Source organism: Veillonella sp. Ser01 (genome assembly GCF_053850375.1).
Window position 1 is genome coordinate 57,672 of sequence record NZ_JBSPUA010000004.1, and the last position, 50,865, is coordinate 108,536.

Genomic DNA, 50,865 nt, shown 5'->3' on the forward strand with positions numbered 1-50,865 from the left:
TGCTGTATTATTAGCCGTACAAAAAGCATACTTGAACTTGCGTTCTGCAGAGCAAACAATCCAAAGCACTCAAACTGCAGTCGCTCAAGGTCAAGAAAGCTTCCGCATTGCTACACTTCGTTATCGTGCAGGCGTTGGTACTAACCTAGACGTTCTTGATGCAGAAACTAAATTGACAACAGCTCGTAACAACTATGTACAAGCTCTTTATAACTACAATATTAGCATTGCAGCGCTTGAGCAATTAACAGGTGTTCCATTGAATACTCCAGTTGGACAAGGTGCAGAAATTATTGCAAACAGTGGTGCAGCTGAACAGTTAGCACAACTTGGTGGCAATCAATAATATAAAAAAGACGACTTAGGTCGTCTTTTTTTTGTGAAAATTTATCATATAAATTCATTATATATTCTCATTAATTTGTTATGGTAGTGTTCATAATGATTCTATATGTGGTTATTATAGAAACTGATTAGTAAAAAATATATTAGTTTTATAAAAGTTATCTTGAAAATGCTATAGTTATTACTTTGTCTGTGGTAAGATTAGTATATATATTTATATTATTCATAATGTGTATGGGAGATCATTATGACCCGTAAAAAGTGGTGCCTTATAGGTGCAGCGATTTTAGGTTTATCTGGTATTGGTGCCAGTATTAATCCAATAGCTCAGACCTATGTGGCTCCTATGGTTAAAGAACAAGTAAATAATGCCATAAACGGATCTGTGGACTATGATTCTCTTCGTATCAATTGGAATGGCGATGTAGTTCTATCCGATGTAGTGATTAAAGATCGAGATGGACACTTAGTAGGAACTGCACAAGATGTAGCAGTGGGGGTTAAACTATCTGCATTGCCGAGCATAATTGGTGGTAATACATCAGGGGCAACAGCTATATCTAGTGTTACAGTGGAGGCTCCTGATCTCCATATATGGCAATTGGTCGATGGATCTTGGAGTGTAGAAAAGTTAGTAAAACCATCTGATCCAAATAAGTCCGGCAGTTTTGATGGTGACATTACCATAAATAATGGTCGTGTAGCGTTACGTACTAAAGATGGAATAAAACGAAATGTTGAAAAGCTTGATGGTACTGTTGCACTCAATATGAGTGGTATGTCTAAAGGGGCTTTTACGGCTGATATAGATGGTTCCTCTGTTCTTGTAAATGGCAATATAGACATGGATGATGTGTCTAATTTTGATGTGTTTGTACAAGCTGATGAAATTGATATGGCTGGCATTATGAGCTTTGTTCCGTTACGTAAGGATCTAGTTGTATCGAAGGGGAAATTACAAGATTTACATCTCAATATTAAAAGTGAAGATGGCCAATATGTTATGAGTGGCAATGTAGGGTTCAAAGGATTAAGCGGTACTTATAAACGTGGAAATACGACCTATACTATTACTGATGGGGAAGGTCGTATTATGTTAAATCACGACCAAATTGTCATTAGCCATAGCTCTTGGCGTATTAATGATCAAGCAGCAAAACTTAATGGTCTCATTACGTTAGGAAAAGAGGAAGAATATTTAAACCTTAATGTTGTGGCGGATAAAGTAGCACTAGAAGCTATTACTGATGTGGGGATTACAGGTGTTGTTGGCGGTCGTGCACATATTGGCGGCACCACTGTAGCGCCTCGCGTAGATGCGACAATCGGTGGTGATGGTATTTCTTACGAAGGGTATCATGTGGACCGAGTACAAGGAAATGTAGTATACGATAATGGATTGGTTCGTATCGATGATGCCCAATTATCTATTGGCGCTGGTAATGCTAAAGTTAAAGGTCAATATGTTGTAGACACAGGTGACTTTGATGTGGTTGCAAATGTTCATGCCTTATCGCTGGATACTTTCACAGAAAATCTAACCATGCCTATTACAGGGATAGTTGATGGAGAAATTCACGCGTTAGGGAAGAATAATCAACTTACCGATCTGGTTGGTGCTGTTCAAGGTCATCACATTGGTGTGCGTGGTGTCATCCTTGACTCTGTCAAAGCGGATTTAACTCATAGTGATAATCTTACCAACATTACTATGGTTGGGAATATGGGCGCTGGCTCCTTTAGTGGATATGGTTCTATTCAAAATGGTCAAGTGGATGCCACAGTTTCTGGTAATGCCTTACCGTTGACATCACTTAGTCCGATCATAGGTGAAGATGTAGCTGGCACACTTAGCACTTCTATTAATGTAAAAGGAGCCTTAGATAACCCTAATGTGACTGGAACAGTATGGGGACAAGAAATTCTCTATAAGGGTGCTCATTTTAATGATATTCATAGTGATATTACATTAGATAACCATGTCTTGACGATTACAAATGGTCATATTGGTGACGGTAGTGGCGGTTATGATATTACTGGTTGGTATAATATCAATACTGATGCATTAGATTTAAATGCTAAAGCTCGTGCTGTACGTATTGAAAATTTAATTCGTCCTGTAACTGACATTCCTATTACAGGATGGTTTGAAACCGATAACCATATAACAGGGACTGCGGCTAATCCTATTATAGAAGGACGAGCTCACTTATGGGATGGGTCTGCCTATGGCAAGCTTGTGACTAATGCTTTTGCAAAATATAACTATACAAATGAAAGATTAGAGTTATATCGTTTTGACATTGAAGGATACGGAGCGACTATTACAGGTGGTGGCACAGTATCAAAAGATGCTATTAATATTGATTTTGAAGGTAAGAAAATCGATATGGGCAGACTGCTCATCAATACTGACTATAAGGTAGATGGATTATTAGATGGCCGTGGTATTATAACAGGGTCTATGGATAATCCTCAGTTTAATGGATATGTTTTATCTGATGCTTTATCCATCAATGGCCAATTTTTGACAGGTCTGCATGGTCATGTCTATGCAGATAAATCCGTTGTAAATGTACAAGACTTTTCTTTTGCTGAATCAAATGGTGGTCGTTATGTTGCTAAAGGCGGCATGAAGCTCGACGATAGTAAACAGCTATTTGGTGTTTTAGATGTTACTAATGGTAGTGTCAAGAATTTATTAGCACTGTTAGATCGTGAAAATGAGCATCTTGATGGCAAATTAAACGGTTCTGTTGAAATTGGTGGCACAAAGGATAATCCAAGTGTTACTGTTGACGGTAAAATTAATGAAGTTAGTATTGATAACAAGGTTGTTGGTGATGCAACGATTGATGCTAGCTTAGCTAATCGAAAGTTTAAAATTACTACCTTAAAACTACCTGTTGATGAAGGTCTCATTGCCATGGGCGGTACATTGGATCTAGATGGACAAGCTGACTTACAAGTCGCTATAAAAGATGTTGACATAGTACCATTCTTGCCACTTATAGGTAAGGATGTCCAAGCTACGGGTTGGGTGACCGGCGTTGTGAATGTTACTGGAGAAACCAAAAATCCAAAGGTTGAACTATCTGGTGCGGTAGAATCTGGTTCCTTCAATGGAATTGGTATTGATGAGGGCTTTGCATTAGCTACAATGCAAGATCATGTTATTCAAATTCAACGCATCCAAGGTACAAAGAGCGGTTATAAACTCAGTATTTATGGTAAAATTCCATTGGCTGCACTCTATACATCTGGTTATTTAGAAGCTAGTGATGCTAAATCTATGGATGTAACGATTGACTTTAACGAAGCTGATATGGCGGTTATTCCTTTAGTAACAACGCGTGTTAAGGATGCTACGGGCCCGTTGAAAGGTGCTATTAGACTCACTGGGACTATAGATCAACCTGAGGCTTATGGTACAGTTTCAGTTCGAAATGGTACGATGAAGCTAGCTGGTGTGGAAAATGAAATCACAGGCATCGATGGAGATTTAATTTTCTCTGGTCAACAAGGGGACTTCCAATCTCGTATCAATATGGGGAAGGGTTCTGCAGGTTTAGCTGCTAAAGTAAATTGGTCTGGTCATGAGCTTACAAATTATAAGGCTGCTGTTCAACTTGATGGACTCGATGTTCGCAGTGAATATATTAGGGGCCCATTGAATGGGGAGCTTTATATTGCTGAACGCGATGGGTTACCTACATTGATAGGTAATTTGGACTTGGAAAATATCCAATTCAAGATTCCGCTTTCCTTACAATCTAGTGAAAGTAGTACCAATATGGGGGTAGATGTTACCATCCATGCTGGCAAGGGGGTACGCCTATATGATCGTACTTTGTATAATATGTTCATTGGTGGTGATGTTCACTTTGGTGGAACGTTACAAAATCCAACAGCTAGTGGCCAGTTTGATGTTAAATCTGGTACATTTAAATACTTAAGTCATGTATTTAATATTACGAAGGGGAATGCACACTTCGTGGGTGGCTCCTATTTGCCAAACCTACAATTAGAGGCTGAAACAAATGTAAGTAACTATAATATCATGCTTGGTGTAAAGGGCACTGTGGACCATATGGATTTAACTTTGACGTCTAATCCTAGCTTGTCTAGAAAGCAAATTATCTCTATGTTGACCTTTGGACGTGGGGCAGATTCAAATAGCAGTACATTGACAAATAATGATGTAAATGCTGTTGCTACTGCAGGGTTACAAATGTTTGCCTTTGGTTATGTACAAGACGCATTACAAAATACATTAGGGCTTGATAGAATCAATATTACGACTGGTTCTATTGATCCTGATGAACCGACTAATCGAGAAACCGCTGGCAATTACAATATCGAAATTGGCAAGTATATTGTGCCAAAGGTAATGCTTACTTATTCTCAAGGTATTAATAATAAACAAAATAAATATGGTGTGGAGTATTCTGTTAAACGAAACCTCAAGTTCACTGCATGGCATACATCGCAAGGGAACAATTATATAGGCGGCCGTTGGACAAGAAGCTTTTAAGTTTATGGCTAGAGTGTGCAAATCCCATAGATATGCACATTCTAGTCATATTAATTTCATAAAATTTGTTTAATATAGTACTCATTCCCAGTATTTTATGCTATAATAATAAAGATTTATTGGTCTTTATAAAACAAGATGTAAACTTTTTATGGGGATGAGTTCTAGGAGGAATTTATGTTTAAACCAAAAGCCTATAAAAGTATGCTTGCAGCATCTGTGTTGACTGCTGTCATGGGGACAGGCAGTGTATTTGCTGCAGAGGTACAAGCTGGCTATACTCCAGATTTAAATAACACAACAACAACTAGTGCAGCTACAACTAATGATGCTACTACTACACAAGCAGTTTACAATGCTGATGCAGCTACACCTGCAGCAACACAAGATGAAACTGATGCAGCTATCTTAGCGGCTCGTGGTGATACAACTGTATCTAGCGATGGTACTGTAGTTAAAGGTTCTGACGGAACTGTTACAGTTAATAATGCTGCTTTGAAAACAGATGACAAACAAGTAAAAATGGTATCTAAAACTACTGGTGGTACTGATCTTGATAAGGCTGCTGAAAATGGTCAAACTCAAGCTGTTACAACTGTAGAGGCTCAATATGTTACATCTGCTAATGCTGAGTCTATTAATCCATATGTAGGCAAATTGATTACTGGTTTATCTATTTCTGGTGTCACAGCTGAACAACAAGCACAATTGTTGCCTATTTTAACAGAAAAAATCGGCGATGCTGTATCTGTTGATGGTGTATTTAAAGACGTGACTAACCTTGGTAATACTGGATATTTCTCTGAAGTAAATCCTGTATTCACAACTGTACCTGAAGGTGTTAAATTGGACTTTGCTGTTACAGTAAATCCAATTACTACTGGTGTATCCTTCGAAGGTAATACAGTTTATACTTCTGAAGTATTGACTAAATTTATGGATTTACAACCAGGTCAAGTTCTTAACTCCGTATATGTAGGCCAAAAAGTTCAAGGTATTAATGCAGCATATGCTCGTGATGGCTATATGTTGGCCCACGTTGACGGTATTCGTGTAGATGACCAAGGTGTGCTTCATGTTCATATCGTAGAAGGTATTGTAGAAGATATCGTTCCTGCTGGTAATAAGAAAACTCGTGATAAAGTCATTACTCGCGAATTCGTTCAAAAGAAAGGTAAACCTTTCAATAAGTTCTTGGTACGCCGTTCTGTAGAACGCGTATACAACCTAGGCTTCTTTGACGATGTAAATGTTCGTATGTTACCTGGTGATCAAGATCCTAACAATGTAATTATTGAGATTGATGTTTTGGAACATAAAACAGGTACTATTACATTAGGTGCTGGTTACTCCAAATCTGATGGCTTGATGGGGATCATTGAATTTGGCGAAGATAACTTCCGCGGTACAGGTGATAAATTCAAAGTTCACTGGGAAATCGGCGGTAAGAAAAAATATAAAAACTACCAAATCTCTTACTTGAAACCTTGGATTGACAGCAAAGGTACATCCCTTGGTTTCTCCTTCTTCAACCGTGAAGATGAATATACAGATTACAACGAAGATGGCAATGAAGTAGCAGAATATAACAAGAAATCTCGTGGCTTCAATATCTCCTTCGGTCGTCAAACTGGGGAATATACACGTGATTACTTGACATTAGAATCCCGTAAAGATACTTATAAATGGGATAGTGACGATAGCTCTGGTTATCGTTATGACACAGATGCTATCAATAATACAAGTGGCCACGGTAATGATTGGAATAATACTAATCCAAAGACTGGTGGTAGTTGGAATTTTGACTCTAATAATTACGTAAAAAATAACTTTGGACGTATTAACTCCATTACATGGCAAAAGGTATACGATTCCCGTGACAATATTTATGATCCGACACGTGGCCGTCGTATTTCCTATACAGCTCAATGGGCTGGTCATGGTTTAGGCGGTGATTTCGACTTCTATAAATTCACAGCTGAAGCACGTATGTATAAAAAACTAGGTGCTAAGAATGTTTTGGCATTCCGCGCACGTGGTGGTTTTATCCAAGGTGATGCACCTTATAGCCAATTATTTACATTGGGTGGTGCTGATTCCTTACGTGGTTACGAAGATGATCAATTCCGTGGTAAGTATATGTATAATGCGACATTGGAATTCCGTTTCCCAATCGTTAAAAAGGTTAGTGGTGTATTGTTTACTGATATCGGTGATGCATGGGATGCACCAAATGTTACATGGTACAATGGCAAGAAAACCTTTAACTATGGCGTTGGTGCTGGTGTTCGTATTACTACACCAATTGGCCCAGTTAAACTTGATTATGGCGTGGGTAAACACAAAAATAAATTCCACTTCAGCTTCGGCACACAATTCTAATATAGTAAATGTATATGGTGGAGGCCTCTTTTTTAAAGAGGCTTTCACCAATATCTCTATATGGCATCCTTTGATGTAGTAATTTAAAGAAATGAGGGCACTCTATTATGATGCGAATGATGAACAACAAGGCGAATGTGAAGATTTTCTCCATCGTCATTGCTGCTATTTTTATTATCGGTATTGGTGCATTGGCATATACTCAAATGGCTACGCCAACTGGTGGTAGTGGTAGCAGCACAATTGGTGTTATCGATACATCTCGTATGATGTCTCAAGATAATCCAATTTATATCTCTGCAGCTCAAGAATATATGAGCTATCAAAGCCAATTACAACAAGAAACACAAGCAAAAATTGATGCAGCACAAGATGATGCGACTAAACAAAAATTAGCTGAAGAAGCACGTCAAAACTTAGCAAAAAAAGATCAAGAAATTGCTAAATCCGTTCAAGATAAAGCGATGGAAGCAGCAAAAGCTGTGGGTGATGCAAAAGGCCTTAGCGTTGTAATGACTAAAGATACTGTATTATACGGTGGTGTAGATATTACAGATCAAGTTTTGAAAAAATTAGCTAATGATGCGAAAAAATAAACTGTAGTTCTATGTAAGGGAGAACGACAATGAACGGGAAAAAACGATATATCGGATTTGCCATATTTCTCGTTGTTGCATTATGTGCTATGGTTTGGGCCTATGGATTTGTGACGAATCGTCAGCAGAGTCCTGATGGGGTATCAATAGGTGTTGTACGTATTGATGATGTATTAGAGTTTAATCCTTCTTATGAGGATTATAAACAAGCTAAAAATGAATTGGACCTTTTACAACGTCAGTATGAACTTGAGCAACAAGCTCTAAATGCCAAGTCAGAGACACAAGAGGAACAGTTGAAATCTCTTGCATTAGATTCAACCTTGTCAGATGCTCTTACGGTGGAATTGCAAACTCGTATTGCAACAAAAGAAAATGAATTGAATCAGCAATTAAATGCGAAACGAAATGAACTCACTCAAAAATATTTAGCCCAGTTAAAAGTTAGTGCTAATGAATATGATTTAGAAATCGTTAATCTACAGTTAGATCTTTATGCTTATGATGCTCGTGTATACATTGATGATGCACAAAAAGAAGCGGCTATGGCAGAGAAGGCTAAGAAAGAGGAACGATTGAAGGAGTTATTAGCTAAGAGAAAACCATCTAATCTAGATGTGGACTCTATTAAGGCTAAAGTACAAGCAGAACTTGCTCCTATGCAACAAAAAGGGCAAGAAGAGCTTAACCAATATGCAGCATCTTTACAAAAGGAATTGGCTGCAAAACGAGATACTATGGTACAACAACAAGCACAATCTATTATTGCTAATAATAACTTACCTGTTGCTCAGGACTGGAATGATTCTTGGGCTAAAAAGCTTTCAGATAAAGAAGCTGAAGTGAGTGCACTTCATGAGGCAATTTTAGAAGATGTTCGTATGCGTGTAGCAATTATTGCAGAGGAACAACATTTAGATTTAGTCATCATCGATGATGGTGGTAATATTAAGGGGCTTGATATTACTGATGCTGTAAAAGCGTCCTATCGAGTTCAATAAGGAGTTATATTATGAATAAACGTATTAAATCTTTAGTATTAGGTGCATCCTTAGTGGCTTCTATGGCTGTTTTAGGTGGTTGTGGTTCCAATAATATCGGTTATGTTGATAGCGTGAAAGTAGCAAACAGCACTGAAAAAGGTATTGAAATCACTAAAGAAATCAATGCTAAGAAAGCTGAGTTGGATGCTAAAATTGCAGCCGCTGATGAAGCATCTAAACAAAATGTATTTAATCAAGCTAATCAAGAGTTAAACGCCTTTGCCAATGCAAAAGCACAAGAATATCGTCAATATCAAGAACAAAAAGTTGGTGAACTTGTAAAAGAGAAAAAACTTGATGTTGTTATCGAAAAAGGTGCTGTTGTCGGTGGTGGCTCTGATGTGACTGATGATTTGATTGCGAAGATGGGCAAAGCTTCTGATGATCAAATTAAAGAAGCTGAAAATGCAGCTAAAGCACAAGAACAAAAAGATGCACAACAAAATGCTCAACAAGCAGGTCAAACTACAGCAGTTAATACTGAGGAAAGTGCACAATAATTAAGGATTATTACAGGGGGAGGAGTTTACCTTGGAAAAAACTTTACAGGAACTCGCAACATTAGTAGGTGGTCGTGTTATAGGCGATGCATCTATTGTTATTACTGAGACACGTAGCTTTGAACAAGCCGTAAAACAATCCATAACTTTTGCAGTAGGTGAATATGTTGAACATATTGCATTATGCCAAGCGGGTGCTGTGATCGTTGAATCTGAAGTGAAAGATGCACCGATGGCTCAAATTGTAGTTGATAATGCAAAAGCAGCGTTTGCACAAGTGTTAGAACTCTTCCATCCACCTGTTATTGTTCCTAGGGAAGTGCATAGCACTGCTATTATTGGCGAAAATGTAACGATTGGAAAAAATGTTGCTATTGGTGCCTATTGTGTTATTAATGATAATGCAGTCATTGAAGATAATGTAACGATTCGCCCATATGTTTATATTGGACATAATGTGCGTATTGGCGAAGGTTCTGATATTTATGCAGGCGCTATTGTTCATGAAAACTGTATTTTAGGTAAACGCGTTGTATTGCGTGCTAAAGCAGTAATTGGTGGCGAAGGCTTCGGTTTTGCTACAGAGAATGGCGTACATACACATATTCCACAAGTTGGTAATGTTATTCTTGAAGATGATGTTGAGATTGGCTCTTGTACAACAATTGACAATGCTACAATGGGATCTACATTAGTTCGTCGTGGTACAAAAATCGATAACCTTGTACACCTTGGTCACAATGTGGAAATTGGTGAAGATTGCTTCTTAATTGCTCAAGTTGGTATTGCAGGTAGTACTAAATGTGGTAATCATGTAATCTTTGCAGGTCAAACTGGTTGTACTGGACATATCACAATTGGAGATAATGTACAATTTGCTGGAAAGACTGGTATTACAGGTAATGTACCATCTAATTCTATTATGGCAGGCTATCCTATGAGACCTCATAAAGAATGGTTAAAATTGGCCGCTTATGAAAACCGTTTGCCGGATATGGTTAAAACAGTAAAACAACTACAAAAAGAAATTGACGCTTTGAAAGCACAGCTGAAGGAGAGCTAATAATCCATGTATAGGTTTATGAAAATCTTTAGTGCCTTTATTTGCTTATTACCTAAAGGTTTGCAATATGCTATTGGTACATTGCTTGGTGAAATTGCGTGGCTAGCAGTGCCGCCTAAACGCAAGCGCCTAGCGATAGGCCAAATTCTATTCTGTAATATTACCGATGACCCCAAGGAAGCTCGACGAATTGCGAAAGCTAGTACTACACGCTTTGGTCGCATGATTATTGATGTATTACGCTATCCTGAAATTAAGGATGGTGCATACAAAGATATGGTAGAGTTTATTAACAAAGAGTACTTAGATGATGCTTTAGAAAATGGTCGAGGCGCAATCTTGGCGGCTGTTCATAGTGGCAACTGGGAACTCCTTGGGGGGGTTCTTGCTTCGGAAGGGTATCCGTTGATTTCTGTGGCCATGAAACAGAATGGTGATGCCGATAAGTTTATCAATGAATATCGTCAGATTATGCACCAACATGTGACTTATAAAACTGGTGTGCGGGAAATGATCAATGAACTAAAAAAAGGTGCTTTTTTAGGCCTTATTATGGATCAGGATCCTGGTGATGATGGTGTTCTTGTACCATTCTTTGGTTATGAAACATTGACGGCTGCTGGTCCCGCTGTGTTGGCTCGTATGCAAGATGTACCTATCATTTTTGTGACAATACATTATAGTCCATTTTCTGAGAAGCATGAGATTGAAGTACATCCACCAATTTATGTGGAGCGTACAGATGATAAAAAACGTGATATAGCAGTAACAACAACGCTTTTAAATGAGTTTATTGAAGATTATATTAGAAGATATCCTGAAGATTGGTTCTGGCTTCATAACCGTTGGAAGTGGACACGTCGTTTCTATGGTGAGCATATTGAAACTCCGCCAGATGTATATCGCTAATTATTAAATATAAAGAGATTTTACATGTGTATTTGTACAGTGTCGATTTAGATGCCGCATGAATAAAGCATAGTAAAGTCTCTTTTTATTTTATAGTGTATAAAGTACTATTTATAATTAAATTTATATAAAGTTAATTATGTGAAAAATGCTTTCAAAATCATTGAATATATGGTAAATTCCTTGTATCACCTATGCAAATAGGGTATAATACATATTGGTGTATAGTAAACGTGAATTCAGATTATGAAAGGACTTTCTTATGAGTAAGCCACAACAAACAATTAAACAGGCTATTTCATATCAAGGGATTGGCCTTCATAGCGGTGAACCAGTGAATATGGTTTTTAAACCTGCACCTGAAAATACAGGAATTGTGTTTATCCGCACGGACATTGAAGGGCATCCTTCTGTGCGAGCACACATTGATAATGTGACGAACACTATGCGCGCTACTACATTGGAAAATGGTGAAGCGAAGGTTTTCACTGTAGAACATGTTATGGCTGCGTTCAGTGCTATGAATATTGATAACTGTTATATCGAGATGGATTCTCCTGAACCTGCTGTAGGTGATGGTAGTAGTGCTATTTTTGTAGGCCTTATAGAAGAGGCTGGCATTCAAGAACAAACAGCACCACGTCATGTATATAAAATAACTCGCTCCCATGCTATTTATGATGGTGATCGTTTTATAGTTATTTTGCCATACGATGGCTATCGCATTACATTTACATCGGTTAACAGTCATCCGTTACTTGGTACGCAAAATTGCGATTTTGAGGTTTCACCAGAATCCTTTAAAGAGCATATTAGTGCTGCTAGAACTATCGGATTTATGAAAGAATTAGAACAATTACAGGCTATGGGCCTTGCAAAAGGTGGTACCTTAGATAATGCGTTAGTTTATGATGATGAGAAGTGTTTGTCTGTACCTCGCTTTGATGACGAATTAGTTCGTCATAAGGCATTAGATGTAGTAGGCGACTTATTCTTATTAGGACGAATCGAAGGTCATGTAATTGCTATGAAATCGAGTCATGAATTAAACTCAAAATTGGCTCGTAGTATAATGGAAGAAATAAGGGAGACACAGCCATGATTCTTAATCACGAAGACATTTTAGAAATTTTACCTCATCGTTATCCTATGCTTTTGGTAGATCGCATCGTTGAGTTAGAACCTATGAAACGCGCTGTGGGCATTAAAAATGCTACATTCAACGAATTGTTCTTCCAAGGTCACTTCCCAGGTAATCCAGTAATGCCAGGCGTGTTATTGACTGAGGCTATTGCACAAGTTGGTGGTATTGCTTTGCTATACCCTGAAGAAAACCGAGGTCTTACACCTATGTTTACAGGTATTGATAAAGTTCGTTTCCGTCATCCTGTAAAACCTGGTGATCAAGTACGTATGGAAGTTGATATTGTAAAAATCAAAGGTAAAATGGGTAAGGTTGAAGGCCGTGCCTATGTTGGCGACAAATTGTGCGCTAGCGGTGAATACATGTTTGCCCTTGTATAATGATTGAGGAGTGATTGTAGTGATAGTTGTAGGCATGGAAAATGCAGAATCCAACATCCATAGTACAGCCATAGTCCATCCAAATGCTAAATTGGGCAAAGATGTAATCGTAGGTCCTGGCGCTGTAATCGGCGAACATGTCGAAATCGGCGATGGTACACAAATCGGTGCACATGTTGTAATTGGTGGTTGGACAACCATTGGTAAGCGTTGTGAGATTTATCCTAACGCATCTATTGGGTTGGAACCGCAAGATTTAAAATTCAAAGGCGAAAAAAGCTATTGTAATATTGGCGATGAAACGGTTATCCGTGAATTTGTCACTATTAGTCGCGCTACTGGAGAAGGTGAAGAAACACGTGTAGGCAATAACTGCTTGCTTCAAGCATGTACACATGTGGCTCATAACTGTATCGTTGGCAATAATGTAATTATGAGTAACTGTGCAGGCTTAGCTGGTCACGCTATCGTTGAAGATCGCGTAGTTATTGGTGGCCTTGCAGGTATTCATCAATTTGTTAAGATCGGTCGAAATGCTATGGTTGGCGGCATGGCTAAGGTGGTCCAAGATATTCCACCGTACGTTATTGCTGATGGTCAACCAGCGCGTGTTATCGGCCTTAACTCTGTTGGTTTATCTCGTGCAGGTATTTCAGAAGAAGTACGCCGAGATTTGAAACAAGCATTCCGTATTATTTATCGTTCTGGTTTTAGCTTATCTAAGGCTATTGAAGAAATGGAAATGCAGCTTGATTCTTCTGTAGAAATTGAAAATTTATTACGCTTCTTGCGCAATGCCGATCGTGGTATTATGCGTACACGTCGCGACTAATTCAAAAGACCTCGTACAATGTACGAGGTCTTTTTGTGTAATCTATTAATATTAATATTTTTATATGATCTATAAAATTTAGGCTTTTAATTGGATAAGAATTTTATAATAGTAGTTCATTAATATTAAATATTTTGATAAAAATATCTGAATATATTTTACGTTCCTAAGTTGTAAAATTGGGATTAAAATAATTCTGTTAAAATGATGAAGAAATAGGCATAAAACATAGTGTTTTAATGGTAAAAAGTATCCATTTATAGTACAATATATTGTATATGATTATGTCTTTTTTGAGGCATTATTTATTGTAAATTTGTAATTACTAATTGATATATAGGCCGTAGGTCATCTAGGAGGTATAGTCTTGGCAAAGGTAGGATTGATTGCAGGCATTGGAGTTTTACCTGTAGAATTCATGCGAGCCGCTCATGTATTAGGTCACGAGGTAGTTGTTATCGGCGTGGTTCCAGATGTAGACCCGGCTTTGAAGGCTGAGGCCGATGCTTTCTATGATATTAGTGTTGCTAAACTAGGTAAAATCTTCAAAACCTTAAAAAATGAAGGCGTTGTAGAGTTAACCATGTTAGGCAAAGTTACTAAAGAAATTCTTTTTAAGGGTCTTGCTTTCCCAGACTTGAAAACATTAGGCGTGCTTAAACGTTTGAAAAATCGCAAGGATGACACGATTATGCTTGCCATCGTTGATGAAATCGAAAGAGAAGGATTTAAAGTTTTAGATCAAACCGTATATCTAAAACCATTTATGCCAAAGGTGGGGGTGCTTTCCAAAGCACAACCAACTGATGAGCAATGGGCGGATATTTGCTTTGGCTTTGAATTAGCAAAACAAATGGGTGGTCTTGATATTGGACAAACTGTTGTTGTTAAGCACAAAGCGGCAATGGCTATCGAGGCTATTGAAGGTACTGATAAGTGCATTTTGCGCGGCGGTGAGTTAGGTCGTGGTGAGGCTGTTGTAGTTAAAACAGAAAAGCCAAATCAAGACGTGCGTTTTGATGTACCTGCTGTGGGGATTAAAACATTAATGTCTATGATTGACAGTGGCTGTAAAGTGTTAGCTGTTGAAGCAGAAAAGACTATTTTTGTTCAGCAAGAAGACGTACTTGATATGGCTAATCGCCATGGTATTGTCATCTGTGCTGTAGACCAAGAATTTGTGAATTCCAGAAAGGATGCATAATGAAAGTCATGTTTTCCGCCGGAGAAGCATCCGGTGATACTCATGCGGCCAGCGTTGCTAATGCACTAAAAGAAATAGATCCTTCGGTCGATATGTTTGGTATGGGTGGCACCTTGATGGAACGCGCTGGTGTTCGCATCGTATATGATATTAAAAATTTAGGTGTTATCGGGATTGTAGAGATTGTTAAATCCTTACCAAAATTCTTTAAACTTCGCACATATTTAAAACGCGTCATGATGAAGGAAAAACCAGATATTCTCGTATGTGTAGACTATCCTGGGTTTAATATGAAGCTGGCAGCCGTAGCCCATGAATTAGGGATTCCTGTTCTATATTACATTGCTCCTACAATTTGGGCATGGCATAGCAGTCGTGGTAATACAATTCGTAAGTATGTAACAAAGGTTGCATCCATATTCCCCTTTGAAGCTGAAGCGTATCGCAAATATAAATGCGATGTAGAGTTCGTGGGGCATCCATTATTAGATATCGTACATCCTACGATGACTAAAGAGGAGGCTGAAGAATACTTTGGGGCTCGTAAAGAAGCTAAAAAAGTATTGCTTATGCCTGGTAGTCGCAAGCAAGAGGTTTTATCTTTGCTTGATACGATGTTAAAAAGTGGTGAGCAATTGATGGCGAATCATGAAGATATTCAATTCTTCTTACCTCGAGCACATACCATCGATCGCAGTGAGCTGGAAACCTTTATCGATGCTCATAAGGTGCCTGTTACGATTACAGAAGACCATACGTATGACTTGATGCAAGTTTGTGATGTGTGCCTTGCCGCATCAGGAACTGCTACATTGGAAACAGCAATGATGGAATTACCGACCGTGTTACTGTATCGTGTATCCCCAATTACTTATGGTATTGGGAAAATGGTAGTAAATGTATCACATGTAGGCTTGCCTAATATTGTGGCCGGTAAAGAGGTAATTCCTGAATTATTACAAGATTCTGTTACACCACAGGCTATTGTATCCTTAGTGGAACCTCTTCTAACTGATGTTGAGAAAAATAAAGCTATGCGCAGTGAATTGCGTGAAGTACATCATAAATTAGGTGAACCAGGCGCCGTAAAGCGTGTAGCGGAATTAGTATATAATCTCGGTAAGGAGAAATGTAATGAATAGTTACTCTAGGCTCTTATATTTTGTAAAGCCTTATTATAAACGCATGATCTTTGCAGTATTTTGCATGATTGTTGCGGCTGCGGCGTACTTGGTAGTTCCTTGGCTAATTAAAAATGTAGTAGACCAAGTATTAGATGATAAAAATATGTTTATGTTGAACCTCATTGTAGGGGCCATTATTTTGATATTCTTGATTCGTGGTTTTGCCACTTATGGGCAAACCTATAATATGTCCTACATTGGACAACGCGTTATTATCGATGTACGTGAGGCTATTTTTAATCATTTACAAAAATTAAGTCTATCTTACTTTGATCGCCGTAAAACAGGCGTTATCATGAGTAATCTTACGAATGACGTGGCAGCATTACAAACTGCTGTAGTTGATAACTTGATTTCCTTTATCACGGAATCTGTAACACTTATTGGTTCTCTTGTTTCTATGCTTCTTATTGACTGGAAATTGACACTAGTTACCTTTATTACGGTTCCTGTAGTATTGGTCATTATCAATGTATTTGGTAAAAAGCTTCGCGTCGCAGGTCATGATGTACAAGGTCGTGTGGCTGACATTACAGCTCTTTTACAAGAGGTTATTAGTGCAATTCGTGTTGTGAAATCCTTCGCTCGTGAAGATTTTGAGCGCAAGCGTTTCGAAGATGAGAATGATCGGAACTTTAAAGCTGTTATTAAAGCTACTAAGTTGACTAGTTTACTAAGTCCAATGGTCGAGTTTTCTGCGGCTATTGCAGTGGCAGTCATTCTTTGGTATGGCGGGTATTCTGTGGTAACAGGAACTATTACAGCAGGCTCTTTGATTGCTTTCTTGATTTATGCCATTAACTTGTCCAACCCGGTAAAACGCTTGAGCCAAGTGTATGGTAACATTCAAAAAGCCTTAGCAGCAGCTGATCGTGTATTTGAAATCTTAGATACTAAAACTGATGTTGTAGAAAAAGCTGATGCTATTACGTTGCCATCCATTAAAGGCGATGTAGAGTTTAAAGATGTTTCCTTCTCTTATGATGGTGAAAAAACGGCGCTTGAAAACTTCACGTTGTCTGTTAAGGCTGGTGAAAGTGTAGCCCTTGTTGGCCCATCTGGAGCAGGTAAAACGACTCTTGCTAACTTGTTACCTCGCTTCTACGATGTAACGGGTGGCGCTCTTACCATTGATGGTTATAATGTAAAAGATGTTACATTTAAATCATTACGTGAGCAAATCGGACTTGTACCACAAGAAACAGTATTATTTAATGCCACGATTAAAGAGAATATCTTGTATGGTCGATTAGATGCTACTGATGAAGAGGTATATGAAGCTGCTAAGGCTGCTAATGTTCTTGAGTTCGTAGAAAAGATGCCTGATGGTCTCGATACAGTTGTAGGTGAGCGAGGTAGCTCCTTATCTGGCGGTCAACGTCAACGGGTAGCCATTGCACGCGCTATTTTAAAAGATCCTCGTATTCTGATCTTGGATGAAGCCACATCTGCATTAGATACAGAGAGTGAAAAACTTGTACAAGAGGCACTAGATCGCCTCATGAAAGGGCGTACTGCATTTGTTATTGCCCACCGATTGAGCACAGTTCAAAATGCTCATCAAATTGTTGTACTTAATCAAGGCCACTTGGTAGAGCAGGGGACTCACCAAGAGCTATTAGCTGTTAATGGCGGATTGTACAATCATCTCTATTCCGTTCAATTCTCCAACAAAGGATAACCATGTACTGGATATATAATGTATTGCTCATATTTTATTGGATTGGCTTGATTCCGGTTATTTTATACCGTCTCGCCTTTGAAGATGGATTTTATGAGCGTATCAAACAGAGTGCAGGCTATATGCCAGCCTCATTACTAAAGAAAATTGAAGGACGTCGTGCTATTTGGATTCATGCTGCTTCTGTAGGGGAAATTGTAGCTACTAGTCCATTGGTAAAAGAGGTAAAAAAGGAATTTCCTGAAGCCGTTGTGGTCGTATCTGTTGTAACTGCTACAGGTCATGCAATGGCACATCGCATTATTCCTGAGGCAGAAGGTATTATTTTCTTTCCTCTTGATTTGCCTTATTTGACACGTAAGATTTTGCATATTATTAAACCTATTGCCATCTTACTTGTAGAAACAGAAATTTGGCCAAATTTCTTGCGCATTGCGCAATCAGAAGATATTCCTGTTATGATGGTTAATGGGCGGATTTCTGATCGTAGTATGAAACGCTATAAATATATTAGTGCGTTCACAAAAGAAATGTTGCGTTCTATTGAACGTTTTTGTATGCAATCTAAGTTTGATGCAGCACATATTGAAGTGTTAGGAGCTCATACACCAGATATTACCGTAACAGGGAATATGAAGTACGACCAAACGTACGCTACTGTATCAAACGAAGAAAAACAATCTCTTCTTGAAGAGTTTGGCTTTGGTAATAATCACCCTATAATTATTGCTGGTAGTACACATAAGGGTGAGGAAGAAACAATATTTGAGACCTTTAAACAAGTATTGCAAGAATACCCTCAAGCTCGTTTACTAATTGCGCCTCGTGAGATATATCGCGGTCATGATGTTCAAAATCTAGCGAATCGTTATGAATTAAATGCTATTTGTCGTAGTGATATGACAGAGCCAGTTCATGAAGGAATACCTGTAGTTGTTTTGGATACTATTGGCGAACTTGGTCGTTTATATAGCTTAGGGGATATTATTTTTGTTGGTGGTTCTCTTGTGAAAACTGGAGGCCATAATATTCTCGAACCGGCAGCACATGGTAAACCAATTCTTGTAGGACCATATATGTTCAATTTCAAAGAGATTTTCGCTTTATTACATTCTCGTCATGCTTGTGAGCAGGTGAAGAATGGTAAAGAATTAACTGATATGGTATTGCGATTATGTAAGGATAAGGATTTATCAACGGAAATGGGTCAAAACTGTCTTGATATTATTCGTGAAAATCGCGGTGCTACACAACGTAATACACAAGAGTTACGTCAGTTATTTGAAAAACACCATATTATTCCATAAGCTAGATATAATTTATTAGATTCATCTATGATGTTACATAATAGGAGGAGTCACCTATGAGTGGGGAAGCATTATTTAAATCCATCGTTAGTGGTGAGAATCAATCCATATTAGGTGATATAGCTCGTTCCAGCTTGGGCTTTCTGAGTAAAGGTTACGAAAAGGCTGTATCTATACGAAACACTCGATTTGATGCGGGAAAAGGGGTTACTAAAGTTACCGTTCCGGTTATCAGTGTTGGTAATATTACTGCCGGTGGTACAGGTAAAACCCCAATGGTGAGATTTATATGTGATGTGCTTGCCCGAAAAGGACTCCATCCTACTGTGCTTAGTCGTGGCTATCGGGCTGAGGACAATAAGAAAAATATAATTATTTCTAAAGATGGTGCTATGTTGGTAGAGCCATTTATTAGTGGTGATGAAGCTTGGTTGTTGGCAAAAGTATTACAAAAGTCTAATGTGATTATCGGCCGTGAACGGGCCAAATCTGCACAAATTGCCATAGATGAGCTCGGTGCAGATTGTTTAGTTATGGATGACGGCTTTCAACATCGCGCATTAGCTCGAGATATTGATATCGTTCTTATTGATGCTTCTAACCCATTTGGTTATGACCATGTATTACCTCGTGGTTTATTACGAGAACCGCTTAGTGGCTTACAGAGAGCTAGTATTATCGTTCTTACCAAGGTGGATCAAGTGGCACCAGGTGTTGTTTCAGGCATCCGTAAGCGTTTAGCTTATATGCTTCCCAATACACCTGTATATGAAACAATCCACAAGCCTCAATGTATGTATACATTAGATGAGTGGGTCAACGGAGAAAATGGTTCTCCCGTCGATACATATGAAAAGCATCGAATCATGGCGGTTAGTGGTATTGGGAACCCTCAATCCTTTACACAAACATTGACCGATATCGGATATAATGTGGTCCATACAATGCCATTTGGTGATCATCATAATTTCGAAAATGATGATGTTGTAGATATTTGGAAAGAGGCATTTGCTCATCAAGCAGATGCTATTTGTATCACGGAGAAGGATGCGGTGAAGTTAAGTCAATTGCATGCAATTGAAGACTTGAAAATACCGATTCTAGTGCTATCTATTGGAATTGAGTTCATCTCTGGAAAACAAGAATTCATAGAAAATTTAGAGATTTAGTGTATAATAATTAGATACACGAATAACAGAAATGGGGTTTTATTGTGAAGTTTGGATGCGTTATTCCTGCTCGTTATGGTTCTACAAGATTACCAGGGAAACCATTAGCGGATATTGCAGGTAAACCAATGATTGAACGGGTTTATGCAAGAGTGTCACAAGCGACAAAAACAGAGTGTACTATTGTTGCTACAGATGATGAACGCGTATATTCTGCAGTTCAAAACTTTGGAGGATCTGTTATGATGACAGACCCTAATCACCCTACAGGAACTGATCGATTAGCCGAGGTTGCTAATCATTATACAGACTTAGATGTCATTATTAATGTTCAAGGTGATGAACCTATGATTGAGCCAAAACTTATTGATGAATTGGCCCAACTTTTTGAAGAAGATCCAAACTTACAGATGGCAACTGTAGCCACTCCTTTATTGGAGGATGAATACGATGAACCATCAGCGGTAAAGGTTATTTTAAATAATCGCAATGATGCGATGTATTTTTCTAGATCCTTAATTCCCTATCCTCGTCATGATTTTGTACGTGCGCCGTTAAAACATATTGGTATCTATGCATATCGTAGAGATTTCTTATTAAACTATGCAACGATGGAACCAACACCAGCGGAGCAAACCGAATCGTTAGAGCAATTGCGCGCTCTCGAAAATGGCTATACTATTCGTGTTATTCTTACAGATAAACGATTTATCGGTGTAGACACACCGGAAGACTTAGCTCGTGTAAATGCAATTTACGAGCAAGAGGAGAAATAAATGAAAACAGTTCAAATTAAAGATATTACAGTCGGTGGCGGTAAAGGTCTTTTTGTTCTTGCTGGACCTTGTGTTATTGAAGATTATGACCGTACATTGGCTATTGGCAAACGGGCAAAAGAAATTTGTGAACGCTTAGGAGTTCCATATATCTTTAAAGCTTCTTTCGATAAGGCTAACCGTTCTAGCTATGGTTCTTTCCGTGGACCAGGTCTTGAGGAAGGTCTAAAAATCCTTGCTTCTATTAAAAAAGAACTCAATGTACCAGTTGTAAGTGATATTCACTCCATTGAACAAATCGAACCGGCTGCAGAAGTATTGGATGTTTTGCAAATTCCAGCTTTCTTATGTCGTCAAACAGACCTTGTATATGGTGCAGCTAAAACTGGCAAATGCGTAAATGTGAAAAAAGGTCAATTTATGGCGCCTAAAGATATGGAAAATGTCTTAAACAAAATGAAAGAAACAGGCAATGAAAATCTTATGCTTACAGAGCGTGGATTTAGCTTTGGCTATAACAATCTCGTTGTAGATATGAGATCCTTCCCAATTATGCGTTCTTTCGATTATCCAGTAGTATTTGATGCTACACATAGTGTTCAATTACCTGGTGGCGCAGGTACTAAATCTAGTGGTAATCGCGAATTTGTACCAAACTTGGCTCGTGCCGCTGTTGCAAGTGGTGTAGATGGTCTATTCTTTGAAGTACATGATAATCCAGAGGAAGCATTATCCGATGGTCCAAACATGTTATACTTAGATAATTTTGAAGCTTTGCTACGAGATTTAGTAGCTATTGATAAAATCGTAAAAGGTTAGGGGCGGTATTTGTGACTATTTTAGAACAAGCAGCACAGGTACTTCATGAGGAAGCACGTGCTATTGAGGAATTAAGTTCTCGTTTGGATCACAATTTTGTAAATGCTGTAAATATGATTTTGGCTTGTAAGGGCCGTGTAGTATGTACTGGTATGGGAAAATCTGGCCATATTGGTCGCAAAATTGCGGCTACCTTGGCTAGTACTGGTACACCGGCACTTTTCATGCATCCTGGTGAAGGTGTGCATGGCGATCTTGGTATGATTACAGAAGATGATGTAGTATTGGCTTTTTCCAATAGTGGTGAAACAGGTGAAATTATCAGTATCTTACCATCCTTACGTCGCATAGGTGCAAAATTAATCTGTGTTGTAGGTAAACCAGAATCTACATTAGCTAAAAATTCTGATATTGTATTGCTAGCTGAAGTAGAACGTGAAGCTTGTCCATTAGGGTTAGCGCCTACTACAAGTACTACTGTTGCTTTAGCATTAGGTGATGCCTTAGCAGTATGCTTATTAGAACGACATCACTTTACACCTGAAAACTTTGCTGTATTCCATCCAGGTGGTTCTCTTGGTCGTAAATTATTGTTGACCGTAGAAAATATTATGCATGGTGGTGAAGATAATCCTACGGTATTTAAAGGTGCAACAGTACGAGATGCACTCTTTGTAATGACCGAAAAAGGTTTAGGCGCTACTAATGTTATTGATGAAGAAGGTCACTTATTAGGTCTTGTTACCGATGGTGATGTGCGCCGCGGATTAGATTCTGGTAGTAATTTCCTAGAATGGCCTGTAGAGGATATGATGACCTCTATGCCTCGTACGATTACAAAGGACAAATTAGCGGCTGAAGCTCTTCATTTAATGGAGAAAAATCAACCACGTCCTATTACGGTGTTACCAGTTGTAGATACAGATAATAAATGTCTAGGCATTGTTCATATTACGGATTTATTGCGTAGAGGCATTGTATAATGAATATTCAATGGATTGTTCTTGATGTTGATGGCGTGCTATCTGATGGTACTCTAATCTATACATCAAGTGGGGAAGAACTTAAGTCTTTCTCTGTAAAAGATGGCTTAGGATTAACGGCAGCTCGAAAAGTAGGTCTTAAGCTTGCCATCATCACAGCACGGATATCTCCTATGGTTGAGCGACGTGCTAAGGAACTTCATTTTGATGCATTGCTTATGGGGCATGCGAATAAGACAGAAGCATTAAGAACCCTTTGTAAAGAGCATCAAATCAATTTAGAAGAGATTGCTTACATGGGGGATGACCTCAACGATTTGGGGGCTCTTCAACTAGTTGGTTTACCTATGGCGCCAAATAATGCGGTACCAGAGGTCAAAGAATTAGCTAAATTTATTTCTACTGTTAATGGCGGTCAAGGTGCCGTAAGAGAAGCTGTAGAATATATCTTGAAGAATCAAGGATTATGGGAAACTGTTGTAGCAGACTATGCACGAGAGGCCCATGCTCATGGACAATAAAGGAGGTGGGCAGAATGAATAACGAATGGCAATACCATTTAGTTAAAGGCATTAGCTGGCTCGTTTGCCGACTGCCGTATAAGCTCATTTTGCTCATAGGCGCTAGTTTAGGACCCGTATATGGTCTCATAGCGAAGAAGCAAAAACTTAGAGGTATAAAAAACATAAAGATTGGCATGAACATGAATGATCAAGAGGCAGAACAATTAATTGAAAAGTTATTTAAAAATCTTGGCCGTAGTGTTATGGAAGTATTGTACATGCCAAACCTTACAAAATCCTTTATCGATAAACATATTGAAATGCGTGGTGTCGAATATTTAGAAGACGCCATCGCAGAAGATAAAGGTGTTATTGTTCTTACTGGACATGTAGGCAATTGGGAATGGATGGGTGCTGCTATGGCGGCTCATGGATATCCATCTACCACAATTGTTAAAAAACAACCGAATGCTCAATTTACACGTCTCATGAATGAGTATCGTGAGATGGTAGGACTTGATGTATTTGCTAGTGGTGGCAACGAAATCGTTTCTGCTGCAAAGGCTTTAAAGAAGAAAAAACTGCTTGGCTTCTTAGCTGACCAAGATGGATATATACATGGTTTACCAGTTCCGTTTTTAGGTCAAGACTCCTCTGCGGTTATTGGACCAGCTACATTTGCGAAAAAATTTGGTTCTCCCGTAGTTCCCATTTTTGCATCTCGCAAGGCTGAAGGTGGGCATATTGTTCACATTTTACCAGCATTGCATTATATTGACACTGGCGATGAAGATGCAGATATGTATCGTCTAACTGAGGAATGTGTACGCGTTACTGAAGACTTTATTCGCCAGCATCCAGATGAATGGCTTTGGTTCCAACATCGCTGGATGACTAAGATGGATCAAATTATTGATTATGATAAGAAGATAGCTGCACGGGAGAGGGCACATGAAAAATAATAAAAAATTAATTGCCATAGTGGCCGCTATAGTGTTGGCTCTAATTGGTCTTATCGTATATATTATGAAAGACTCTGGTGATGTGGGTACCACTCAAAATCAGAATGGTCAACTCGTTAATTTCCAAGGTGCTGACCTACAAGAGGAAAAGGATGGCAAATTAGTGTGGGCCTTATCAGCTGAAAAGATTGAATATGACCCACGGACAAAGGCCATCGTTTTGACTAATTTGAAGGGTCTTTTCTATCAAGATGATGTGACCACTACTATTACAGCTCCTCATGCTGTATTGACGGGGGACCGCAATTCTCTTGATATCGACCAAGGCGTTACAGCTACCAATACAGAAGGTGCAGAATTTAAAACAGAAGCCCTTCACTTTGATAACAAAACGAAAACGTTGACATCTAAGACGGCTTTTACTTATAACAGTAAGGATGTAACTCTTACAGGCGATAAGCTTGAAGGTAATATGTCTTTGAAAATTATTAAAGCCATTGGCAATGCAAAATTAACGAAGAAGTAATTGAGGGGAAATATGATGAATAAGAAAAAACAGATTGGTATGGCTATTTTGGCTGTACTCATGACAGCATCTGTTACAGCTTGGGCTGCAAATGACCCATTGACTATTAGCGCTGATACATTATCTTATGATGGCAATACAGGTCGTGCTGATGCAACCGGTAATGTTGTTATTACTCAAGCTGATAAAACTATGACTGGTGCCAATGGTTGGTACAACACAAAAACTCAAGAAGCAAGTCTTGAAGGTGGTGTATCTTTGATTGGTTCTGATATGGCTATGTCTGCACAATCAGTGCACAGCTATAATAATAATAAATTTACTGCTAATGGCGGTGTTCATTTACAACGTAGTGATCGTCAAATTTTTGGCGATAAAGTTGAATATAATACAGATACAGAGTATGGCCTTGTATCTGGCAATGCTCGTTTGATTGCAGAAGGTACTACATTAACAGGTAATCAAGTAGAAGGTTGGCTAAAAGAAATTCGCGCAGTAGCACAAGGGGATGTGACATTCTCTAATCCAGAACGAAACGTATCTGGCTCTGCAGAGCGTGCTACCTATACGCAAACACCTAATCAAAATGATGGGGTTGTACTCTTATCTGGCTCTGCTCATGCTGTTCAAAACGGTAATGTACTCAATGCGCCAGAGCTTAAAATTCGTTTAGCTGATGATTCTGCTGAAACATTGGGTGGTCGTAGTACACTTATCATTGTTCCAAATCAATAAGGATTAAATATGTATATAGAAACCAAAAACTTAGTCAAAACCTTTAGCGGTCGCAATGTTGTAGACGGGGTTAGTTTACGCGTTGATAAGGGGCAAGTCGTTGGGCTCCTAGGTCCTAATGGGGCAGGGAAAACTACATCATTCTATATGATTGTTGGCATTGAACGACCTAGTTCTGGTATCATTACCGTTGATGGCAAGGATATTACGAATATTCCAATGTATAAACGAGCTGCGGAAGGTATTGGGTATCTTCCACAAGAAGCATCAATTTTTCGATCCATGACTGTTGAGGATAATATTCGTGCTATGTTACAAACAACATCGAAGAAATCTGATGAAATTGAAGCTATAGTGGAATCCCTCATTGAAGAATTTCATATTGGTCATGTTCGGGATCGTATGGGGATGCAGCTATCTGGTGGTGAACGCCGTCGTGTAGAAATCGCTCGTTGTCTTGCGTTAGAACCGAATTTTATTCTTCTCGATGAACCTTTTGCTGGCGTCGACCCTATCGCGGTTGCTGACATTCAACAAATCATTTTGCATGTAAAAAATCGCGGTATTGGTATCTTGATTACAGATCACAATGTGCGTGAAACATTGGGGATTGTAGATAAGGCTTATATTTTAAGTAGTGGTAAGATCCTCCTAGAAGGCACCCCTGAAGAAATTGCAAACGACCCAATCGCTCGTGAGCATTACTTAGGGGATAACTTTAGATTATAGGAGGGGACTATGAGATTATTAGATAAATATATATTAAAAGCCTTTGTAGGTCCGTTCCTATTTGGGGTATTTGCTTTTACCAGTATTTTTATTGGCACAGGCACATTGTTTAGAATTGCTCAATATATTACTGAATATGGGGCACCGCTAGTGCTTGTTATGAAAGCTTTTGTGTTGGCCTTACCAAGTATTGTTATCTTAACATTCCCAATGTCAGTACTATTGGCTTCACTTATGACCTTTAGTCGCTTGAGCAGTACTAGTGAGATTGTTGTTATGCGTGCCGGTGGTCTTAGCTTTTTACGCTTAGCGATGCCTGTATACATTATTGCCCTTATCATCTCAATTGGGGCTGTTGCATTTAATGAATTTGTTGTACCACGTACAAATAATATGTATCAAACGATTGTGCGTGAACAGATTATGAAAAATGCATCACCTCAAACACAAAATCATATCGTTTTAAAAACAATGAACGGTAATGATTTAGGTACATTGATGTATGCTAAGAGCTATAATGCTGAAACTAAACAGTTATCTATGATTACGGTGCAACAGTTTGGTGAAGGTGGAAAACTACAACAAGTTGAAAATGCGGATACTGCTATCTGGAATGGTCAATATTGGGTGATGCAAAATGGTATCATTTATGATATTTCCGCTGGCGATGGTGTAGAACGAACTATGAAGTTCAAGGAGCAATCCTTGCCAATTAAGTCTGCACCAAAGGATATTCAACAAGATCAACGTAAGCCAGAAGAATTAACAATTAAGGAATTACGCCACCAAATCAAAGCCTATAAGGCAGCTTATACAAACGCTAATAAGTTGGAAATGGAAATGTACCAACGTTTTACAATTCCACTGGCTAGCTTTGTGTTTGCTCTTGTTGGTGCTCCATTAGGTCTTCAAAAGCAACGTTCTAGCTCATCTATCGGTTTTGGTATCAGTATTTTAATCATCTTTATTTATTATGGTGTGATGACATTTGCTGGTGCATTAGGTAAAGGTGGTGCATTGCCAACTGTATTTGCTGCATTAATTCCAGATACATTAGGTATTATTGCTGGCCTATATTTGAATTGGCGTGTATCTAAGTAACCTAGTATATAAAGAAATAAATTTGATTTACGAAATAGCATATTTTCGAATCCAATAATTGTGTAATCTTATGAAAGGAGGGACTCGATGTTAGTAGGTGTTAAAATATTAGTTATTATCGCCCTTATGGGTGGACTTATTGCCTACATGGGGGATAAGTTAGGCACCAAAGTTGGTAAGCGTCGCATGTCCCTCTTTGGATTAAGGCCTAAGCATACATCGATTATTGTTACTATCGTAACGGGATTGTTAGTTGCAGCTGCTACAGTAGGCGTATTAACTATTACATCTCAAAGTGTACGAACAGCACTCTTTGGGATGGATCAGTTGCGAGCAGATATGAAGCAACTTAATGATGAGGTAGCTGCTAAGACGCAAGAGCTTATTCGAGGACAAGCATTGCTTGAGCAAAATAAGCAAGAGTTAGCAGAACGAATGGCTGAAATAGAGCAAATTCGTAAAGAGGTTGATGCAACTAAGGCTGAGTTGGCTAGTGCACAAGCGGCTAAAGATGCGACTGAAGCTGAGTTATCTACACTTCAAGCTTCATATGATGAAGTATCTAAAAAATTAGCTGATTTAGAGGCTACAAGAGCCAAGATGGAAGCTCATATTAAGGATTTACAGACAACGCAGGAACAGTTGCAAAATGGCATTATTCATTTGCGTGAAGGTACAATTCTTTTCCAAGTTGATCAATTATTGGCTCAAGCTGTTGTTCGACCTGGTTTAAGTGAAGAAGATAGCCATGTAGCCATCAAAAATATTATTGATGATACAAATAAATTGGTATTACGTCGTCTTGGTATAGAAGATCAAGGTCAGGCTGTTGTGTATGTAGATCGTCAAAATATTGAGGTAGCTACACAAAAGCTTAATAGTGCAAAGACTCCAATGGTGGTTCAAGTGGTTGCTGCTGGAAATATTATTGCTGGTGAACCAGCGGTAGCAGTTATCCAAGTTTACCCACAACAATTTATTTATAAAAATGGAGAAGTAATCCATTCTGCTGTAATGGATGGTGGCCCTAATGCTCAATCTGCTATGCTTCAATTCTTAAAGCAAGTAAATGAAAAGGCAAGAGAAAAAGGGATTATTCCAGATTCCTTATCTGGTGATATCGGAACGATACCAGGGGATGATTTGTTTACGGCTATTCGTCGCATTGCTACAATACATGGCAAGGTTCATGTGGAAGCGTATGTTGATGGTGATACATATTCATCTGGTCCTGTACATCTTAAGTTACGTATTACTCAAATGCCTGTTTTTAATGATAAGGCTAAAATGCCAGCTTATTAAATTGAATAGTATTTTGGTTTATATACTTTAAACGAAGGTCTTATGTAAATTTTTACATAAGACCTTCGTTTTGTGTTAAAATATAAATGCTGTATTAGAAATGAGGATAGTAATATGACTGATACTACGTACATTTTGGCTGTAGATCCAGGCAATGAAAAAACAGGTGTAGCAATTGTGACACCTTCTGGTACTATGGTATGTCGTAAAATTATTATGACAAAACAATTCAATGGTGAAATTGAACGTATATTAACTGAATATTATGGTATTGTTCATATGGTATGTGGAAATGGTACAAATCATAAATATTTATATCCATCTCTCCAACAAATTGGACGAAATCACAGAATTACTACTAGTTTAATTGATGAATCGCATAGTACTGAGGAGGCTCGAAAATTATATTGGCAATATAATTCACCTACAGGGTGGCGTAAGATTATCCCTACGTCTATGCAATTTCCACCAGAGCCTGTAGATGATTTGACTGCTTTTGTTATTGGTTTACGTTATACAAAACAGTTAAACCAAACCGATAATGATATACAAAGTGATATGATGGACTCTAGTGAGTTGGAAGAAAAGAGACTACATGCTATGGAGCAGTTGTACGGTAAAGGAGAAGTGCATGAAAAATGAAGCTTCAACGCATAAGTGGTCAAATTTTATTATGCGTTGCTTAATGATGATCTTAGGGGCTCTAATTTATACTATAGGTTTAGATTTATTTTTAGTACCGAATAGTATCATCGATGGTGGTGTAGTTGGTATTTCCTTGATGGCTGCAGAGCTTTCAGGAATTTCTTTTAGTATTTTCGTCGTACTCTTTAACTTGCCTTTCTTATATATTGGCTATAGAGCTAACGGCAAAAACTTTACTTTCTCTACACTATTTTCTATCGTATGGATGGCAATTTTCTCTACCTTTGCTCATGATTTTACACCTATCACAACAGATCCATTCTTAGGTTCTATCTTTGGTGGTATCATTTTAGGTATTGGGGTAGGCCTCATTATACGTAATGGTGGTTCTTTAGATGGCTCTGAAATTGTGGCAATCATCTTTGATAGGCGTTCCACCTTCTCTGTTGGTGAAATCGTAATGGCCATGAATCTCATTATTCTTGGTGCCGCAGGTTTTGTATATAGTTGGAATAGTGCTATGTATTCCTTAATCGCTTATTTTATTGCTTATAAGATGATCGATATTACAATTACAGGCCTTGATGAATCTAAAGGGGTAATGATTATTACAGATGCAGAGAACTCTAAGAATCTTGCAGATGCATTAAATGCGAACCTCAATCGTGGTGTTACAATTATGTATGGTGAAGGGGGCTATTTAAAGCAACCTAAGCATGTTTTATATTCTGTAGTAACAAGACTTGAAATTATGAGGTTAAAAAATACTGTTTATGAAGTAGATCCATCGGCATTTATTACAATTCAAGATGTACATGATGTATTTGGTGGTAGATTTACAAAGAACGGTCATTAAGGGGTTAATATGAGTAATAAAATAGTAAAAGAAATATTAGATTGGATTTATGCCATTGTATTGGCATTAATTATTGCCATGGTAATTCATATTTTCTTGATTCAACCAACACGTGTATCTGGTGAATCAATGGAGGATACATTACACAATGGCCAATATTTAATTGTAACGAAATGGCATCATATTATGAATGAAATGCCGAATTATGGTCAAATTGTAATCATTGATAGTCGTGTTAATCGCGCACGTACTTGGGTAGATGATGTAGAAGAACCATTGATGAACTATGCATCAGTCTTTAATAAAGCTGCTCAAACAAATGATGTATGGGTTAAGCGCGTTATCGGTCGTCCTGGTGATGTATTAGAGTTTAAAGATGGTCATGTATGGCGTAATGGTGAACAATTACAAGAACCATATACCAAAGATACAAAAATGAATTATACTCGTTCTACATCTGTTACAGTTCCTGAAGGATATGTATTTGTGATGGGGGATAACCGAAATCATTCTAGTGATAGTCGGTTCATTGGTCCTGTTCCCATTGATCACGTCCTAGGTTTTGTATCCTATGCAATTTAATGCTTATAAAAGCCTCTCTATAGTAGTAATTACTATAGAGAGGCTTTTTGTATTTAAATAATGGGGTATTTATAGCTTAATATTATTAATGACATATTTAAGCGAAAATATATGATGAATGGTATTGATAAGGTTATTACTAATAGAAATTAGAAAGACAAAATAAAGATATTAATAATAGAAAAGTGGAATATAATTATATTTTAGTCTAATATATTAGTGTTATATATTAAATAATGTGAAAATTATTATTTTTAGTAATTAAAAGTTATAGATTTATCATCTAAAATACATGAATTTTAGATAAATAAAATGAAATTGTACAAAATTTAATTTTGAGAAATACAGAAGAAATCTATGTTTATAGGTTTATTTTTATTCATGAAAGAAATTTCATCAAATTTAGTTGTATAAAATGCTTTACAAAAAATTTGGACGGTGATATATTCTAATCACAGCAAGGCACCACTAATAAAGAGGTGAGGCTGTGATAGATAATATAGTCGAGGAAACGTGGACACTCCTAATATATCTTTCATAGTTATACCGCTTATACAGTGAATGTCTTCTGATACTATAAATTCTTATTTATAAGAAAGAAGGAATTCATTATGAAAAAACAATTCGCAACAATTTTTGCAGCAACAGCAGTATTAGGTGTAACAACAGCATTCGCTGCTAACCCATTCTCCGATGTAACTCCAGATAGCTGGGCATACCAAGCAGTATCTCAATTAGCACAATCTGGTATCGTTAATGGTTACCCAGATGGTACTTTCAAAGGCCAAAACAATATCACTCGTTATGAAATGGCTCAAATGGTAGCTAAAGCAATGGCTAACCAAGATCGTGCTAATGCAGAACAACAAGCAATGATTAACCGCTTGGCAGATGAGTTCTCCAATGAGTTGAATAGCTTGGGTGTACGCGTATCTCGTTTGGAAGATCGTGTAGGTAATGTAAAAGTAACTGGTGATGCTCGTATCCGTTACCAAGGCTCTGAAGATAAAGGCGTTTACAAAGCTAATAGCAAATCCTTAACAGATGGCCGTGCACGTGTTCAATTCAATGGTAAAGTTAATGATAAAACAGAAGCTGTTGTTCGTGTAAAAGGTAATTACGAATTCGGTGATTCTACAAAAGGTGCTGATGCAACAATCGATCGTGCTTATGTAGATCACAAATTTGGTAATCATGTATCCGCAAAAGGTGGTCGTTTCCAACAAACAATTGGTGGCGGTTTAATGTACGATGATACATTTGATGGTGCTCAATTGAACGTAGGTAATGACAAAGTTCAAGTACAAGGTGCTTATGGTTATATGATGGATGGCGCTGCTGATGGCAACTCCAAATCCGATAATCCTTCCGTTGCATATGTAGGTGTTAAAGGTAAAGTTGGTCAAGAATCCACAGTTGGTGGCTTCTACTCCAAATTATCTAGCGGCAACTTGAATCATAACGGTTCCACAGTTAACTCTGATAGCCAAGACGTATACGGCTTCAATGCAGACTTCCGTAAAGACAAAGTTTGGGTTGGTGGTGAATGGTTGAAAGCTTCTAACGTTAATGATTCCCAAGCTTGGACAGCAGGTGTTGGTTATGGTAATTACGACATCGCTAAAAAAGGTACATGGGATGTAAAAGGTCAATACTTCAACCAAAAAGCTAACGCTCCAATCGTAAGCTCCACTTGGGATCAAGCATATGACTTAACAAATACATCTAATGGTTACAAAGGTTATATGGCTAGCGTAAATTACGCAGTACAAGATAACGTAGGTTTATCTGCAGGTTATGGTTTCAACTCTAAAGACCAAAAAGGTAATGATCTTTCCGATTTCTACCGTGCAGAATTAAACTACAAATTCTAATTCCCTCACAACAAAAAAAAGACTTCTTCGGAAGTCTTTTTTTGTTGTATATAAAGAGATGATATTTGCTTTTGTATATAATAGTATATATATATAGTAAAATAAATCTATATATAGTAAAAGATAAAAATTTATTTGATTAGTATGCATATTGATCTATTCCACAATATATTGTATGAGGTGTTTATGAACTATTTATGCATAAAATAGCCTTCGACTAATTAATAGATATATAATTAATTAGTAAAGCTTAATAATATATATGATAATAAATCTCATTTAATACAAAAAAAGATAAATTTAATATTTTTAGCAAAAAAAAATATATCTCATAAACATAGATAATAAGTGAATTTTAGGGCATTTTAAATTATAAAATTTTTATAATGAGAATGAAATTGAGAAAAAAGGGTTTACACGAAAATTAGGTTATGCTAATATCACCCTACAAGAAGTAACAAACACATGAAACGAAGAACTTCGATGTAGAATGTGGCGAGGAAACGTGGACACTCCCAAAAATTCTTAATCTGAAGAACAGAGTAGAATGTGAATGTTATGACTTGTAACATTTTGTATTTCTATTTTTTTCAGAAAGAAGGAATTCAACTATGAAAAAACAATTCGCAGCAATCTTTGCAGCAACAGCAGTTTTGGGTGTAACTACTGCATTCGCAGCTAACCCATTCTCCGATGTAACTCCAGATTCTTGGGCATACCAAGCAGTTTCCCAATTGGCAAACGCTGGTATCGTTAATGGTTACCCAGATGGCACTTTCAAAGGCCAAAACAACATCACTCGTTACGAAATGGCTCAAATGGTAGCTAAAGCTATGGCTAACCAAGACCGCGCTAACGCTGAACAACAAGCTATGATCAACCGTTTGGCTGATGAATTCTCCAACGAATTGAACAACTTGGGCGTTCGTGTAGCTCGCTTGGAAGACCGCGTAGGTAACGTAAAAGTTACTGGTGATGCTCGTCTTCGTTACCGTGATGCTGAACATGCTAAATCCAAATTCGACGCTCGTGCACGTGTACAATTCAATGCAAAAGTAAACGATCGTACTGATGCAGTTGTTCGTTTGACTTCTGGTAACTTCGAATTGGGTAACTCCCAAAACGGTGGTAATGCAGACGCTCAAATCGACCGCGCTTATGTAAACCATAAATTCGGCGAACGCGTATCCTTGAAAGCTGGTCGTTTCAACCAAGTTCTTGGTGGCGGCTTAGCATTTGACGGTACTTTCGACGGTGCTCAATTGAACGCTGGTAACGACAAAATCCAAGCTCAAGCAGCTTACGGTTACATGGTATCCGGTGAAGCAGCTGGCTTGACTAAAGATCAAAACGTAACTAACACTTACCTTGGCTTAAACGGTAAATTAGGTAAACACACTATGGTTGGTGGTTTCTATGATCGCGTAAACCAAGATACTTCTACTGGTTACAAAAATATCTATGGCTTCAATGCTAATGCTAACTTCGACAAAGTTTGGGTTGGTGGCGAATGGTTGAAAGATTCCCATGTAGACGACTCTCAAGCTTGGACTGCAGGTCTTGGCTTTGGTAACTACAACATCGCTAAAAAAGGTTCTTGGGATGTTAAAGGCCAATACTTCAACGCTAAAGCTAATGCTCCTATCGTTGATACTACTTACAACCACATCTACACTACAGATGCTAAAGGTTGGATGGCTTCCGTTAACTATGCATTGCAAAACAACGTTGGCTTATCCGCTAACTACGGTTTCGACTGGAAAACTCAAGACGGTGCTGATCTTTCCGACTTCTACCGTGCAGACCTTAACTACAAATTCTAATTTGATAGTTAACCATATAAAAGGGACTCCTTCGGGAGTCTCTTTTTTTTAGTCAATACATATTTTTATAACAAATTGATATAGAATGCCTTTTATTATGCAATTTTGATACTTATGGATTGATTTATATACAAACAATACTTATCTTTTGTTTAATGATTTATTAGCTCTATTACTGGAAGAGGTAAAATATTTTTGATAGAGGATTACTGCATATTTCTATCTATATAAGTGTTATAAATGGTATAATAAAGAGTATTAGATTTTCTTGTGAAGGAGGTAAGAATGAATCCTTCTTTTTCTCATATAAAAATGGTAGCCATCGATTGTGATGAGACATTAGTTCGAAGTGATAATACAGTTTCTGCATATACGATTGATGTATTGCATCGCTTGCAGCAGAAGGGAATTGGTATAACAATTGCTACTGGACGCATGTATCAAACGGCAAAACCAATTGGATTAGCATTACAACTCGGCAATGTTCCTATGATATTGTTCTCTGGTGGTTTAATCCAGGAGTTAGAAACGGGATATAAGCTATTTGAACAAACTGTTCCTATAGATGTAGTACATCGTGTTTTTCAACTCGGCCAAAAATTTAGTTGGCATATACAATCGTATGTAGATGATCATTTACTGTGTCATCATAAAAATTGGCAATCCGATCATTATGAACAGCAAACAGGGGCTGTAGCTGAGTTTTTAGGTGATACAATTTATACACTTTCTTCAGAACCTAATAAGCTCATTGCTATCGATACAGAGGAAGGAATCGATAGAATTATTGATATCTTGACCCCATTAGTTGGTAATCAAGTTACATTAGTGCGTAGTCAACGAGATTTCCTCGAAATCACTGCATCGAATGTATCAAAAGGGCGTGCATTAGCTCAATTAGCTCTAGATAATAATCTTAGCCTTGAAAATATAGTTTCCTTTGGAAATGCAGAGAACGATATTTCTATGTTAAGTGAAACGGGATATTCGGTAGCTGTTTCAAATGCAACAGAACATGTAAAATCTGTGGCTAATGAAGTATGTGGACATCATAATGAAGATGGTGTAGCTCATTGGATTAAGAAGAATCTTTTATAATGGAGTAAAACTATGGAAGCATTTCGTTTATTAATTGTTACAGGCATGTCTGGTGCCGGCAAAACTCAGGTTCTACAAGCATTAGAGGATATGGGCTATCTATGTATTGATAATATTCCTCCTGTACTTATTCCTAAGCTAAGTGAAATTTGTCGACAAGGTGGAGAACGTACAAACCGTGTAGCTTTAGTTGTAGATATTCGCGGTGGTGAATTCTTTGAAGCCCTTTCATCATCTCTTGAAACATTAAGAGAAATGAAGGTGGATTATGAAATTGTCTTTATGGATGCTACAGATGAGACGTTAATTAGAAGATATAAAGAAACTCGTCGCAGCCATCCACTGGCTCCAGATGGGATGATTACTACAGGTTTGAAAGAAGAACGTCAGATATTAAATTCTGTACGACATAAAGCAGACTTCATTATTGATACAACGAATATGAAAACTGCGAGTCTTAAAGAGTATTTAAAAACACGATTTACTCAAGTTGATGAAGGCCATGGCATGTCTATCACAGTTGTAAGCTTTGGCTTTAAATATGGATTACCATTGGATGCGGATATGGTTTGGGATGTTCGATTCTTACCAAACCCATTCTACATTCCAGAATTCCGTCATAAAACAGGTCGTGTGAAAGCTGTAAATGAATATATTCATTCCTTTGAAGTTACAGAGGAATTTAAAAACCGTTATTTTGATACTATTGATTTTCTTGTGCCTAATTATGAACAAGAAGGGAAGTCTCAATTTATCGTTGCTGTAGGCTGTACAGGTGGTATGCATAGATCTGTGGCTATGGCAGAAGCATTATATTCTCATCTATTAGAAAAAGGCTATCGCGTTTCTGTAGAACATCGAGATATGATGAAAAATAATGTAGAAGAAGATTATAATCCTCATGAAATTAAAACACTTGGTAACTAGATAGGGGTTCATATGTTGCGAAAAAGATGGTTTCGGTGGCTTATTCCGGGCCTAAATATAAAACGTTGGCTTGCCCTTTTTAGTTGTGGTGTAGGTCTTTTAATCATTGGTATTTCATTGATGTTTAACTATCAATGGCTTGCCGTTCTTGAAGATATTGTATTAGCCTTTTCTTATAATATGACGGGCTTTTACAATTATAATGTGCTTATTGCTGTAGGCGTTGTTGTACTATCGATTGGCGCTGTTTTAATGTTAATCGGTACGAGTAAGGTTATTAAAACGATTATTCGTGCTGTATTACCTAATCCTGATAGTAAGGTGTCGGATATTATTTTCCAAAATATACGCCTCGATAAAGGTCCTAAGATCGTTGTTATCGGCGGTGGTACAGGGCTATCAAATTTATTACGTGGATTAAAAATACACACCTCTAATTTGTCTGCTATTGTAACCGTAGCTGACGATGGTGGTTCCTCGGGACGCTTGCGTAAAGATTTTAAAATGATTGCTCCTGGCGATTTACGAAACTGCTTGATTGCGTTAGCTGAACAAGAAGGGGTTATGGAAAATCTTTTCCGTTATCGCTTTGAAGGGGAAAATGAGCTATCTGGACATAGTTTTGGTAACCTCTTTATCACAGCACTTGCTCAAGTATATGATGGCGATGTGGAGGAAGCGCTTGAAGCGGCTAGTAAATTGTTGCGTGTACGAGGTCGTGTAATTCCGTCGTCTACAGAGTTCATTAAATTAGTAGCGGAGATGACTGATGGTACTATCGTAGAAGGTGAAAGTAATATTCCTAATTCTGGTAAACGCATTCGCCATATGTATAGTGAGCCAGCACAGCCAAAACCGGAAGGTGCTGCGTTACGTGCTATCGATGAAGCAGATGTTATCATCTTTGGACCGGGTAGCTTATATACAAGTATCATTCCGAATTTGTTAACTGATAAAATTGCATCTCATGTACGCGCTAGTAAGGCAAATAAAATTTACATTGCTAATGTTATGACTCAACCTGGTGAAACTACAGGTTATACCTTAAGTGATCATGTGGAGGCTCTCATTGCACATGGTGGTGAAGGCATTGTAGATACTGTACTTGCTAACGATGGACCTTTACCAATTCAAATGGTAGAACAATATAGTGCTGTAGGTTCAGAGCCTGTAGCATTAGATACTAAGAAGCTACAAGCTAAAGGAATACGTACGATTAGGGCTACATTGATAAGCCCTAAAAAGCCGGCTGTTCATGATCCTGAACGGTTAGGTAAAGTAATTATGGATATTGTGCATGCTATGCAATCAGATACTGAACCACATATCCTAGAGTATTATCTCCAACGAGATGATCATTAATGAGAAGGGATACCTATGTCATTTGCTGAAGATGTAAAAAATGAATTATGCCAATATGAATCCTCTAGTGATGCAGATGTGGCCATGAAAATTGAAGCGTCTTGCTTATTGCGCATGGGTGGATCTATCATTCTGGGGATGAAGGGTGCTGTTGGTATTAGATTGGCTACTGCAAATAATGCAGTAGCTCGTCGCTTGTTAGGCATATTAAAAAAACAATATGAACTACCTACCAATGTATTAGTACGACAAGGACTAAACTTGCGCAAGAAAAATATGTATACTTTATCTGTAGAGCCATCTATAGAAGGGCGACAGGCGTTAGAAGATCTTGCTTTATGGCCTGTAACTGAACAAATTCCTCGTAGTTGGCTTAAATCTATGGAGGCACGACGTGCTTTTTTACGGGGTGCTTTTTTAGGCGGTGGCTCTGTTAATAAGCCACAAAGTGACTATCATCTCGAGTTTATGACGGGGAATGAGAATTTTGCAAAGGAAATTATACATGTATTGCGGTTATTTCATATTCATGCAGGTTTGACTGAGCGTAAGGAAGAGTACGTAGTATATCTTAAAGAAGGGGACGCTGTAACGAATTGCTTGCAAATTATGGGTGCTCAATCAGCACTGATGGAATTTGAAAACGTGCGCATAATGAAAACTGTGCGAAATCAAATTAATCGACAAGTAAACTGTGAGACTGCAAATTTGCAAAAGGTTGTAGATGCTGCAGTACGCCAGGTAAAGGCTATTCGAATTATCGATAGAGAAATTGGTATTGATGAATTGCCTGAAAAGTTGCGGATTGTAGCAAGATTGAGATGGGACAATCCAGAAGCGAGTCTGAAAGAACTTGAAGAATTGATGGATGGCGAATTATCTAAGTCGGGTATTGGACATCGTTTAAAGAAAATCGAAGCATTAGCACTTACGTATGATCCTATGGGGCTTGAAGAAATATAGAGGTATTAATATATGTTTTCTTATAAATCAAAATATTGTATAGCCGCAGCGATGGCCGCCATGGCTGCCCTTACGGGCCATGTAGAGGCGCGTGATATAGATTTACAATCAATTGGATATTTTCAGTTTTCTCCGTTGCCACCAAGTTTAGTGTCTCAAACGGATACATTGCTACTATCAGATAGCCCTGAATATGTAGGTCCAGTAGGTGGTACGCTTAGTGCAGGTACAATTAATGGAAATGGTCGTATCTATTTTTACCATGTAAATGAAATGGATCAGCCCCATAAGATTGCTATCGTATTGGAGAATCAATCGGCGTATCCCAATACTGTTCAGGTGATGAGACAGTTAAAATCTGTGGCTACACCAGATTATTTCGCTGCTGGTCGTGATTTATCCCGGAAGGACTTAGAGCATCCTTTAGATGAAAGTCCCAATGCGAGACCTTTATATTCGCTAAGTATTCCGCCACAAGGGCGCCAATTAATCTTTAGTGATTTGGAAAATACACCAGTATATCAAGATGCATTATTTACAGGTATTGTTGATATCAAAACAGAGGCGCCAATCTTTGCTCGTGTTATGATGTTGCCTATGGGGATGGATGCCGTTGATGCATCTCATTGGGCTAAGAATTTACCTATTGATGAAATTCAATTACGCGGTACATACACAGGTTCTAAGCGTAATATGGAGGTTAATACACCATTTGATACGTCACTAGGTGGTGCTTTTGTAGAAATCGGTAATGACCGTGAAGATATGTTTATTAACGGTGTAGACGAAATGCAAAATAAAGCATTTGTTCGTGACCGTGGTAACTATGGTGTTTCATATACTTTAAAAATTCCTACAAAAGGTAATGAACCATTTAGATTGTATTTTAATCCTCTTGGTGGACCATATTCCGGTTCCTTTACGGTAAAAGCACTTCATCAACAAGGGGCACGTCGAGGTCAAACAGATACGCGGACCTATCATATTGGTGGTGCCGATGGCATCACTGCCTTAGGGGACGGTACTATATTAGATAGTCGTCTTATGGGCAATTATAATGCAGGGGATTTATTAACCTTGAATTTTATGCCTGCTGGAGCATCTAATTTGCCGATTCGATTCTTATTGATTCCTGAATCTCTTGCAAATCCACAAAAACATCAGACTATTGCGGTCAATGTACCAAAAGATGTAACTGACACTTTAGGGCACCCAACTCAAAGTGGCACACAAATCCCTGTGGGTCCTATAAACGGTAAAGATACAAATAAGGGCACTGTAGATAATTCTAAATCGGCTATGACTCCTGCCAAACAGGCGGAAACAATTGCTCATGAAGAAACAAAAAAATTGAGTGATAAGGCTGCGGCAGATGCTAAAAAAGAGGCACAACTCAAAAAAGCAAAAGATGCAGAAGAAGCATTAGCGCGTAAGAAGGCTGAAGAAGCTCGTATAGCAGCAGAAAAGGCCGAATTGGCGCGTAAAGCAGCAGAAGCAAAACATGCTGAAGTGGAGCGCAAACTAGCAGAGAAAGCTGAGGCGGATCGCAAAGCAGCTGAATTGAAGGCGGCTCAAGAAGCACAAGCTGCAAAAGAAAAAGCTGCCTTAGAAGCTAAAAAAGCTGAAGAAATGCGCCAAGCAGAAGAAGCTAAACGATTAGAAGCTGAAAGAAAGGCTGAGCTTGATCGAAAAGTAGCTGAAGCACGTAAGGCCGAAGAAGAACGTAAAACAGAAATGGCGCGTATTGAAGCTGCAAGAAAGGCTGAGGCGGATCGTTTAGAAGCGGCCCGTAAAGCAGAGGAAGCTCGTGTAGCGGCAGAAGCAAAACGTCTTGAAGAAGAACGTAGAGTGGAAGCGGCTCGTATTGAAGCTGCTCGTAAAGCTGAAGAAGCTAGACAAGCCGCAGAAGCCAAGGCTCGATTTGAAGCACAACGGGCAGCAGAAAAGGCTGCATTAGAGGCAAAAAAAGCTGAAGAAGAACGCTTAGCAGCTGAAGCGAAAGCGCGTTTAGAAGCACAGCGAAAAGCAGAACAAGAAGCATTAGAAGCACGCCGCGCAGAAGAAGCACGTAAAGCTGCAGAGGCGAAAGCGGCATTAGAAGCACAACGTGCAGCTGAACAGGCTGCGTTAGAAGCGAAACGTCAAGAAGATGCTCGTAAAGCGGCAGAAGCAAAAGCAGCCTTAGAAGCGCAACGTATTGAAGCGGCAAGAAAAGCTGAAGAAGCACGTCGTGCAGAAGAAGCGAGAAAGGCTGAGGAGGCAAGAATCCAAGCGGCCCGTAAAGCAGAGGAAGCTCGTGTTGCAGCAGAGGCTAAACGTGCAGAAGAAGCACGTAAGGCTGAAGAGGCAAGAATTGAAGCTGCCCGTAAAGCTGAAGAAGCTCGTGTGGCTGAAGAAGCACGCCGCGCAGAAGAAGCACGTCGCTTAGAAGCAGCTAGACTTGAGGCACAACGCAAGGCCGAGCAAGAACGACTTGAAGCGGCTCGTAAAGCTGAAGAAGCTCGCGTTGCTGCTGAAGCAAAACGTCAGCAAGAATTGCGTAAAGCAGAGGAAGCTCGAATTGCAGCAGAAGCAAAACGGGCAGAAGAACTTCGTAAGGCGGAGGAAGCTCGAATTGCAGCGGAAGCAAAACGTGCAGAAGAGGTTCGTAGAGTAGAGGAAGCACGCCGCATAGAAGAGGCTAGACGAGCAGAAGAAGCGCGAAAAGCCGAAGAAGCACGTATAGCTGCTGAGGCACGTAAAGCAGAGCAAGCTAGATTGGCTGCAGAACGTGCAGAGGCTGAACGCCAAGCAGCAGAGGCAAAACGCATTGCTGAAGAACGTTACCAAGCTCACTTAGAAGCGGAACGTAAGGCGGAAGAAGCACGTCAGCAAGCTCTTGCGCAAGCCGAAGTTGAACGTAAAGCAAAAGAGCGAGCTGAAGCGATTCAACGTGTCAAAGAACAACAAGAAAATGCTCGTCGTCGCGCAGAACTTGCACGTCAACAAATCGAGGCAGAACGTAAGGCAGCACAAGCGGCTAAAACAGGACCTTCCTTCAGTGAACTTGATGATGTACATGAGGATACACCAAGTGTAACTATTCCAAATGCTGTATCTATTGATGAGTTGACTAAACCTAGACCGACTGCATCTCAAAATACACGTCGTCGTGACCAACGGCAACCACAACCTAATCAACAATATGCACAGCAAAATCCAATGACTGATGGTCAACAAGATCAAGCTCCTTATAGTTCACAGCAAGGACAACAAAATGATGATCAAAATCCACCAAAATTATATCCTATGGGGCACTAATATTAGCTTATAATAATGAAAATTATTTGTATCTAATTATAGATTGATTATAAGGAAACAATTGGTGAAGTATAGAGAGGACAAGCCACTTTTAAGGGTTTGTCCTCTTTTTAAAATACTTATGAACTTTTGCTTTCACATTGACTTTCAAGAGGAGATTCAGTACAATAAATAAAGAAAATGCATCCATGGTACGAGAGACCATTGCATAGTACAAAACCTTTTAATTTAGTCCAGAGAGGCTGAGAAAGGAATATAGTTGAAGCGCCCCATAAGGGCTTCTTTGTGCAAACTATTTGACCTTTTGCCCTGGGCAAAAGGTCTTTTTTGTTACGTGAGTTAGGAGGAAATCATGGGACAAGTTAGCCTAAAAGGCAAACATTTATTAGGTTTGCAAAATGTGTCACCTGAAGAAATCAAATTGATTTTAAATGTGGCAAAAAAAATGAAGAAAATCGTTCTTTCTGATGACAAGAAGGTTCCAGTTTTAAAGGGGAAATCCATTATTAACCTCTTTATGGAGCCAAGTACTCGTACCCGTAGTTCCTTTGAATTAGCCGGCAAATATTTAGGGGCTGACGTTATCAATCTTTCTCCTAGCGGTTCTTCCATGGGTAAAGGTGAAAGCTTCCGTGATACTTTGCTAACATTATCCTATATGGGCACAGATGCTATCGTAATGCGTCATAGTGCAGAAGGGGCTCCTCTATATGCCACAAAAGCAGTAGATCCTATTATTATCAATGCTGGTGACGGCGCTCATGAACATCCAACACAAGCATTATTAGATATGTACTCCATTTTAGAGAAAAAAGAATCTATTGAAGGCTTAAAAGTTGTTATCTTAGGCGATATTATGCATAGCCGTGTAGCAAGATCTAACATTTATGGCCTTACAAAAATGGGTGCGAAAGTCCATTTGGCTGGTCCTCGTACAATGGTATATCCAGAGCTCGAAAAATTAGGTGTTACCGTTCACCACGATATTCGTGAAGCAGTGGCTGATGCAGATGTAGTTAACGTACTTCGCATTCAATTAGAACGTATTCATTCTGCATTGTATCCTACAAATAGAGAGTATGCTCGTATCTTCGGTATCAATAATGATGTATTGAAATTGGCTAAAGATGATGTAATGGTAATGCATCCAGGTCCTATGAACCGCGGTCTTGAAATTGCGCCAGATGTAGCATATTCTGATCAATCAGTAATTCAAGAACAGGTACGCAATGGCGTAGCTGTACGTATGGCTGTATTGTACTTAACTATTATCGGAGGTGACGGTAGTGAGCTTGCTTATTAAAAATGGTACGGTAGTAAATCCGGCGAAAAAACAAAACGAAGTAGCAGATGTACTTGTAAAAGATGGTAAAATTGCAGCCATCGGTCAAAACTTGAGTGCTGAAGGCGCTGAAGTATATGATGCAACAGGTCTTATCGTAGCACCTGGCCTTATCGATATTCACACACATTTACGTGAACCAGGCCAAGAGGCGAAAGAAGACTTCCACTCCGGTACACAAGCGGCTGCAGCAGGTGGTTTCACACGTGTTGTAACTATGGCTAATACAAATCCAGTTGTAGATAATGCTGCTCTTGTAAGAGGCTTACAAAAACAGGCTGAGCTTACAGGTGTTGTAAAAGTAGAATTTATTGGTGCTGTATCAAAAGGCCTTGAAGGTAAAGAACTTGCTGAAATGGGCGACATGGCGGAAGCTGGTGTAGTAGCCTTCTCTGATGATGGTCACTATGTAGAAAATGCTGCGTTTATGCGTCGTGCCTTAGAATACTCCTCCATGTTCAATAAAATGGTTATCGACCATGCAGAAGATATTACATTGACTAAAAATGGTCATATGCATGAAGGTATCGTTTCCTATGAATTAGGTGTTATTGGTCGTCCTGCAGTAGCTGAAGATTTGGCTGTTGCTCGTGACATCTTGTTATCTGAAATGACAGGTGGTCACATTCATATTGCTCACGTAAGTAGTAAAAATACTGTGGATATGGTTCGTCGTGCAAAAGCAAAAGGTCTTAATGTAACATGTGAAGTTACAAGCCAACATTTATCTTTCACAGATGAATATTTACGCGAATATAACCCAGCGTTCAAAATGGCTCCTCCAATTCGATCCGAAGATCATCGCCAAGCATTATTAGAAGGCTTGAAAGATGGCACAATTGATGCAATTATTACAGACCATGCACCACATGCATATGAAGAAAAAGACCATGAGTTCTGCTGTGCACCAAATGGTTTCAGTGGTCTCGAAACATCTTTGGCAGCGGTTATTACTAATGCATATGGTCCAGATAAACTCAGTATTGACCAAGTTGTGTACTATATGAGTACACGTCCAGCTGAATTAATGCGCCTTGATGCAGGTGTTCTTGAGGTTGGTAAACCAGCAGATATTACTGTATTCTCTACAACAGAAGAGTGGACAGTAGATCGCAATAAATTCTATACAAAAGGTAAAGTCAGTCCATTTGATGGTATGACTGTTACAGGTAAGGCCAAACTTACGGTAGTTGATGGCAAAGTAGTTATGAAGGAGGGCGTAGTCTTATAATGAAAGGCAAGTTAGTTCTTGAAGATGGTTCCGTGTTTGAAGGTTCCTTATTAGGTGGCGCTCCAACAGTAGGCGAAGTTGTATTTAACACAGGTATGACAGGGTATCAAGAAATCTTGACTGACCCATCCTATGCGGATCAAATTATTACATTAACATATCCTTTGATTGGTAATTATGGTACATTGAATGCGATTACTCAAGGTCCTAAACCATATTGTAAAGGCTTTATCGTAGGCGAACTGTGTGATTTTCCATCTAACTGGCAAAATGAAGGGCTATTTAGCGAGTATCTTCGTTTACACGGCATCCCTTGCCTTTATGATGTAGATACACGTGCTATTACACGTGTTATTCGTAATCATGGTGTAATGAAAGGCGTACTTGTACGTTCTGATTACCCTATGGAAGATATCCAAAAATTATTTAAACAAGACTTGCCAACAGATCAAGTTATGCGTGTAACTACAAAATGGCAAGGTATGCGTGGCGATAAAAATGCAGAGTTCCATGTAGCTGTAATGGACTATGGTGTAAAAGAAAATATCCTTCGTTCTTTAGAAGCAGCTGGTTGCCGATTAACAGTGTTCCCTGCAGATGCTAAGGCTGAAGATGTATTAGCAGCAAATCCAGATGGTGTGTTCTTATCCAACGGCCCTGGAGACCCTCAAGATCTTGGCTATGCCGTAGAAGAGGTAAAGAAATTGTTCGGTAAAAAACCTATCTTCGGCATTTGCATGGGTCATCAAGTATTGGCACAAGCTTATGGTGGTACGACATTTAAATTAAAATTTGGTCACCGTGGCTCTAACCATCCAGTACAAGATTTACGTACAGGCCGCGTATATATTACATCTCAAAACCATGGCTATGCAGTAGATGATACTTCCTTGCCAGACTTTGTAGAAATTACACATCGTAGTGTAAACGATGGTACTGTGGAAGGTATGCGCCATAAAGAATTGCCTATCTTCTCTGTACAATATCACCCAGAAGCATCCCCAGGACCTACTGATAATCTATATTTATTTGACGAATTTGAAGACTTAATGAGAAAGGGAAAATAATATGACCACAGAAGCAAAAAAAGTACTTGTAATTGGTTCTGGTCCAATTATTATCGGCCAAGCTGCAGAGTTTGACTATGCTGGTACACAAGCATGCCGTTCCCTTCGTGAAGAAGGTTATAAAGTAGTATTGGTTAACTCCAATCCTGCTACAATTATGACTGATACAGATATTGCAGACCGCGTATATGTAGAACCAATTAGTCTTGAATTCGTAACAGAAGTAATCAAAAAAGAACGCCCTTGGGGCTTATTGGCTACATTAGGTGGCCAAGTAGGTCTTAATATGGCCGTACAATTGTCTGAAGCAGGCGTGTTGGCTGAATATGGCGTAAAATTACTTGGTACGACATTAGAAGCTATTAAACAAGCTGAAGACCGCGAACTTTTCAAAGAAGCGATGAAGGAAATCAACCAACCAGTTCCTGAGTCTGATATCTTCAATGATCTTGAAGAAGCTGTAGCCTTTGCTAATCGCATTGGTTATCCTATCATCATCCGTCCTGCATATACATTGGGAGGTACTGGTGGCGGTATTGCACATAACGAAGATGAAATGTATGAAATCACACGCCGTGGTTTGAAACTTTCACCAATTCACCAAATCCTAGCAGAACGTTCTGTAGCAGGCTGGAAAGAAATCGAATACGAAGTAATGCGCGATAGTGCAGATAACTGTATCATCGTATGTAACATGGAAAATATCGACCCTGTTGGCGTACATACTGGTGACTCCATCGTTGTGGCACCAAGCCAAACATTGAACGATATTCAATACCAAATGCTCCGTACTGCATCTGTAGAAATCATTCGTTATTTAAAAATCGAAGGTGGTTGTAACGTACAATACGCCTTGAATCCTAATAGCAATGAATATATCGTTATCGAAGTAAACCCTCGTGTATCCCGTTCCTCTGCATTAGCATCTAAAGCAACTGGCTATCCAATTGCGAAGGTAGCTGCAAAAATTGCAGTAGGCATGACATTGGATCAAATTACAAATGCTGTAACAGGCGAAACAAAAGCATGCTTCGAGCCTACACTGGACTATGTAGTAACTAAGTTCCCACGTTGGCCATTTGAAAAATTCAATTTGGCAGACCGTACATTGGGCACTCAAATGAAGGCTACTGGCGAAGTTATGGCTATTGACCGTTCTTTAGAAGGCTCTTTACTTAAAGCAATTCGTTCTTTGGAAATTGGTTTAGATCATATTGAACTTAAGAAAATCGGTCATGAGTCCATGGAACAATTGATTGAACGTTTACATTTAGTAGATGATGAACGTATCTATGTTGTAGCAGAAGCCCTTCGCAAGGGGATTAGTGTAGAAAAAATTCATTACATTACAAAAATTGATACATTCTTTATTGAAAAAATCAAAAATATTGTTAATGTAGAAAAAGCGTTAGCTGAACATGGTTTAACAGAAGAGATATTGCGCAAAGCAAAACGTTATTCCTTCACTGATTCTGTTATTGCTCGTTACGCTAATACAACTGTAGAAGATGTTCGGGCAAAACGTAAAGAATGGAATATTCTTCCAACCTATAAATATGTAGATACATGTGCTGCAGAATTCGAATCTAAAACACCATACTACTATAGTGCTTATGCACAAGAAGACGAAGTTAAACCACTAGGTGAAAAATCCGTTGTAGTACTTGGTTCTGGTCCAATTCGCATCGGTCAAGGTGTAGAGTTTGACTACTGCTCTGTGCATTCCTCTTGGGCACTTCGTAAAGCGGGTTACCAATCTATTATGATCAACAATAACCCAGAAACGGTGTCTACAGACTTCGATATTTCTGATTCCTTGTACTTCGAACCATTAACAGTGGACGATGTAATGGAAATCATTGATAAAGAAAAACCAGCTGGCGTTATTGCTCAATTTGGTGGCCAAACAGCTATCAACTTGGCGGGTCCATTGGCTAAGCGCGGTGTAAAAATTCTCGGTACATCTGTAGATAGCATCGACATGGCGGAAGATCGTGAACGTTTTGATGAATTATTGGCAAAACTAGGTATTCCTCGTCCAGTAGGTGCTCTTGTAACTTCTGATGAAGAAGCGCAAGCAGCTGCTAAAAACTTGAAATATCCATTAATCGTTCGTCCTTCTTATGTATTGGGCGGTCGTGCTATGGAAATCGTATACAACGATAAAGAACTCGATGTATACATGAAGGAAGCCGTAGTAGCATCTAAGGAACATCCAGTACTTATCGACCGTTACATGGTTGGTATGGAGGTAGAGGTTGACGCTATTTCCGATGGTACCGATGTTTGTATCCCTGGTATTATGGAACAAATCGAACGCGCCGGTGTTCACTCTGGTGACTCCATGGCCGTTTATCCAGCTCAACATTTAAGTCAAGAAATTATCGATCAAATTGTTGATTATACACGCCGTATTGCAATTGGCCTTAATGTTAAAGGTGTTCTTAATATTCAATATATTGTGGCTGATGGGGAACTTAATGTTATCGAAGTTAACCCTCGTTCTAGCCGTACTGTACCATTCATTTCTAAGGTTACAGGTATCAATATGGTTGAATGTGCAACACGCATTGCCCTTGGTGAAAGCTTAAAAGATTTGGGCTTGCCACTCGGTCTTGTACCTAATAAACCATATGTAGCTGTAAAAGCCCCTGTATTCTCCTTCTCCAAAATGGGCCTTGTAGAAATCGCTCTTGGACCTGAAATGAAATCTACCGGTGAGGTTATGGGTATTGGACGTACATATTCTGAAGCTTTATTCAAAGCTATCAATGGCGCCAACATGCGTATCCCAGAAGATGGTACAATTCTTATGACTGTAGCAGACCGCGATAAAGAGGAAGCTAGTCAATTAGCAAAAGGCTTTATTGAATTGGGCTATCACATTGAAGCAACTGGTGGTACTGGTAAATACTTCAAAGAACATGGCGTTGACTGCAAGGTAGTTAACAAAATTTCTGAAGGTGATGACAACTGTGCTGACCACATTCGTCAAGATAAAGTCGATCTTGTACTTAATACATTGACTGCAGGTAAACGTCCTGAACGTGAAGGCTTCCAATTGCGTCGTCTTGCGGTAGAAATGGGTACACCATGCTTAACAAGTCTTGATACAGCTCGCGAAGTATTGCGCGTTGTAGCAAACCGTAAAGATGATGCTAACTACAATGTAGAAGCATTACAAGATTTTGAATTGGAGTAAAACCATGAGTGGCTATGTAGAACAGGGCGAAGTCGTTCGCAATGAGCAAATAGGCTCTGATGTGTGGATTATGGATATTCACGCACCAAAACAGGCAGCAGAAGCAAAGGTAGGACAGTTTTGTAATGTTCGCGTAGCGAACTCTACGGCGCCATTATTGCGTCGCCCTATTAGCTATGCTGGATTCGATGCACAAAAGGGAACTATTACCCTTTTGTATCGCGTCGTAGGCAAGGGGACTGAAATTATGACACATCTCGTGCCTGGTGATACATTAGATTGTTTAGGACCTTTAGGTGAACCATTTGTAACATCTAATAATATGCTACTTGTTGGTGGTGGCGTTGGTATTGCACCGATGCTATGCATTGCGTCTCACTTGCAAAACGGAGAAGAAGCACAAGTTATTTTGGGCTTTAGAAATGAAAATGAAACCTTCTGGGCAGACTTATTTAAAGATACGCCTGTAGAGGTGCATATCACTACTGATGATGGTAGCGTAGGTACAAAAGGTTTCCCTACAGCGATCATGCCAGAACTTATTAATGCTAATACATTCACATCTGTTATGACTTGTGGTCCTACCCCGATGATGAAGGGTGTCGCACAAGTTGCTAAAGAGCTCAATGTACCATGCCAAGTATCTCTTGAAGAGCGCATGGGATGTGGTACAGGCGGTTGTTTAGGCTGCGCTTGTGATGGTGCCGGTGGCAAACGTTATAAAGTCTGTAAAGATGGTCCTGTATTCCCAGCTGAGGAGGTGTTCTTTTAATGAGTGAACGCGATTTAAATAACACCGTTACGCCTAATCCAAAGCTTGCTGTAGATTATTGCGGGATTAAGATGAAAAATCCTATTATCGCTGCATCTGGTACCTTTGGTAATGGTCCTGAGTATGCTGGTTATTTAGACCTTAGTAATGAAGTAGGTGCTATTTCTGTAAAAGGATTAACACCGAAAGGTCGTCATGGTAATCCAGGAACTCGTATTGCAGAAACACCATCTGGTGTATTAAACTGTATTGGACTTGAAAATCCAGGGGCAGAACATTTTGTTACAGAGATTTTGCCAGACCTCAAGAAATATGATGTACCATTGCTAGCAAATATGTCTGCTGGTACGGTAGAGGAATTTGCGTGGATGGCAGAAACACTATCTGTAGATGGTATTGCAGGCCTTGAAGTTAATGTATCTTGTCCAAATGTTGCCTGTGAAGGCATGGCTTTTGGTATAGATCCAAAGGTAGTAGAACAGGTAACAAAAGCGGTTCGTAAAGTAACAGATAAGCCCGTTATTGTAAAACTTTCACCAAATGTTACGGATATTGTGGAAATCGCAAAGGCTGTAGAAGCTGGTGGCGGTGATGGGGTCAGTCTCATTAATACAATTCTTGGTATGGCTATCGATATCCATCGTCGTAAACCTGTATTGGGTAATATTTATGGTGGTTTATCTGGGCCAGCTGTTAAACCGGTTGCACTTCGCATGGTACACCAAGTGTATAAAGGGGTCAATATTCCTATTATGGGCCTTGGTGGCATTATGACAGGCACTGATGCTATTGAATTTATGATGGCTGGTGCACAAGCAGTCCAAGTTGGGGTTGCTACAATGGTAGATCCAACAGCGATTTCTCGTATTGCTCGTGAAATGGGCGATTATGTGGAACAATATAATCTAAACAGTATTACTGATATAGTAGGTGCTGTACATCAAGGGTAGTAATAGTTTGTATCTAGTAAATGTAAGGACTAAAAGTTTACTTGTACGGCTTAGATGGCTTACTATACATATTAAGATGACAAAGAAAAGGGGCTGTAACAAAACAGCCCCTTAACACTAGAAAAGCTGTTAGTTGATTTTATATGATCAACTAACAGCTTT

The 50,865-nt window shown here is 38.8% G+C and carries 42 protein-coding genes (1 of these 42 cut by a window edge); all 42 read left to right on the forward strand.

Features of this window, described 5'->3' with window-relative positions; translation table 11 throughout:
- Positions 1–346 carry the 3' portion of a TolC family protein gene (locus ACWTVK_RS07890; protein WP_456046486.1) on the forward strand. It extends 1,115 nt beyond the left edge of the window, so only the last 346 of its 1,461 coding nucleotides appear in the window; its start codon lies off the left edge, out of view; the stop codon is at positions 344–346.
- A gap of 246 nt (positions 347–592) precedes the next feature.
- Entirely contained in the window at positions 593–4,879 is a 4,287-nt protein-coding gene (locus tag ACWTVK_RS07895; protein WP_456046487.1) for a translocation/assembly module TamB domain-containing protein, read from the forward strand.
- A gap of 177 nt (positions 4,880–5,056) precedes the next feature.
- A complete protein-coding gene (locus ACWTVK_RS07900; RefSeq protein WP_456046488.1) occupies positions 5,057–7,261 on the forward strand; it encodes a BamA/OMP85 family outer membrane protein in 2,205 nt (734 codons plus the stop codon).
- 107 nt (positions 7,262–7,368) lie between these two features.
- On the forward strand, positions 7,369–7,857 hold the full coding sequence (locus ACWTVK_RS07905; protein ID WP_308522840.1) for an OmpH family outer membrane protein: 489 nt from the start codon (positions 7,369–7,371) through the stop codon (positions 7,855–7,857).
- Positions 7,858–7,886: 29 nt separating this feature from the next.
- The gene (locus ACWTVK_RS07910; RefSeq protein WP_105086181.1) at positions 7,887–8,858 is read left to right on the forward strand and encodes a coiled-coil domain-containing protein; all 972 of its coding nucleotides are present in this window, start codon (positions 7,887–7,889) and stop codon (positions 8,856–8,858) included.
- 11 nt (positions 8,859–8,869) lie between these two features.
- Complete coding sequence (locus ACWTVK_RS07915; RefSeq protein WP_456046489.1) at positions 8,870–9,400, forward strand: hypothetical protein; 531 nt, start codon at positions 8,870–8,872, stop codon at positions 9,398–9,400.
- 31 nt (positions 9,401–9,431) lie between these two features.
- A complete protein-coding gene (gene lpxD / locus ACWTVK_RS07920) occupies positions 9,432–10,463 on the forward strand; it encodes a UDP-3-O-(3-hydroxymyristoyl)glucosamine N-acyltransferase (RefSeq protein ID WP_295213705.1) in 1,032 nt (343 codons plus the stop codon).
- Positions 10,464–10,469: 6 nt separating this feature from the next.
- Positions 10,470–11,372, forward strand: a complete 903-nt coding sequence (locus ACWTVK_RS07925; protein ID WP_213467095.1) for a lysophospholipid acyltransferase family protein — start codon at positions 10,470–10,472, stop codon at positions 11,370–11,372.
- A 262-nt stretch (positions 11,373–11,634) separates the two neighbouring features.
- A complete protein-coding gene (gene lpxC / locus ACWTVK_RS07930) occupies positions 11,635–12,474 on the forward strand; it encodes a UDP-3-O-acyl-N-acetylglucosamine deacetylase (RefSeq protein WP_456046490.1) in 840 nt (279 codons plus the stop codon).
- Entirely contained in the window at positions 12,471–12,896 is a 426-nt protein-coding gene (fabZ, locus tag ACWTVK_RS07935; RefSeq protein WP_004695477.1) for a 3-hydroxyacyl-ACP dehydratase FabZ, read from the forward strand. Before lpxC ends, fabZ begins: the two co-directional genes overlap by 4 nt.
- A gap of 19 nt (positions 12,897–12,915) precedes the next feature.
- Complete coding sequence (lpxA, locus tag ACWTVK_RS07940; RefSeq protein ID WP_174683260.1) at positions 12,916–13,728, forward strand: acyl-ACP--UDP-N-acetylglucosamine O-acyltransferase; 813 nt, start codon at positions 12,916–12,918, stop codon at positions 13,726–13,728.
- A 367-nt stretch (positions 13,729–14,095) separates the two neighbouring features.
- Positions 14,096–14,932 carry an LpxI family protein gene (locus tag ACWTVK_RS07945; protein ID WP_257847312.1) on the forward strand — a complete coding sequence of 279 codons (837 nt, stop codon included), beginning with the start codon at positions 14,096–14,098 and terminating at the stop codon, positions 14,930–14,932.
- On the forward strand, positions 14,932–16,074 hold the full coding sequence (gene lpxB, locus ACWTVK_RS07950) for a lipid-A-disaccharide synthase (RefSeq protein WP_456046491.1): 1,143 nt from the start codon (positions 14,932–14,934) through the stop codon (positions 16,072–16,074). The genes ACWTVK_RS07945 and lpxB overlap by 1 nt, the downstream gene beginning before the upstream one ends.
- Positions 16,067–17,797 (forward strand): ABC transporter ATP-binding protein, encoded by a 1,731-nt coding sequence (locus ACWTVK_RS07955; protein WP_456046492.1) that lies wholly within the window; start codon positions 16,067–16,069, stop codon positions 17,795–17,797. Before lpxB ends, ACWTVK_RS07955 begins: the two co-directional genes overlap by 8 nt.
- A gap of 2 nt (positions 17,798–17,799) precedes the next feature.
- Positions 17,800–19,104 carry a 3-deoxy-D-manno-octulosonic acid transferase gene (locus ACWTVK_RS07960; RefSeq protein ID WP_314108647.1) on the forward strand — a complete coding sequence of 435 codons (1,305 nt, stop codon included), beginning with the start codon at positions 17,800–17,802 and terminating at the stop codon, positions 19,102–19,104.
- Positions 19,105–19,160: 56 nt separating this feature from the next.
- Positions 19,161–20,273, forward strand: a complete 1,113-nt coding sequence (lpxK, locus tag ACWTVK_RS07965) for a tetraacyldisaccharide 4'-kinase (protein WP_456046493.1) — start codon at positions 19,161–19,163, stop codon at positions 20,271–20,273.
- Positions 20,274–20,317: 44 nt separating this feature from the next.
- The gene (kdsB, locus tag ACWTVK_RS07970; RefSeq protein ID WP_456046494.1) at positions 20,318–21,049 is read left to right on the forward strand and encodes a 3-deoxy-manno-octulosonate cytidylyltransferase; all 732 of its coding nucleotides are present in this window, start codon (positions 20,318–20,320) and stop codon (positions 21,047–21,049) included.
- The gene (gene kdsA / locus ACWTVK_RS07975) at positions 21,050–21,868 is read left to right on the forward strand and encodes a 3-deoxy-8-phosphooctulonate synthase (RefSeq protein ID WP_024065882.1); all 819 of its coding nucleotides are present in this window, start codon (positions 21,050–21,052) and stop codon (positions 21,866–21,868) included.
- A gap of 11 nt (positions 21,869–21,879) precedes the next feature.
- A complete protein-coding gene (locus ACWTVK_RS07980) occupies positions 21,880–22,851 on the forward strand; it encodes a KpsF/GutQ family sugar-phosphate isomerase (RefSeq protein ID WP_060924938.1) in 972 nt (323 codons plus the stop codon).
- Positions 22,851–23,372 (forward strand): KdsC family phosphatase, encoded by a 522-nt coding sequence (locus ACWTVK_RS07985; protein WP_456046495.1) that lies wholly within the window; start codon positions 22,851–22,853, stop codon positions 23,370–23,372. The genes ACWTVK_RS07980 and ACWTVK_RS07985 overlap by 1 nt, the downstream gene beginning before the upstream one ends.
- Before the next feature lie 14 nt (positions 23,373–23,386).
- Complete coding sequence (locus tag ACWTVK_RS07990) at positions 23,387–24,316, forward strand: lysophospholipid acyltransferase family protein (protein ID WP_456046496.1); 930 nt, start codon at positions 23,387–23,389, stop codon at positions 24,314–24,316.
- Positions 24,306–24,842: an LPS export ABC transporter periplasmic protein LptC gene (lptC, locus tag ACWTVK_RS07995; RefSeq protein WP_456046497.1), complete on the forward strand. Its 537-nt coding sequence runs from the start codon at positions 24,306–24,308 to the stop codon at positions 24,840–24,842. Before ACWTVK_RS07990 ends, lptC begins: the two co-directional genes overlap by 11 nt.
- Positions 24,843–24,854: 12 nt before the next feature.
- A complete protein-coding gene (locus ACWTVK_RS08000) occupies positions 24,855–25,577 on the forward strand; it encodes an LptA/OstA family protein (RefSeq protein WP_105086196.1) in 723 nt (240 codons plus the stop codon).
- Between the two features lie 9 nt (positions 25,578–25,586).
- Positions 25,587–26,306 (forward strand): LPS export ABC transporter ATP-binding protein, encoded by a 720-nt coding sequence (lptB, locus tag ACWTVK_RS08005; protein WP_008715778.1) that lies wholly within the window; start codon positions 25,587–25,589, stop codon positions 26,304–26,306.
- Between the two features lie 9 nt (positions 26,307–26,315).
- A complete protein-coding gene (locus tag ACWTVK_RS08010; RefSeq protein ID WP_105086198.1) occupies positions 26,316–27,407 on the forward strand; it encodes an LptF/LptG family permease in 1,092 nt (363 codons plus the stop codon).
- Positions 27,408–27,494: 87 nt separating this feature from the next.
- A complete protein-coding gene (locus tag ACWTVK_RS08015) occupies positions 27,495–28,709 on the forward strand; it encodes a DUF3084 domain-containing protein (RefSeq protein ID WP_456046498.1) in 1,215 nt (404 codons plus the stop codon).
- A gap of 114 nt (positions 28,710–28,823) precedes the next feature.
- Positions 28,824–29,351, forward strand: coding sequence for a hypothetical protein (locus ACWTVK_RS08020; RefSeq protein ID WP_456046499.1), 528 nt, complete (start codon positions 28,824–28,826; stop codon positions 29,349–29,351).
- The gene (locus ACWTVK_RS08025) at positions 29,341–30,210 is read left to right on the forward strand and encodes a YitT family protein (protein ID WP_105090307.1); all 870 of its coding nucleotides are present in this window, start codon (positions 29,341–29,343) and stop codon (positions 30,208–30,210) included. Before ACWTVK_RS08020 ends, ACWTVK_RS08025 begins: the two co-directional genes overlap by 11 nt.
- 9 nt (positions 30,211–30,219) lie before the next feature.
- On the forward strand, positions 30,220–30,792 hold the full coding sequence (gene lepB / locus ACWTVK_RS08030; RefSeq protein ID WP_308522831.1) for a signal peptidase I: 573 nt from the start codon (positions 30,220–30,222) through the stop codon (positions 30,790–30,792).
- A 611-nt stretch (positions 30,793–31,403) separates the two neighbouring features.
- Positions 31,404–32,666 carry an S-layer homology domain-containing protein gene (locus tag ACWTVK_RS08035; protein WP_303940484.1) on the forward strand — a complete coding sequence of 421 codons (1,263 nt, stop codon included), beginning with the start codon at positions 31,404–31,406 and terminating at the stop codon, positions 32,664–32,666.
- 611 nt (positions 32,667–33,277) lie between these two features.
- Positions 33,278–34,489 (forward strand): putative porin, encoded by a 1,212-nt coding sequence (locus ACWTVK_RS08040; RefSeq protein ID WP_456046500.1) that lies wholly within the window; start codon positions 33,278–33,280, stop codon positions 34,487–34,489.
- 285 nt (positions 34,490–34,774) lie between these two features.
- Positions 34,775–35,587 carry a Cof-type HAD-IIB family hydrolase gene (locus tag ACWTVK_RS08045; protein ID WP_456046501.1) on the forward strand — a complete coding sequence of 271 codons (813 nt, stop codon included), beginning with the start codon at positions 34,775–34,777 and terminating at the stop codon, positions 35,585–35,587.
- Between the two features lie 12 nt (positions 35,588–35,599).
- Complete coding sequence (gene rapZ, locus ACWTVK_RS08050) at positions 35,600–36,514, forward strand: RNase adapter RapZ (protein WP_308522827.1); 915 nt, start codon at positions 35,600–35,602, stop codon at positions 36,512–36,514.
- A 12-nt stretch (positions 36,515–36,526) separates the two neighbouring features.
- Entirely contained in the window at positions 36,527–37,876 is a 1,350-nt protein-coding gene (locus ACWTVK_RS08055; RefSeq protein WP_303938948.1) for a gluconeogenesis factor YvcK family protein, read from the forward strand.
- A 15-nt stretch (positions 37,877–37,891) separates the two neighbouring features.
- A complete protein-coding gene (gene whiA, locus ACWTVK_RS08060) occupies positions 37,892–38,839 on the forward strand; it encodes a DNA-binding protein WhiA (RefSeq protein ID WP_303884942.1) in 948 nt (315 codons plus the stop codon).
- 12 nt (positions 38,840–38,851) lie between these two features.
- Positions 38,852–42,139, forward strand: coding sequence for an ATPase (locus tag ACWTVK_RS08065; protein ID WP_456046502.1), 3,288 nt, complete (start codon positions 38,852–38,854; stop codon positions 42,137–42,139).
- A 352-nt stretch (positions 42,140–42,491) separates the two neighbouring features.
- Positions 42,492–43,442, forward strand: a complete 951-nt coding sequence (locus tag ACWTVK_RS08070; protein ID WP_105094772.1) for an aspartate carbamoyltransferase catalytic subunit — start codon at positions 42,492–42,494, stop codon at positions 43,440–43,442.
- Positions 43,426–44,712, forward strand: a complete 1,287-nt coding sequence (locus tag ACWTVK_RS08075) for a dihydroorotase (RefSeq protein WP_039969456.1) — start codon at positions 43,426–43,428, stop codon at positions 44,710–44,712. The genes ACWTVK_RS08070 and ACWTVK_RS08075 overlap by 17 nt, the downstream gene beginning before the upstream one ends.
- Positions 44,712–45,779, forward strand: coding sequence for a glutamine-hydrolyzing carbamoyl-phosphate synthase small subunit (gene carA, locus ACWTVK_RS08080; protein WP_456046503.1), 1,068 nt, complete (start codon positions 44,712–44,714; stop codon positions 45,777–45,779). Before ACWTVK_RS08075 ends, carA begins: the two co-directional genes overlap by 1 nt.
- A gap of 1 nt (position 45,780) precedes the next feature.
- Positions 45,781–48,981 (forward strand): carbamoyl-phosphate synthase large subunit, encoded by a 3,201-nt coding sequence (gene carB, locus ACWTVK_RS08085; RefSeq protein WP_456046504.1) that lies wholly within the window; start codon positions 45,781–45,783, stop codon positions 48,979–48,981.
- A 4-nt stretch (positions 48,982–48,985) separates the two neighbouring features.
- The gene (locus ACWTVK_RS08090) at positions 48,986–49,753 is read left to right on the forward strand and encodes a dihydroorotate dehydrogenase electron transfer subunit (protein ID WP_456046505.1); all 768 of its coding nucleotides are present in this window, start codon (positions 48,986–48,988) and stop codon (positions 49,751–49,753) included.
- A complete protein-coding gene (locus tag ACWTVK_RS08095; RefSeq protein ID WP_257847325.1) occupies positions 49,753–50,703 on the forward strand; it encodes a dihydroorotate dehydrogenase in 951 nt (316 codons plus the stop codon). The genes ACWTVK_RS08090 and ACWTVK_RS08095 overlap by 1 nt, the downstream gene beginning before the upstream one ends.
- Positions 50,704–50,865 lie beyond the last annotated feature (162 nt).

Coding starts and splice junctions, on each gene's coding strand:
- ACWTVK_RS07895 (WP_456046487.1), top strand. CDS start 593: ATGACCCGTAAAAAGTGGTGCCTTATAGGTGCAGCGATTTTAGGTTTA.
- ACWTVK_RS07900 (WP_456046488.1), top strand. CDS start 5,057: ATGTTTAAACCAAAAGCCTATAAAAGTATGCTTGCAGCATCTGTGTTG.
- ACWTVK_RS07905 (WP_308522840.1), top strand. CDS start 7,369: ATGATGCGAATGATGAACAACAAGGCGAATGTGAAGATTTTCTCCATC.
- ACWTVK_RS07910 (WP_105086181.1), top strand. CDS start 7,887: ATGAACGGGAAAAAACGATATATCGGATTTGCCATATTTCTCGTTGTT.
- ACWTVK_RS07915 (WP_456046489.1), top strand. CDS start 8,870: ATGAATAAACGTATTAAATCTTTAGTATTAGGTGCATCCTTAGTGGCT.
- ACWTVK_RS07925 (WP_213467095.1), top strand. CDS start 10,470: ATGTATAGGTTTATGAAAATCTTTAGTGCCTTTATTTGCTTATTACCT.
- lpxC (WP_456046490.1), top strand. CDS start 11,635: ATGAGTAAGCCACAACAAACAATTAAACAGGCTATTTCATATCAAGGG.
- fabZ (WP_004695477.1), top strand. CDS start 12,471: ATGATTCTTAATCACGAAGACATTTTAGAAATTTTACCTCATCGTTAT.
- lpxB (WP_456046491.1), top strand. CDS start 14,932: ATGAAAGTCATGTTTTCCGCCGGAGAAGCATCCGGTGATACTCATGCG.
- ACWTVK_RS07955 (WP_456046492.1), top strand. CDS start 16,067: ATGAATAGTTACTCTAGGCTCTTATATTTTGTAAAGCCTTATTATAAA.
- ACWTVK_RS07960 (WP_314108647.1), top strand. CDS start 17,800: ATGTACTGGATATATAATGTATTGCTCATATTTTATTGGATTGGCTTG.
- lpxK (WP_456046493.1), top strand. CDS start 19,161: ATGAGTGGGGAAGCATTATTTAAATCCATCGTTAGTGGTGAGAATCAA.
- kdsA (WP_024065882.1), top strand. CDS start 21,050: ATGAAAACAGTTCAAATTAAAGATATTACAGTCGGTGGCGGTAAAGGT.
- ACWTVK_RS07985 (WP_456046495.1), top strand. CDS start 22,851: ATGAATATTCAATGGATTGTTCTTGATGTTGATGGCGTGCTATCTGAT.
- ACWTVK_RS07990 (WP_456046496.1), top strand. CDS start 23,387: ATGAATAACGAATGGCAATACCATTTAGTTAAAGGCATTAGCTGGCTC.
- lptC (WP_456046497.1), top strand. CDS start 24,306: ATGAAAAATAATAAAAAATTAATTGCCATAGTGGCCGCTATAGTGTTG.
- ACWTVK_RS08000 (WP_105086196.1), top strand. CDS start 24,855: ATGATGAATAAGAAAAAACAGATTGGTATGGCTATTTTGGCTGTACTC.
- lptB (WP_008715778.1), top strand. CDS start 25,587: ATGTATATAGAAACCAAAAACTTAGTCAAAACCTTTAGCGGTCGCAAT.
- ACWTVK_RS08010 (WP_105086198.1), top strand. CDS start 26,316: ATGAGATTATTAGATAAATATATATTAAAAGCCTTTGTAGGTCCGTTC.
- ACWTVK_RS08015 (WP_456046498.1), top strand. CDS start 27,495: ATGTTAGTAGGTGTTAAAATATTAGTTATTATCGCCCTTATGGGTGGA.
- ACWTVK_RS08020 (WP_456046499.1), top strand. CDS start 28,824: ATGACTGATACTACGTACATTTTGGCTGTAGATCCAGGCAATGAAAAA.
- ACWTVK_RS08025 (WP_105090307.1), top strand. CDS start 29,341: ATGAAAAATGAAGCTTCAACGCATAAGTGGTCAAATTTTATTATGCGT.
- lepB (WP_308522831.1), top strand. CDS start 30,220: ATGAGTAATAAAATAGTAAAAGAAATATTAGATTGGATTTATGCCATT.
- ACWTVK_RS08035 (WP_303940484.1), top strand. CDS start 31,404: ATGAAAAAACAATTCGCAACAATTTTTGCAGCAACAGCAGTATTAGGT.
- ACWTVK_RS08040 (WP_456046500.1), top strand. CDS start 33,278: ATGAAAAAACAATTCGCAGCAATCTTTGCAGCAACAGCAGTTTTGGGT.
- ACWTVK_RS08045 (WP_456046501.1), top strand. CDS start 34,775: ATGAATCCTTCTTTTTCTCATATAAAAATGGTAGCCATCGATTGTGAT.
- rapZ (WP_308522827.1), top strand. CDS start 35,600: ATGGAAGCATTTCGTTTATTAATTGTTACAGGCATGTCTGGTGCCGGC.
- ACWTVK_RS08055 (WP_303938948.1), top strand. CDS start 36,527: ATGTTGCGAAAAAGATGGTTTCGGTGGCTTATTCCGGGCCTAAATATA.
- whiA (WP_303884942.1), top strand. CDS start 37,892: ATGTCATTTGCTGAAGATGTAAAAAATGAATTATGCCAATATGAATCC.
- ACWTVK_RS08065 (WP_456046502.1), top strand. CDS start 38,852: ATGTTTTCTTATAAATCAAAATATTGTATAGCCGCAGCGATGGCCGCC.
- ACWTVK_RS08070 (WP_105094772.1), top strand. CDS start 42,492: ATGGGACAAGTTAGCCTAAAAGGCAAACATTTATTAGGTTTGCAAAAT.
- carA (WP_456046503.1), top strand. CDS start 44,712: ATGAAAGGCAAGTTAGTTCTTGAAGATGGTTCCGTGTTTGAAGGTTCC.
- carB (WP_456046504.1), top strand. CDS start 45,781: ATGACCACAGAAGCAAAAAAAGTACTTGTAATTGGTTCTGGTCCAATT.
- ACWTVK_RS08090 (WP_456046505.1), top strand. CDS start 48,986: ATGAGTGGCTATGTAGAACAGGGCGAAGTCGTTCGCAATGAGCAAATA.
- ACWTVK_RS08095 (WP_257847325.1), top strand. CDS start 49,753: ATGAGTGAACGCGATTTAAATAACACCGTTACGCCTAATCCAAAGCTT.